The 57,671-nt window shown below is 71.5% G+C and carries 44 protein-coding genes (1 of these 44 only partly in view); 18 read left to right on the top strand and 26 right to left on the bottom strand.

What is annotated here, in order from left to right; genetic code table 11:
- The 4 genes from ACX938_RS09965 to ACX938_RS09950 form a co-directional block, all read right to left on the bottom strand.
- On the bottom strand, positions 1-858 hold the 5' portion of the coding sequence (locus ACX938_RS09965; RefSeq protein WP_232753593.1) for a TRAP transporter large permease. 462 nt of this gene lie to the left of the window's left edge; 858 of the gene's 1,320 nt are visible here — the first part of the coding sequence; the start codon lies at positions 856-858; its stop codon lies off the left edge, out of view.
- Between the two features lies 1 nt (position 859).
- Positions 860-1,432: a TRAP transporter small permease subunit gene (locus tag ACX938_RS09960; protein ID WP_459430928.1), complete on the bottom strand. Its 573-nt coding sequence runs from the start codon at positions 1,430-1,432 to the stop codon at positions 860-862.
- A gap of 66 nt (positions 1,433-1,498) precedes the next feature.
- A complete protein-coding gene (locus ACX938_RS09955) occupies positions 1,499-2,506 on the bottom strand; it encodes a TRAP transporter substrate-binding protein (RefSeq protein WP_232753595.1) in 1,008 nt (335 codons plus the stop codon).
- 28 nt (positions 2,507-2,534) lie between these two features.
- Positions 2,535-3,035 carry a gluconokinase gene (locus ACX938_RS09950; protein ID WP_459430927.1) on the bottom strand — a complete coding sequence of 167 codons (501 nt, stop codon included), beginning with the start codon at positions 3,033-3,035 and terminating at the stop codon, positions 2,535-2,537.
- Between the two features lie 101 nt (positions 3,036-3,136).
- On the opposite strand from ACX938_RS09950, the gene ACX938_RS09945 reads away from it, so the two are divergent.
- Positions 3,137-4,183, top strand: a complete 1,047-nt coding sequence (locus tag ACX938_RS09945) for a LacI family DNA-binding transcriptional regulator (protein ID WP_459430926.1) — start codon at positions 3,137-3,139, stop codon at positions 4,181-4,183.
- A gap of 9 nt (positions 4,184-4,192) precedes the next feature.
- Here the strand turns inward: ACX938_RS09945 and ACX938_RS09940 are convergent, their stop codons facing one another.
- Entirely contained in the window at positions 4,193-4,888 is a 696-nt protein-coding gene (locus ACX938_RS09940) for a GntR family transcriptional regulator (RefSeq protein ID WP_459430925.1), read from the bottom strand.
- Positions 4,889-5,078: 190 nt separating this feature from the next.
- On the opposite strand from ACX938_RS09940, the gene ACX938_RS09935 reads away from it, so the two are divergent.
- The 8 genes from ACX938_RS09935 (at position 5,079) to ACX938_RS09900 (ending at position 23,783) form a co-directional block, all read left to right on the top strand.
- The gene (locus ACX938_RS09935) at positions 5,079-7,190 is read left to right on the top strand and encodes a hypothetical protein (RefSeq protein WP_459430924.1); all 2,112 of its coding nucleotides are present in this window, start codon (positions 5,079-5,081) and stop codon (positions 7,188-7,190) included.
- Between the two features lie 66 nt (positions 7,191-7,256).
- Positions 7,257-8,099 carry a glycosyltransferase family 2 protein gene (locus tag ACX938_RS09930; protein ID WP_459430923.1) on the top strand — a complete coding sequence of 281 codons (843 nt, stop codon included), beginning with the start codon at positions 7,257-7,259 and terminating at the stop codon, positions 8,097-8,099.
- Positions 8,096-9,463, top strand: coding sequence for an oligosaccharide flippase family protein (locus ACX938_RS09925; RefSeq protein ID WP_459430922.1), 1,368 nt, complete (start codon positions 8,096-8,098; stop codon positions 9,461-9,463). Before ACX938_RS09930 ends, ACX938_RS09925 begins: the two co-directional genes overlap by 4 nt.
- Before the next feature lie 108 nt (positions 9,464-9,571).
- A complete protein-coding gene (locus tag ACX938_RS09920; RefSeq protein ID WP_459430921.1) occupies positions 9,572-16,042 on the top strand; it encodes a type I polyketide synthase in 6,471 nt (2,156 codons plus the stop codon).
- Positions 16,039-17,049: a glycosyltransferase family 2 protein gene (locus tag ACX938_RS09915; RefSeq protein ID WP_459430920.1), complete on the top strand. Its 1,011-nt coding sequence runs from the start codon at positions 16,039-16,041 to the stop codon at positions 17,047-17,049. Before ACX938_RS09920 ends, ACX938_RS09915 begins: the two co-directional genes overlap by 4 nt.
- Positions 17,046-21,608, top strand: coding sequence for a MupA/Atu3671 family FMN-dependent luciferase-like monooxygenase (locus ACX938_RS09910; protein WP_459430919.1), 4,563 nt, complete (start codon positions 17,046-17,048; stop codon positions 21,606-21,608). Before ACX938_RS09915 ends, ACX938_RS09910 begins: the two co-directional genes overlap by 4 nt.
- 4 nt (positions 21,609-21,612) lie before the next feature.
- On the top strand, positions 21,613-22,272 hold the full coding sequence (locus tag ACX938_RS09905; RefSeq protein WP_232753605.1) for a 4'-phosphopantetheinyl transferase family protein: 660 nt from the start codon (positions 21,613-21,615) through the stop codon (positions 22,270-22,272).
- Positions 22,273-22,454: 182 nt separating this feature from the next.
- A complete protein-coding gene (locus ACX938_RS09900; protein ID WP_232753606.1) occupies positions 22,455-23,783 on the top strand; it encodes a GumC domain-containing protein in 1,329 nt (442 codons plus the stop codon).
- A 145-nt stretch (positions 23,784-23,928) separates the two neighbouring features.
- Here ACX938_RS09900 and ACX938_RS09895 read toward each other — a convergent pair whose 3' ends face one another.
- From ACX938_RS09895 to ACX938_RS09885, 3 genes are all read right to left on the bottom strand, one after another.
- A complete protein-coding gene (locus ACX938_RS09895; RefSeq protein WP_459430918.1) occupies positions 23,929-25,215 on the bottom strand; it encodes a P-loop NTPase in 1,287 nt (428 codons plus the stop codon).
- Between the two features lie 198 nt (positions 25,216-25,413).
- Entirely contained in the window at positions 25,414-26,385 is a 972-nt protein-coding gene (locus ACX938_RS09890) for a glycosyltransferase family 2 protein (RefSeq protein WP_459430917.1), read from the bottom strand.
- Positions 26,382-27,584: a glycosyltransferase gene (locus tag ACX938_RS09885; RefSeq protein WP_459430916.1), complete on the bottom strand. Its 1,203-nt coding sequence runs from the start codon at positions 27,582-27,584 to the stop codon at positions 26,382-26,384. Before ACX938_RS09885 ends, ACX938_RS09890 begins: the two co-directional genes overlap by 4 nt.
- A 143-nt stretch (positions 27,585-27,727) precedes the next feature.
- Here ACX938_RS09885 and ACX938_RS09880 point away from each other — a divergent pair, with 143 nt between their 5' ends.
- A complete protein-coding gene (locus ACX938_RS09880) occupies positions 27,728-28,495 on the top strand; it encodes a WecB/TagA/CpsF family glycosyltransferase (protein ID WP_459430915.1) in 768 nt (255 codons plus the stop codon).
- A gap of 11 nt (positions 28,496-28,506) precedes the next feature.
- On the opposite strand, the gene ACX938_RS09875 is transcribed toward ACX938_RS09880, so the two are convergent.
- From ACX938_RS09875 to ACX938_RS09850, 6 genes are all read right to left on the bottom strand, one after another.
- Entirely contained in the window at positions 28,507-29,829 is a 1,323-nt protein-coding gene (locus ACX938_RS09875) for a glycosyltransferase family 4 protein (RefSeq protein WP_459430914.1), read from the bottom strand.
- Positions 29,826-31,232: a hypothetical protein gene (locus ACX938_RS09870; RefSeq protein ID WP_459430913.1), complete on the bottom strand. Its 1,407-nt coding sequence runs from the start codon at positions 31,230-31,232 to the stop codon at positions 29,826-29,828. Before ACX938_RS09870 ends, ACX938_RS09875 begins: the two co-directional genes overlap by 4 nt.
- Positions 31,233-31,398: 166 nt before the next feature.
- On the bottom strand, positions 31,399-32,031 hold the full coding sequence (locus ACX938_RS09865; protein WP_459430912.1) for a DUF1523 family protein: 633 nt from the start codon (positions 32,029-32,031) through the stop codon (positions 31,399-31,401).
- A 67-nt stretch (positions 32,032-32,098) separates the two neighbouring features.
- A complete protein-coding gene (locus ACX938_RS09860) occupies positions 32,099-32,551 on the bottom strand; it encodes a MarR family winged helix-turn-helix transcriptional regulator (protein WP_232753614.1) in 453 nt (150 codons plus the stop codon).
- A gap of 334 nt (positions 32,552-32,885) precedes the next feature.
- Positions 32,886-34,091, bottom strand: coding sequence for an aminopeptidase P family protein (locus tag ACX938_RS09855; RefSeq protein ID WP_459430911.1), 1,206 nt, complete (start codon positions 34,089-34,091; stop codon positions 32,886-32,888).
- 169 nt (positions 34,092-34,260) lie between these two features.
- Positions 34,261-35,052 (bottom strand): alpha/beta hydrolase, encoded by a 792-nt coding sequence (locus ACX938_RS09850; protein WP_459430910.1) that lies wholly within the window; start codon positions 35,050-35,052, stop codon positions 34,261-34,263.
- 88 nt (positions 35,053-35,140) lie between these two features.
- Between ACX938_RS09850 and ACX938_RS09845 the strand changes: the two genes are divergently transcribed.
- Positions 35,141-36,619 (top strand): NAD-dependent succinate-semialdehyde dehydrogenase, encoded by a 1,479-nt coding sequence (locus tag ACX938_RS09845; protein ID WP_459430909.1) that lies wholly within the window; start codon positions 35,141-35,143, stop codon positions 36,617-36,619.
- A 125-nt stretch (positions 36,620-36,744) separates the two neighbouring features.
- On the opposite strand, the gene ACX938_RS09840 is transcribed toward ACX938_RS09845, so the two are convergent.
- The 7 genes from ACX938_RS09840 to ACX938_RS09810 all read right to left on the bottom strand — a co-directional run bounded on the left by ACX938_RS09840 (position 36,745) and on the right by ACX938_RS09810 (position 43,253).
- Positions 36,745-37,002, bottom strand: a complete 258-nt coding sequence (locus ACX938_RS09840) for a YjhX family toxin (protein WP_232753618.1) — start codon at positions 37,000-37,002, stop codon at positions 36,745-36,747.
- Between the two features lie 263 nt (positions 37,003-37,265).
- On the bottom strand, positions 37,266-37,739 hold the full coding sequence (locus ACX938_RS09835) for an Hsp20 family protein (protein WP_459430908.1): 474 nt from the start codon (positions 37,737-37,739) through the stop codon (positions 37,266-37,268).
- Between the two features lie 159 nt (positions 37,740-37,898).
- Positions 37,899-38,699 (bottom strand): trypsin-like serine peptidase, encoded by an 801-nt coding sequence (locus ACX938_RS09830; protein WP_232753620.1) that lies wholly within the window; start codon positions 38,697-38,699, stop codon positions 37,899-37,901.
- A 190-nt stretch (positions 38,700-38,889) separates the two neighbouring features.
- On the bottom strand, positions 38,890-40,281 hold the full coding sequence (gene glcF, locus ACX938_RS09825) for a glycolate oxidase subunit GlcF (protein ID WP_459430907.1): 1,392 nt from the start codon (positions 40,279-40,281) through the stop codon (positions 38,890-38,892).
- A gap of 20 nt (positions 40,282-40,301) precedes the next feature.
- Positions 40,302-40,640: a hypothetical protein gene (locus tag ACX938_RS09820; RefSeq protein WP_459430906.1), complete on the bottom strand. Its 339-nt coding sequence runs from the start codon at positions 40,638-40,640 to the stop codon at positions 40,302-40,304.
- Positions 40,637-41,743, bottom strand: coding sequence for an FAD-binding protein (locus ACX938_RS09815; RefSeq protein WP_459430905.1), 1,107 nt, complete (start codon positions 41,741-41,743; stop codon positions 40,637-40,639). The genes ACX938_RS09820 and ACX938_RS09815 overlap by 4 nt, the downstream gene beginning before the upstream one ends.
- A gap of 61 nt (positions 41,744-41,804) precedes the next feature.
- Positions 41,805-43,253 carry an FAD-linked oxidase C-terminal domain-containing protein gene (locus ACX938_RS09810; protein ID WP_459430904.1) on the bottom strand — a complete coding sequence of 483 codons (1,449 nt, stop codon included), beginning with the start codon at positions 43,251-43,253 and terminating at the stop codon, positions 41,805-41,807.
- A gap of 794 nt (positions 43,254-44,047) precedes the next feature.
- Between ACX938_RS09810 and ACX938_RS09805 the strand changes: the two genes are divergently transcribed.
- Genes ACX938_RS09805 through ACX938_RS09795 form a run of 3 tightly spaced genes read left to right on the top strand, consistent with a single transcriptional unit; the run spans position 44,048 to position 45,564 of the window.
- Positions 44,048-44,458, top strand: a complete 411-nt coding sequence (locus ACX938_RS09805; protein ID WP_232753625.1) for a CopD family protein — start codon at positions 44,048-44,050, stop codon at positions 44,456-44,458.
- Complete coding sequence (locus ACX938_RS09800; protein ID WP_232753626.1) at positions 44,458-45,168, top strand: DUF599 domain-containing protein; 711 nt, start codon at positions 44,458-44,460, stop codon at positions 45,166-45,168. Before ACX938_RS09805 ends, ACX938_RS09800 begins: the two co-directional genes overlap by 1 nt.
- A 36-nt stretch (positions 45,169-45,204) precedes the next feature.
- The gene (locus ACX938_RS09795; RefSeq protein ID WP_459430903.1) at positions 45,205-45,564 is read left to right on the top strand and encodes a hypothetical protein; all 360 of its coding nucleotides are present in this window, start codon (positions 45,205-45,207) and stop codon (positions 45,562-45,564) included.
- Positions 45,565-45,910: 346 nt separating this feature from the next.
- Here the strand turns inward: ACX938_RS09795 and ACX938_RS09790 are convergent, their stop codons facing one another.
- Genes ACX938_RS09790 through ACX938_RS09775 form a run of 4 tightly spaced genes read right to left on the bottom strand, consistent with a single transcriptional unit; the run spans position 45,911 to position 52,606 of the window.
- Positions 45,911-47,953 (bottom strand): hypothetical protein, encoded by a 2,043-nt coding sequence (locus tag ACX938_RS09790; protein ID WP_459430902.1) that lies wholly within the window; start codon positions 47,951-47,953, stop codon positions 45,911-45,913.
- Positions 47,950-50,730 carry a DUF4159 domain-containing protein gene (locus ACX938_RS09785; RefSeq protein WP_459430901.1) on the bottom strand — a complete coding sequence of 927 codons (2,781 nt, stop codon included), beginning with the start codon at positions 50,728-50,730 and terminating at the stop codon, positions 47,950-47,952. The genes ACX938_RS09790 and ACX938_RS09785 overlap by 4 nt, the downstream gene beginning before the upstream one ends.
- A complete protein-coding gene (locus ACX938_RS09780; RefSeq protein WP_232753630.1) occupies positions 50,727-51,602 on the bottom strand; it encodes a DUF58 domain-containing protein in 876 nt (291 codons plus the stop codon). The genes ACX938_RS09785 and ACX938_RS09780 overlap by 4 nt, the downstream gene beginning before the upstream one ends.
- Positions 51,599-52,606: an AAA family ATPase gene (locus ACX938_RS09775; protein ID WP_459430900.1), complete on the bottom strand. Its 1,008-nt coding sequence runs from the start codon at positions 52,604-52,606 to the stop codon at positions 51,599-51,601. Before ACX938_RS09775 ends, ACX938_RS09780 begins: the two co-directional genes overlap by 4 nt.
- A gap of 54 nt (positions 52,607-52,660) precedes the next feature.
- Here ACX938_RS09775 and ACX938_RS09770 point away from each other — a divergent pair, with 54 nt between their 5' ends.
- On the top strand, positions 52,661-53,266 hold the full coding sequence (locus ACX938_RS09770) for a DUF1285 domain-containing protein (RefSeq protein ID WP_459430899.1): 606 nt from the start codon (positions 52,661-52,663) through the stop codon (positions 53,264-53,266).
- Between the two features lie 45 nt (positions 53,267-53,311).
- A complete protein-coding gene (locus ACX938_RS09765) occupies positions 53,312-54,097 on the top strand; it encodes a hydroxypyruvate isomerase family protein (RefSeq protein WP_232753633.1) in 786 nt (261 codons plus the stop codon).
- Between the two features lie 546 nt (positions 54,098-54,643).
- Here the strand turns inward: ACX938_RS09765 and ACX938_RS09760 are convergent.
- Complete coding sequence (locus ACX938_RS09760; RefSeq protein WP_232753634.1) at positions 54,644-55,462, bottom strand: sulfotransferase family protein; 819 nt, start codon at positions 55,460-55,462, stop codon at positions 54,644-54,646.
- Between the two features lie 143 nt (positions 55,463-55,605).
- Here ACX938_RS09760 and ACX938_RS09755 point away from each other — a divergent pair, with 143 nt between their 5' ends.
- Together ACX938_RS09755 and ACX938_RS09750 are read left to right on the top strand one after the other, a co-directional pair.
- Positions 55,606-57,183, top strand: coding sequence for a DUF5928 domain-containing protein (locus ACX938_RS09755; RefSeq protein ID WP_459430898.1), 1,578 nt, complete (start codon positions 55,606-55,608; stop codon positions 57,181-57,183).
- An 8-nt stretch (positions 57,184-57,191) separates the two neighbouring features.
- On the top strand, positions 57,192-57,560 hold the full coding sequence (locus ACX938_RS09750) for an HIT domain-containing protein (protein WP_232753636.1): 369 nt from the start codon (positions 57,192-57,194) through the stop codon (positions 57,558-57,560).
- Positions 57,561-57,671: the final 111 nt, after the last annotated feature.

The raw sequence follows: 57,671 nt of genomic DNA, 5'->3' as shown, positions 1-57,671 counted from the left end.
GGCCGCGCCGCGCAGCAGCTCCAGCGTGAACTCGCCGCGCAGCATGGTCGAGACCATGACGCCCAGGACACCCACCGCAGAGGCCTCGGTGACGCTGGCGATGCCGCCGTAGATCGAGCCCAGAACCCCGATCACCACGAGGATCGGCAGGATCAGCCCGCGCAGGAGCTTGAGCTTCTCGGACAGCGGCGTGTCGTCGTCGGCGGGCATGGCCGGCGCGATGGCGGGGTTCAGATAGGCCCGGACCAGCACGTAGGTCACGTAGAAGCCGGCCAGCATCAGCCCCGGCAGGAAGGAGGCGGTGAACAGGTCGCCGATCGAGACATTGGCCGTCAGCCCGTAGATGATCAGCACGATCGAGGGCGGCACCATGGTGCCGAGCGCCCCGCCCGCGCAGACCACGCCGATGGCGAGGTTGCGGTCGTAGCCGAGCCGCAGCATCTGCGGCAGGGCGATGAGGCCCAGGAGCACGATCTCGCCGCCGATGATGCCGGACATGGCGGCCAGGATCACCGCGACGATGATGGTCTGGATCGCCACGCCGCCGCGCAGCCGCCCGCCGACGAGCTTCATCGCGTCGAAGAGGTCGCGGGCGATGCCGGAGCGGTCGAGGATCGCCGCCATCAGCACGAACATCGGCACCGAGACGAAGACGAAGCTCGAGACGAAGGAATAGACCCGGCTGGTGATCAGCGGCACCGCCATGGGCCCGAACCAACCCAGCGCGAAGATCAGCGCGACGAGCAGGGTCACGAAGGCCAGCGGGATGCCGGTGACCAGAAGCACCAGCAGCATGCCGAACATCAGGTAGGTGGCGGTCTCGACGCCCAGCCCCTGGAGAGATCCGAAAAGCTCCATCTCAGCGCTTCCCCCTGGCGTAATTCACGGTGAGGATCAGGAACTGCAGCGCCATCACCGCGAGCACGGCGAGCAGGAAAACCTTCATCAGGCCGGGATAGACCGGGTCCCAGGCGCTGCCCGAGCGCTCCAGCCGGAACTCGCCCGAAGGCGTGAAGGCGGCGCGGCTGACCATGATCCAGGCGGCATAGGCGAACATCGTCGAGGCCAGCGCGCAGACCGCCGAGATCGCCACGTCGAGCCAGCGCCGGGCGCGGGCGGGAATGGCGTCGTAGATCAGCACCACGCGGATGTGGCTGTCGCGGGCGACGCAGTAGAGCCCGCCGTAGACGAAGGCCACGCCGGACAGGAAGATCGTCGTCTCATGCGCCCAGGTGGTGGGATTGTTGAAGAAGTAGCGCAGCACCACTTCCTGGATGAGGATCAGCATCGCGATCACGATGCCCGCGGCAAAGACGATGCCGCCCCTCGAGATCATCCGCCCGAGCAGCCCCGCCTCGGGGATCGGCCCGCCCTCGTCGCGGTGGCCGGTGTCGGCGCCGGAATGGTCTTGATCGTCCTTCTGGGTGGTCATGCGATACCCTCCTCAACTGCAAAGGCCGGCCCCGATGCGGAGCCGGCCCCTTGCCTGGGTATGAACTTACATCAGGCCTTCTTCGGCCAGGTAGGCGGTCAGCGCGTCGTAGACCTTCTGGGCGTTCTCCGAGCGCTCGGCGACCTTCTCCCATTCGCCCTGGGCGATCTGGCGGAACTTGGCGCGCTCTTCGGCGGGCCAGTCGTGCACGGTCACTTCGCCGCCGGCCTTGGCCTCGGCCACTGCGGCCTCATCGGCCTCGCGCAGGGTTGCGACCTGCATCTGCGAGAACTCCTGGACCGACTCCGACAGCGCCTGCTGGTGCTCTTCGGAGAGGTTGTCCCACTTCTGCTTGTTCATCGAGATCTCGACGAGCGGCATGGAGTGGAAGCCCGGGTAGACCGGGTGCGGGGCGACGTCATGCATGCCCTGCGCCTGGTTGGTCGAGAAGACGGTGTAATCCGCCGCGTCGATCACGCCCTTGTCGAGCGAGGTGAAGACCTCGGAGCCGGGCAGGTTCACCGGCGCCGCGCCGGCGGCCGCGAAGACCTGCTGCACGAGACCCTCGGGGGCGCGCATCTTCAGGCCCTGGAGGTCGTCCACACCCTCGAGCGGCACCTTCGAGACGAAGGCCTCGAGGCCCGGGGTGGTGGCGCCGATGAACTGCAGACCATAGGGGTTCACCAGCTCGTTCATCAGCTCCTTGCCGCCGCCTTCATACATGAAGGTCAGCATTTCCTGCGGGTCGCCATAGGCGCCCACCGGGTTGGCGATCAGGCCGAAGGCCGGGTCCTTGCCGGCGAAATACGAGGTGTCGGTGACATGGCCGTCGAGGATCCCGGCGGCGATGGCGTCCTGCGTCTCGTTGTGCGCGACGATGGATTCCACCGGCAGCAGCTCGACCTCGATGGCGCCGTCGGTCTTTTCCGAGACGCTCTCGGCCCACTTCTGCTGAAGCTGGAAGTTGGGGTTGCCCGCGGGGTCCGAGGACTGGAAGCGCAGGGTCATCTCCTGGGCCATGGCCAGGCTCGATGCGCCCATGGCGAAGACTGCGGCAAGTGTCAGGGTTTTCATGGTTTTCCTCCCAAAGTGAAAAATACCGTCACGCCGGGCGGCGCGAACGGGTGGCGAAAGCGAAGCCCGCATCGGCCATCCGGCCGAGCGGTTCGGTGATCTCGAGGGTGAGCACCCCGTCGCCCTGGGGCGGCTCAAGGTCGGCCAGTTGGCTGTCGATCAGGCTGGCGGGCATGTAATGCCCTTCCCGCGCGGCCATGCGGCCGGCGATCAGGTCCCGCGCGCCCTGCAGGAAGACGACGTCGAGCGGCCCGAGCGTTTCCGAGAGCCGCTGCCGATAGGCCGCCTTCAGCGCCGAACAGGCGATGACGCTCGGCCCGCCGGTTGCCGCGGCGGCGCCGCCGACACGGTCGAGCCAGGACCAGCGGTCGTCGTCGCTCAGCGCGGCGCCGCTGGCCATCCGGGCGATGGCCTCGGGGGAATGGTGGTCGTCGGCCTCGATCAGCGGGCGTTGCATGCGGTCCGCCAAGAGCGCGGCAAGGCTCGACTTGCCCGTTCCGCAAATGCCCATGACCAGTAGATGCCGCACGTCTGACCCTCCCTCTTTCGCTGCCAATCGGCATATGACAGCGCTGTCATGCGTCTGATGCTTATTGACAGCGCTGTCATTCGTCAATGATTGTCTTTCCCATGCCGAAGCACCCCAGTGACAAGACCGGAAAACCCGGGCGGCGCGTGACCTTGGCGGATGTCGCCCGCGAGGTCGGCGCCTCCACGATCACCGTGAGCCGCGCGCTGCGCCGCCCCGAGATGGTCTCGGAGGGGCTGCGACAGCGAATCGCCGCGGCGGTCGAGACCCTGGGCTACCTGCCCGATCCCGCCGCCCAGGCGCTGGCCTCGCGGCGCAGCAACGTGATCGGCGTGTTGATCCCCTCGGTCACCAACAACGTTTTCTCCGACGTGCTGGCCGGGCTCTACGACACCGTCGGCGGGACCGCCTTCAACGTGCAGCTCGGCAATACCCGCTACCGCGCCGAGGTCGAGGAGGAGCTGATCCGCATTTTCCTCAGCCAGCGCCCCGCAGGGCTGATCGTGGCGGGCATCGACCAGACCCCGGCCTCGCGGGCAATGCTGGCGCAGGCGGAATGCCCGGTTGTGCAGATCATGGAGCTGGGCGAGGACCCGGTCGACATGCTGGTGGGCTTTTCCCACCGCGACGCGGCGCAGGCGGCGACGGAACACCTGCTGGCCCAGGGCTACCGCGCGCCGGCCTTCCTGGGCGCGCGCATGGACCCGCGCTCCGAGCGGCGCCACGCGGGCTTCCGCGCGGCCCTGGCGGCGGCCTCACCCGAGGGTGCGGCGCCCGCCCGCGAGCTGACCACCACCGAGCCCTCCAGCGTGCGCCTCGGCGGGCTGCTCTTCGACCGCCTGCGCGAGCGCTTCCCCGAGACCGACGCGGTTTTCTGCAACAACGACGACCTGGCGCTGGGCGCCCAGTTCGCCGCGCAGCGCGCGGGCCTCAAGGTCGGCCCCGAGGTCGGCATCTGCGGCTTCAACGACCTCGAGGTCATGTCCGCGGCTCATCCCACCATCACCAGCGTGCGCACCTTTCGCCGCGAGACCGGCGAGACCGCTGTGCGCAAGGTGCTGGCCCGGCTCGCCGGCGAAGAGGCCGGGCCGGATGTCACCGATCTGCAGTGGAAGCTGATTCCGCGGTCGAGCACCGACCGGGGGTAGGGGCGGCGCTCAGGCCTTGTCGTTCGCCTCGCGCAGGGTCTTGCGGTGGAAGAGCTCCCAGTAGGTGCCTTCCTTGCGGCCGATGTGGTCGACCAGCACTTCGAGCCCGGTCTCGGCGTCGCCGCGGCGCACGCAGTCCGAGATGATCACATGCTCTTCGAAGGATTTCGCCATGTGGTCGATGTGCCGCCCGAGCCGGTTGCGCAGGGCCGCCATCTTCGGGCTGATCGCCGCATAGGCGCGGATCAGGAAGGGGTTCTTCGAGCCCGCGACCAGCAGGTCGTGGAAATCCGTGTCGAAGGCCAGGTAGGCCGAGGTGTCTTCCCCGGCGCGGGCGCGACGCATGTCCTCGACACAGGCCGAAAGCGCGGTGTGCAGCCCGCGCGGATCGGTGCGCAGCGCCACCTGCAGGGCCTGGGTCTCGATGCAGACGCGCGCGTCGCAAAGCTGGCCCAGCTCGTCCGGGCCGACCTCGAAGACGAAACAGCCGCGTTGCGCCTCGACGCGCAGGAGCCCCTCGCTCTCGAGCCGATTCACCGCCTCGCGCACCGGGGTGCGGCTGACCTCCATCTGCTTGGCGATCCGCGCCTCGGAGAGCTTCTGCCCCAGCTCCAGCTCACCGGAAATGATCCGCGCGCGCAGGCGCTCGGTCACGAGTTCGGTCAGGGATTTCGGACGGGCGATGCCGAGGGGCGAAGGTTCCATCAGCCGAAAGTATTACGCATGGGCCTTGCATACAACAGAGCACGGGCCCTGGTAACGCGCGCTTTATCGTCGCCCCCGGGCCCGCGGCCCCCTTGCCAGACCCGGGCGGGGAATGTCCCGGCGCGGATTGCAGCCGCGGCGGCGATCCGCCTACACTCCCTCCGGTTTCAGTGCCCTGCGGAGCCCCGCCTTGTTCCTGTCCTTGCGTTCCTGCCTCGCCGCCTGCCTTGTCCTTCTGGCCCTGCCCGCGGGCGCGGCTCTGCGCGGCCCCGAGGGCGGCGCCGCACCCGGGGCCGATGCGCCCGCGCCGGCGCCCGAGGCCCGGCGCCTGGCCCAGGCCGATCCCGAGCCCGCTGCCGCCGGGCCCGCGACGGGCGGCGCGCCCGCGCTGGCGCTCGGGCTCAACGGCGTCACCGACTGGTCGAGCCAGCATGCCTTCGTCGACATCTTCAAGACCTCGCGCGCCTGGATCGGCCATCTGCCCGGCCAATGGGGCGGGATCGAGGCCGAGGAACTGCGCGCGGGCGGCCATATCGACGCGGCGGGCTGGCCGGTCTCCCTGCCGGACCGGGCCGAGCGGCTGGAGGCGCTGATCCTCACCGACCAGCCCGAGGAAGCCACGAGCCAGCGCGGCTATTACATCCTGACCCACGCGGGCCGGGGCGAGATCACATTGACCGGCCGCGCCCGCCGGGTCGACGACAACACGCCCGGGCGGCTGCGCTTCTTCTACGAGCCGGGGCCGGGGGCCGTCGGCGTCTCGATCTCGGCGCTCGATCCCGAGGACCCGATCCGCGACATAAAGGTCTACCGCGAGGAGCACACCGCGCTGATCGAGGCCGGGGCGATGTTCAACCCCGCCTGGCTCTCCGAGGTCTCCGCGATGCGGGTGCTGCGCTTCATGGACTGGCAGGCCACCAATGATTCCACCCTGACCGACTGGGCCGACCGCCCGCGCCCCGGGGATGCCAGCTACATGCCCTGGGGCGTGCCGCTCGAAGTGCTGATCCGGCTGGCGAACGAGGTCGGCGCCGACCCTTGGGTGAACGTGCCCCATGGCGCCTCGGACGGCTATGTCCGCGCCATGGCCGAGATGCTGCGCGACGGGCTCGATCCACGGCTGAAGGCACATGTGGAATATTCCAACGAGGTCTGGAACGAGATCTTCGAACAGGCGCGCTGGGCCGAGGCGCGGGCCCGCGACCTCTGGGGCCCGGGCGAGGACCTGAAGATGCAGTATTACGGCCTGCGCGCGGCCGAGGTCATGGACATCTTCGCCGAGGTCTACGGGCCCGAGCGCGAAGCCGGGCTGGTCCGGGTCTTCGCCACCCAGACCGGCTGGATGGGCCGCGAGGCCCGGGCGCTCACTGCGCCGCTCGCCTATCTGACGCTCGGGCGCATGCCGCGGGACAGCTTCGACGCCTATGCGGTGACCGGCTATTTCCCGCATGGCGCCAAGAAGGACATCTGGTCCGACCTCTCCCGCACGCTCGACGCCGCCGAGGCCGAGGCCCGCGCGGCGGGCGAAGCCGAGGGGCTCGCCCGTGTCGCCCTGCGCGAGCACATCCGCGCCACCCGGTTTGAAGCCGCCTACCCGGTCTTCGCCGAGATGCTGGAGCCGGGCATCGACCTTCTGACCGAGGAGGTCTTTCCCTATCACGCCGCGGTCGCCGCCGAGGCGGGGCTCGACCTCATCATGTACGAAGGCGGCGCGCATCTGGTTGCCGCGGGCACCGGCCCGGACGAGGAGCGCATCGCCGAGTTCCTCGCGGGCTTTGGCCAGTCCGAGCCGCTGGTGGGGCTCTATACCCGGCTGCTCTCGGGCTGGGCGGCCTCGGGCGGGGTGCTCTTCAACGCCTTCGTGGACGTCGGCGCGCCCTCGCGCTGGGGCATCTGGGGGCACCTGCGGTTCCTGGGCGACACGAGCCCGCGCTGGGAGGCGCTGGGCGCCTATAACGCCGCCGGGCCCTTGCCTGATGCGCGCCCGGCCTCGGTCTTCGCCGATGGCGCGCTGGCCGCGGGCAGCGCGGGCGACGACGAGATGCGCGGCTCCTCCGAAGAGGACGTGCTGCTCGGCGGGCCGGGCGACGACCTGCTGATCTCGGGCGGCGGGGCGGACCTTCTGCACGGCGGGCCCGGCATGGACGAGGCGCGGCTGCCCGGCGCGCGGGCCGATTACGCGCTGACCGAGGACGCGGCGGGCCGCACGCTGGCCACGGCGGGCTGGCGGCGGGTCACGCTGACCGGGATCGAGCGGCTGAGCTTCGAGGCGGAGCCGGGCGAGAGCTTGCCGCTGCCCTGAGGCGCGGGCATGCTCTGGCGCAACAGGAGGCAGGCGGGCGCCCGGCAGGGCCCCCGGGCGGAGCGGATGACAGACACGGCAGCCAGGCTCAGCGTCATCGTGCCCGCCTCCAACGAGGCCGGGCGCATCGGCGCGTGCCTCGCCGCGCTCGCCGGGTCGAGCTGGCACCTGCCCGAGCCGCCCGAGGTCATCGTGGTCGAGAACGGCTCCACCGACGGCACCGCCGAGGTGGCGCGCGGGGCCGGCGCGGCGCTCGAGGCGCGCGGTTGGCGCTGCCGGGTGCTGGAGGCCGAGAGCCTCGGCAAACCCGCCGCGCTGAACGCCGGGGACGCCGCGGCCGAGGCGCCAGCGCGGCTCTACCTCGATGCCGATGTGACCGTGGCGCCGGACCTTCTGGAGGCCGTGGCCCGGGCGCTCGACACCTCGGCGCCGCGCTTCGTCTCGGGGCGGCTGCGCATCACCGCGCCCGAGAGCTTCGCCAGCCGGGCCTATGCGCGCTACTGGGCGCAGGTGCCCTTCATGGCCGAGACGGTGCCGGGCTGCGGGCTTTTCGCGGTCAATGCCGCGGGCCGCGCGCGCTGGGACGCCTTCCCGGAGATCATCTCGGACGACACCTTCGCGCGGCTGAGCTTCGCGCCCGGGGAACGCCGGGCGGTTGCCGCGCCCTACGACTGGCCGGTGGTGGCGGGCTTCCCGGCGCTGGTGCGGGTCCGCGCCCGGCAGAACCGCGGCGTCGCCGAGGTGCATGCCCGCTGGCCCGAGCGCGCGCGGAACGACGATCACCGGCCCTTTCCGCTGCTCCGCAAGTTGCGGCTGGCGTTGGGCGATCCCGTGGCCTTCGCTGTCTATTCCAGCGTGGCACTGCTGGCGCGGCTGAACCCGGGGCAGGGCTGGAGCCGCGGGCGATGAATGTCTTCGGCCTGACCCGGCTGCGCGGCAGCTCGCTCGGCGCGCGGGCGCTGCGCTCCTCGATCTGGACCACCGGGGCTTTCATGGCGAGCCAGGTGATCCGGCTCGGCGGCAACCTTGTGCTGACGCGGCTCCTTTTCCCCGAGGCCTTCGGCCTGATGGCGCTGGTCGCGGTGATCATGCAGGGGCTGGCGAATTTCTCCGACACCGGCGTCTTGCAATCGGTCATGCAAAGCAAGCGTGGCGAGGATCCGCGCTTTCTCGACACCGCCTTCACCATCCAGGCGATCCGGGGGGTGCTCTTGTGGGGGGCGGCCTGCCTCCTGGCCTGGCCGCTGGCCCTGGTCTTCGACGCGGCGCTGCTGACCTGGCTCCTGCCGGTCGCGGCCTTCTCGCTTGTCGTCCTGGGCTTCACGCCGATGCGCAGCGCCACCGCACACCGGCATCTCCTGATCGGGCGGGTCGCGGGGCTGGAGCTGGCCGGCCAGGTGCTTGGGCTTGTCGCGGGCATCGCGCTGGCCTGGGTCACGGGCTCGGTCTGGGCGCTGGCGATCAGCGGCATCATCGGCGCCGTGGCGCATGTCTGGCTGAACTGGCGCTACCTGCCCGGCCACCGCGAGCGGCTGCGCTGGGACGCCTCGGCGGCGCGCGAGCTGACCAGCTTCGGCAAGTGGATCTTCCTGTCGACGATCTTCGGCTTCCTGACCGCCCAGGGCGACCGCATCCTGATCGGCCGGGCGCTCGCGCTCGGAGCCTTCGGGGTCTACAACATCGGCTACTTCCTGGCCTCCTTCCCGATGATGCTGGGCAAGATGGTCGCCGGGAAGGTGCTGATCCCGATCTACCGCGAGGCGCCGCCCGGCGAGAGCCGCGACAACTTCCTCAAGCTGCGCCGGATGCGGGCGCTGGTCAGCGGCGGGTTGATCGCGCTGGTGGCGCTTCTGGGCGTGATCGGGATCGAGGTGGTGGGGCTGCTTTATGACGACCGCTACGCCGACGCCGGCCCGGTCACGGTGCTCATGGCGGTGATGTGGATCCCGCACATCCTGACCCTGACCTACGACCCCGCGGCGCTGGCGCGCGGCGACAGCCGCAGCTTCTGCCTGCTCATGGCGGGCCGCGCCGTGGCGGTCCTGGGTGCCGTTGCGCTGGGGCTGGAGCTGGCGGGCCTGCCGGGGGCGATCGTCGGGCAGGGCGTCGCGGGGGTGCTGATCTACCCGGGCGAGGTTTGGCTGTCGCGGCGGGCCGGGGCCTGGGACCCGCTGCACGACGCGACCTTCGGGACGCTGGGCCTGGCGGTGGGCGCAGGCGTGATCTGGCTGCACGGCCCCGCGATCGCCGCCCTGGCCGCGGCGACAATGTGACGCCGGCCTGACAGGGCCCCGTCATTGCGCGTATGTTACCAGACAAACGCCGCAATATCCGCGTATTTTCCAAATAGATCATCCACGAAGGATTAAGCAGGATTGGCCATGTTGGACCCGGCGGAGACCCCCGAGACCGGCGCGACGGATATTGCCATCGTGGGCATGGCGGCGCATCTGCCCGGCGCGGCCAGCGTCGATGCCTATTGGCAGAACCTGCGCGCCGGGCTCTCGGCGATCCGGCGTCTGAGCGAGGAGGAGCTGCGCGAGGCCGGCGAGGCCCCCGGCATGATCCGCCGCCGCGACTACGTGCCCTTTGCCGCGCCGCTCGACGGCTTCGAGATGTTCGACGCGGAGTTCTTCGGCTTCTCCCCGAAGGAGGCGGCGATCCTCGATCCCCAGCACCGCCGCTTCCTCGAGGTCGCCTGGGAGGCGATGGAGAACGCGGGCCATGTGCCACAGGGCTTCCCCGGCGCCGTCGGCGTCTACGGCGGCTGCGGCATGGGCAGCTATTTCTACTTCAACATCTGCTCGAACCCCGAGCTGGTCGACCAGACCGGCATGTTCCTGCTGCGCCATACCGGCAACGACAAGGACTTCCTGACCACCCGCGCGAGCCATGTCTTCGACCTCAAGGGCCCCTCGCTCAGCCTGCAGACCGCCTGTTCGACCTCGCTTGTGGCCACCCATTACGCCGCCCAGGCGCTGCTTGCGGGCGAATGCGACATGGCGCTGGCCGGCGGGGTCACCATCGAGCTGCCGCAGGGGCGCGGCTATCTCTACAAGGAGAACGAAATCCTCTCGCCCGACGGGGAATGCCATGCCTTCGACCACCGCGCCGCCGGCACGGTCTTCGGCTCGGGCGCGGGCGTGGTGGTGCTGCGCCGGCTCGCCGATGCGCTGGCTGACGGCGACCATGTCTGGGCGGTGATCAAAGGCAGTGCGGTCAACAACGACGGCGCCGACAAGGCGGGCTACCTCGCGCCCTCGGTCGGCGGCCAGGCGGCGGCGATCTCCGAGGCGCAGGCCATCGCCGATGTCGACGCGCGCAGCATCGGCTACGTCGAATGCCACGGCACCGGCACCTACCTCGGCGATCCGATCGAGGTGGCGGCCCTGACCCAGGCCTTCCGCGAGACGACCGAGGACAATGGCTTCTGCCGCATCGGCTCGGTCAAGACCAACATCGGGCACCTCGATACCGCGGCGGGGGTGGCGAGCCTGATCAAGGCCTCGCTGTCGCTGCACCACGCCGAGATCCCGCCGAGCCTCGGCTACGAGGCGCCGAACCCGGCGATCGACTTCGCGGGCTCGCCCTTCCGGGTGAACGACCGGCTGACGCCCTGGCCCGAGGCCGCCCGCCAGCCGGGTTTGCCGCGTCGCGCCGGGGTCAACTCGCTGGGCGTCGGCGGCACCAACGCGCATCTGATCCTCGAGGAGGCGCCCGCGCGCGGTGCCTCGGAGGCGCCGGAGTTCCCCTTCCAGATCCTCACGCTTTCGGCCCGGAAGAAGACCGCGCTTGAGGGCAATGCCGCCCGGCTCGCGGGCTGGCTGAAGGCCCATCCCGAGGCCGAGCTGGCCGATGTCGCCTATACCCTGAAGGAGGGTCGCGCCGCCTTCGCCGAACGCCGCGTGGTCGTCGCCGAGACCCCCGGCGAGGCCGCCGAGATGCTCGAGCGCGGCGACCCGCGCCGGGTCTTCACCCACCGCGCGCTGAGCGCCCCGGACGTGGCCTTCCTGCTGCCCGGCGGCGGGGCGCAATACCCGCAGATGGCCAAGGGCCTCTACGAGACCGAGCCGGTCTTCGCCGAATGGATGGACCGTGGGCTCGATCACCTGGCCGGGTTGACCGGCGGCGACCCGCGCGCCGACTGGCTGGCCGCCCCGGGCGCCGAGGCCGAGGCGCGGCTCCTCAAGCCCTCGGTTCAGCTGCCGCTGATCCTGGTGACCGAGATCGCCCTGGCGCGGCTCTGGGAAAGCTGGGGGGTGACGCCCGCGGCGCTGATCGGCCATTCCATGGGCGAGAACGCGGCGGCCTGCCTGGCCGGCGTCATGCGCTTCGAGGAGGCCATCGGCCTCGTGCATCTGCGCGGCGCGCTCTTCGACACGGTGCCGCGCGGGGGGATGCTCTCGGTGCCGCTCTCCGAGGCGGCGCTGCTGCCCTATCTCGGCGAGGAGCTCGACATCGCCTCGGTCAACGGCGCGCAGCTCAGTGTGGCGACCGGCCCCGAGGCGGCGCTCGAGGCGCTGGCCGAGCGGCTTGCGGGCGAGGGCATCGAGAGCCAGCGCATCGGCATCGACATCGCCGCGCACAGCCGGATGCTCGACCCGATCCTGCCGGCCTTCCGCGACTACCTGGCCGGGCTCGACCTGCGGCCGCCGGAAATCCCGATCATGTCGAACCGCAGCGGCGACTGGCTGACCGCCGAAGAGGCGACGGACCCCGACTACTGGGTCGCCCACCTGCGCCACACCGTGCGCTTCGCCGACGGGCTGGCGCGGCTCGCCGAGCCCGAGAACCGCGTGCTGCTCGAGGTCGGGCCGGGCCATGCGCTGGGCGCGCTTGCGCGGCAGCAGCCGCAGATCGGCGCCAACCGGGTGGTCTCGAGCCTGCGCCATCCGCAGGACGTCATCGCCGACGACCGCCACTTCCACGAGGTTCTGGGCCGGCTTTGGGCGCTGGGCGTCGCGGTCGACTGGGACCAGGTCTGGGGCGAGGCGCGCCGGTTGCGCCTGCCGCTGCCGAGCTACGCCTTCCAGCACGCGCCCTATTTCATCGCGCCGGGCCATGCGGCCAGCGACACCGCCGACCGCTACCCCGCGCGCAGCGACGACATGGCCGACTGGGGCGCGGTGCCGGTCTGGCGGCCGCGCGCCGCCGAGGTGCCGGTCGACGTGGAGCATGACCTGGGGCTGCTGGCGCCGCAGACCTGGCTGGTCTTCGCCGATGCCGCGGGGCTGGCAGAACGCGCCATGGCGCCGCTCCGCGCCGCCGGACACCGGGTCATCGAGGTGCGCCCCGGCGACACCTTCGCGCGGCTCTCCGAGGACCGCTACGCCCTGGCGCCCGAGCGCGGGCGCGAGGGCTACGACCTGCTCCTGGCCGATCTCGACGCGCGCGGCCTCTCGCCCGGACGGATCGCGCATTTCTGGCTGGTCACCGCCGAAGAGGGCCACCGCCCCGGCTCCAGCTTCTTCCACCGGCTGCAGGAACAGGGGTTCTACTCGCTGCTCTTCCTCGCCCAGGCGCTTGTTGACGAGGGGCTGACCGGCCTGCATCTGGACGTGGTGACCTCGGGCGCGGCAGCGCTGCGCGACGCGCCGCTGGCCCATCCCGCCAAGGCGCTGATCGCGGGGCCGCTGCGGGTGATCCCGCGCGAGGTGCCGGGCTTGAGCTTCGCTGCGCTCGACGTGGCGCTGCCCGAGACGCCCCGGCGCGGGCTCTTCGCCAGGGCCGACCGGGGGACCGAGGCCGCCTGGAAGGGGCTCGCCCGACAGGTCACCGAAGAGCTGATCTGCCCGCCCGCCCCGCGCGAGGCCGCCCTGCGCGGCGGCCGCCGCTTCGAACGCGGGCTGAACCCGCTGCCGCTGCCCGCGCCCGAGGGCGCTCCCCCGGCGCTCACCGGCACGCTGCTCATCACCGGCGGTTTCGGCGGCATCGCCCGGACGCTCGCCCGCGCGGCGGCGGCCCCGGGCGTGCGGCTGATCCTGGCGGCGCGCAGCGCGCTGCCCCCGCGCGCGGACTGGGCCGAATACCGCCGCCGCCACGCGCCCCACGACCCCGTCAGCCGCGCCATCGCCCATGTCGAGGCGCTCGAGGCGGCGGGCGCCGAGGTCATGGCCGAGGCCGTCGATGTCACCAACCTCGAGGCCATGCGCGCGCTTTGCGAAAAGGCCGAGGCACGCTTCGGCCGGATCACCGGGGTGATCCACGCGGCGGGCCGGCTGTCGGACCAGCCTTTCCTCGGGCTCGGCCCAGCGGACGTCGAGGACACGCTGGCGCCGAAGCTGCACGGCGCCGATGTGATCGACCGGCTGTTCCCCGACGGCAGCACCGACTGGATCGCGCTCTTCTCCTCGGTCTCGACATTGGCCGCGGCGGCGGGGCAGCTCGATTACGTCGCCGCCAACGAATACCTCAACGCCCTGGCGCAGGCGCGCGCGGGCGGGCGCACCCGGGTCGTGGCGCTCAACTGGGGCATCTGGGCCGAAGCCGGCATGGCCGCCGAGGCGCTGGCCCGCCGCATCGGCGAGGCGTCGCCCGCGCCCGAGGAGCCGGTGACCCGCCCGCTTCTGGACTGCATGGGCTTCGACGCCGAGGGGCGGCGCGTCTTCCGCAGCCGCTTCACCACCGCCGACTGGGTGATCGACGAACACCGCACCCGGGCGGGGCTGGCGCTGTTGCCCGGCTCGGCCTGCGTCACCCTGGCCGCCCATGCGCTGGCCGAGGCCGGCGAGGACCGCGCCTTCGAGATCCGCGACCTCGCCTTCCTGCGGCCGCTGACCGTCTCGGAGGAGACCCCGCGCGAGGTCACCCTGCGGCTCACCCGCACCGAGGCGGGCTACACGCTCGAGCTGCTGCACGCCGCCCGCGCCCAGGGCCGCGAGGGGCTGTTGCGCTTCGCCGAGGCCGAGATCGCGCTGTCCGCGCTGGGCCCCGCGCCGCGCATCGACCCCGAGGCGATCCGCGCCCGCCTGCCCGCGCCCGAGCGCGCGGCGCCAGGCCTGAGCCTCACCACCGGGCAGGAGCGGCACCTGGCCTTCGGCCCGCGCTGGCGCGGCCTTGTGGCGCGCAGCCTCACCGCCCGGGAAGGGCTCGCCGAGCTGGCCCTTCCCGAGGCGGGGGAGGGCGACGACTGCCTGATCCATCCCGCGCTCTTCGACATCGCCACCGGCTGGGCGATGGAGCTGATCGAGGGCTACGAGGCGCGCCACCTCTGGGCGCCGATCTCCTACGGGCGGGCGCGCATCTGGGGGCCGCTGCCGGAGCGGCTCCTGAGCTGGGTGCGCCCCAGCGCCGGCGGCGAGACCAGCCGCGAGAGCGCCAGCTTCGATGTCACCCTCGCGGCCCCCGACGGCACCGTGGTGATCGAGATCCACGGCTTCGCGATCCGGCGGCTCGACGACCCCGCGGCGCTGGGCCAGGCCCGCGCGCCCACCCCCGCCGAGATCGAGGGCGCCGAGGGCGGCGCGGCCCAGCCGCTCTCGCCCGGCGAGACGCTTCTGCAGCACAACCTCTCGCAGGGCATCCGCCCCGAGGAAGGCGCCGAGGCCTTCGCCCGCGCCATGGCCAGCGGCGCGCGGGTTGTAGCGGTGAGCCCGGTGCCCGTCGAGGCGCTGCGCCGCCAGGCGGCGCTGGCGGCCGCGCCCGAAAGCACCGCCCAGAGCTTCGAGCGCCCCGAGCTCGACGGCGATTTCGCCGCCCCCGAGACCGACATCGAAAAGCGCCTCGCGGGGTTCTGGGAGGACCTCCTGGGGGTGCGCAACGTCGGCGTGGACGACAGTTTCTTCGACCTCGGCGGGCACAGCCTGATCGCCGTGCGGCTCTTCTCCATGGTCAAGAAGACCTACCGCGTCGACTTCCCGATCTCGGTCCTCTTCGAGGCGCCGACGATCCGCCAATGCGCGGCACTGATCGCCGAGAAGGCGGGGCTCTCCGACCAGCCCGCCGGCAGCGAGGCCGCGCGCCCGGCGCTGACCCGCCCCGAGCGGCGCTTTGCCCATGTCGTGCCCATGCACGAGGGCGAACCGGGCCCCCGGCGGCCCTTCTTCCTGGTCGCGGGCATGTTCGGCAACGTGCTGAACCTGCGGCACCTGGCGCTTCTCTTGGGCCGCGACCGGCCCTTCTACGGGCTCCAGGCCAAGGGGCTCTACGGCGACGAGGCCCCGCATGAGACCATCGAGGAGGCCGCCCGCGACTACATCGCCGAGATGAAGCGCATCCAGCCCGAGGGCCCCTATCTGGTCGGCGGCTTCTCGGGCGGCGGCATCACCGCCTTCGAGATCGCCCGTCAGCTCGAGGCGCTGGGCGACGCCGTGGCGCTGGTCGCCATGCTCGACACCCCGCTGCCGCAGAAGCGTCCGCTGCTGGCGGTCGACCGGGCGGTGATCCAGCTGCAGGAAGCGCGCCGCAAGGGCTTCGGCTACCCGCTGGTCTGGGCCCGCAACCGGATCCGCTGGGAGATCGAGAAACGCCGCGCGCGCGGCGCCACCGAGATGGCCGAGGCCTTCCACAACCTCGAGATCGAGGCCGCCTTCCTGGGCGCCGTGGCGCGCTACGAGCCCGCGCCCTATGCCGGGCGGGTGGCGCTTTTCCGGCCGCCGCTCCGGGCCAAGTGGCGGGTCGCGGGCGGGCGGCTCGTCAACGACGAACGCGCCTATCTGACCCATGACAACGACTGGGGCGGGCACCTCTCGGACCTCGAGGTCATCGAGGTGCCGGGCGATCACGACAGCATGGTGCTGGAGCCCAACGTGCGGGTGCTGGCCCAGGCCCTGCGAAGGGTCCTGCAGGAGGCCGAGCGCGGCAGCCCCGAAAGCGCGGTCCTGCCCTTCCGCCCGACCGAGGCCGCCGAATGAGCGCCCGGGTCGAGCGGCTCCTCGCGGTGCTCCTGAACTGGCGGAGCGCCGAGATGACGGCGCGCGCGCTGGACGCGCTGGCCGCGGCGCTCGACGGTCTCGACGCCGAGATCGTGGTGGTCGACAACGACAGCGGCGACGGCTCGGAAGAGGCCCTGCGCGCCAGGGTCGCCGGGCGCGACTGGCCGGTGCCCGTGCGCGTGGTGCAATCGGGCCGGAACGGCGGCTACGGGGCGGGCAACAACGTCGGCATCCGCGCCGGTCGCGCCGACGGGCAGCGCCCCGATGCGGTCTACCTGCTGAACTCCGACGCCTTCCCCGAGCCCGAGGCCGTGCGGGTGCTTGTCGATCACCTGAACGCCCACCCTGATGTCGGCATGGCGGGCTCGCAGCTCTACAGCGACGACGACCCCTGCCATGCCACCGCCTTCCGCTTCCCGGGGCTGGCCTCGGAGTTCGAGCAATGCGCGCGGACCGGGCCCATTTCGCGGCTCCTCTGGCGCTACCGGGTGCCGCTTTCGGACCTGTCGCGCCCGCGCCGCCCGGATTGGTTCGCCGGGGCCTCGGCGCTCTTCCGGCAGGAGGTGCTGGAGGAGGTCGGCCTCTTCGACGAGGGGTTCTTCCTCTATTTCGAGGAAACCGAGCTGTTCCACCGCGCCGCCCGCGCGGGCTGGCAGGCGGCTTATCTGCCCGCCAGCCGGGTGGAGCACATCGGTTCCGTCTCGACCGGCATGAAGACCTGGCGCGCGGTGCCGGACTACTGGTTCGACAGCCGCTGGCGCTATTTCGAGCGCTGCCACGGGCGCGGCTACGCGGCGCTTGCGACCCTGGCGCGGCTCGCGGGGCTTCTGGTCTGGAAGACCCGCCGGATCTTCGGGGCGCCCCGGCTCGACCCGCCGGGCACCTTCCGCCGCACCCTGCGGCACGGCTTGGGTCGGATGCTGCGCGGCGCGCCGGGGGCCTCCACCCCGCCCGTCGTGCCGTCTCGGTGCAGGAGTGAGTCATGAGTTTTTCCGCCATTCTGATCGGCAACGACCGGCTGACCCGCGAGGCGGGCGCCAAGCTTCTCTCCGCGGGCCATGCGATCACCGCCTGCGTGACCCGCGACGCGGAGGTCGCTGCCTGGGCCGGCACGCTGGACCTGCCCACCCTTGCCCCGGGTGCGGGCCTCGCCGAGCGGCTCGCGCCCCATGCCGCCGACTGGCTCTTGAGCGTGGCGAACCTCGATCTGCTGCCCGAGGCGGTGCTGGCGCTGGGCCGCAAGGGCGGGGTGAACTTCCACGACGGGCCGCTTCCGGCCTATGCCGGGCTCAACGCGCCGGTCTGGGCGCTCCTGAACGGCGAGACCCGGCACGGGATCACCTGGCACATGCTCGAGACGGGCGTCGACCGGGGCGACATCTTGGTCCAGCGCGGGGTGGAGATCACCCCCGAGGACAGCGCGCTGACGCTGAATACCAAGTGTTTCGCCGCGGCGCTCGACAGTTTCGACGCGGTGATCGCCGCGCTCGAGGCGGGTGCGCCCGAGGCCCTGCCGCAGCCCGAGAGCGGGCGCAGCTACTTTGGGCTGGCCGCCCGGCCCGCGCATCACGGCACGCTCGACCCCGCGCAGCCCGCCCGCGCGCTGGAGCGGCTGGTTCGGGCGCTCGACCATGGGCCCTATCCCAACCCGCTGGCGCTGCCGAAGCTCTGGACCGGGCAGGGGCTCTTCGCCATCGGCGCCGCGCGGGAGGCCGCGCTGACCGAAGGACAGGACGCGACCCCAGGCCGGGTGCTCGCGCGCGACGAGGCCGGGCTGACGCTGGCCACCGGGGCGGGCGCGCTGGTCCTGTCGGAACTGCTGCCGCTTCCGCCCGAGGCCGCGCTGCCCGAGGTCGGTGCGCTCCTGCCCGCGCCGCCCGAGGACGACCTCTCGGACCTTGCGCGCGGCGAGGCGCAGTGGCGCGCGCGGCTGCCCGGGTATGCGCCCGCGCGGCTGCCCGGCTTCGGCACGCCGGGCGGGGAGAGCCGTTCCTTCCCCGTGGAGCTGCCGCCCGAGGCGCTGGGCCTCCTGGCCGCGCGGCTCGCCCCCGGCGCGCGCACCGACATCGCGCTTCTGACGCCTGAGAGCCGCGCGCGGGCCGAGAGCGGGCTGGCGCTGCCCTGGATGCCCGTTCCGCTCGACACTCAAGGCCAGTCCGAAGACCTGCGCGCCCGCGTCGCCACGGCCTGCGCGGCGGCCCGCAAGACCGGCCCCATGGCCCGCGACCTGCCGCTGCGGTTGCCCGGCGCGGCCCCGCTGGAGCTGCCCGCGCTGGCGCTCAGCGAGAGCGCGGGCCCGCTGCCCGGCGCGCTGATCACGCTCGAGACCGGCGATGTCACGCTTCTGCACTACGACAGCGCCGCCATGACCGAAGAGGCCGCGCGCCTTGTCGCCGCCCGGCTGGGCGCGCTGGCCACCCACACCGGGCCGCTCGCCGAGGCGCCGCTTCTGACCCATGCCGAGCGGCGGCTCACGCTCGAGACCTGGAACGCCACCGAGGTGCCGGCGACCGACCGCACGATGCTCGATCGGTTCGAGGCCCAGGCCGCCGCCACCCCCGGGGCCGAGGCCGTGGTGCACGAGGACCAGGCGCTGAGCTACGCCGACCTCGACCAGATGGCCAACCGCATCGCGCATCTTTTGCGCGAAGAGGGCGCGGGCCCCGAAAGCGTGGTCGCCCTGCACCTCGCGCGGGGGCCGCGGCTCCTGGCCGCCGCGCTGGGCGTCCTCAAGGCGGGGGCGGGTTATCTGCCCGTCGACCCCGGCTATCCCGCCGAGCGCCAGGCGCATTACCTTTCCGACAGTGGCGCGTCAGTGGTGCTGACCGAAAGCGCCGTCGCCCGCGCCCTGCCGCGCCACGCCGCGCGCGAGATCCGGCTCGACATCGAGCCCCGGCTCTATGCCGCCGCCGCGACCCGGCCCGAGCCCGGCCCGGAGCCCGGCGCGCTGGCCTATCTGATCTATACCTCCGGCTCCACCGGCACGCCCAAGGGTGTCATGGTCGAACACGCGCAGGTCGCCAATTTCTTCACCGCCATGGACGCGGTGGTGCCCGATCCGGGCGGCACCTGGCTTGCGGTGACCAGCCTGAACTTCGACATCTCGGTGCTCGAGCTCTTCTACGCGGTCTCCCGCGGCTACAGGGTGATCATGGCCTCCGAAGAGGTGGCCAGCGGCGTCTCCTCGGGGCCGCGCCGGGCCAGCGGCATGGCGCTGTCGCTGTTCTACTGGGGCAATGACGACGGCGCGGGGCGCGAGAAATACCGCACCCTGCTGGAAGGCGCGAAATTTGCCGATGCCCATGGCTTCCGCGCGGTTTGGACGCCCGAGCGGCACTTCCATGCCTTCGGCGGGCCCTATCCCAACCCCGCGGTGACCGGCGCGGCGGTGGCGGGCGTGACCAGCCGGATCGGGGTGCGCGCGGGCTCCTGCGTGGCGCCGCTGCACCATCCCGCCCGGGTGGCCGAGGACTGGGCCGTGATCGACAACCTCACCGACGGGCGCGCGGGGCTCGCCATCGCCTCGGGCTGGCAGCCCGACGATTTCATCCTGCGCCCCGAGAACGCGCCGCCCGACAACAAGCGCGCCATGCTCGAGGCGATCGACCAGATCCGCCGGCTCTGGCGCGGCGAGGCGGTGGGCTTCCCGCGTGCCGACGGCAGCCTGCACGAGGTGGTGACCCAGCCCCGCCCGGTGAGCCGCGAGCTGCCGCTCTGGATCACCACGGCGGGCAATCCCGAGACCTGGAAAGAGGCCGGGCGGCTCGGGGCCAACGTGCTGACGCACCTCCTGGGCCAGAGCATCGCCGAAGTGGGCGAGAAGATCGCGCTCTACCGCCAGGCCCGCGCCGAGGCGGGGCACGATCCCAAGACCGGCGAGGTGGCGCTGATGCTGCACAGCTACCTCGCGCCCAGCCGCGAGGAAGCGCGCGAGACCGCCCGCGAGCCGATGAAGGACTACCTGCGCTCGGCCGCCGCGCTGATCAAGCAATACGCCTGGGCCTTCCCGGCCTTCAAGAAACCGCAAGGGGTGACCAACCCCATGCAGCTCGACCTCGGCAGCCTGTCCGAGGAGGAGCTGGAGGCGATCCTCGACCATGCCTTCGAGCGGTATTTCTCGGAATCGGGCCTCTTCGGCACGGTCGAGGACGCCGAGGCGCGGGTGGCCGAGCTGCAGGCCATCGGCGTCGACGAGGTCGCCTGCCTGATCGACTACGGCATCGCGCCCGAGCAAATCCTGGAAGGGCTGAAGCCCCTGGCCGAGGTGGTCGCCCGGGTCTCGGGCCCGGACCTGCCCGCCGAGGATGACTTCTCGGTCGCCGCCCAGATCCGCCGGCACGGGGTCACGCATCTGCAGTGCACCCCCTCGCTCATGCGGCTGATGCTGGCCGACGAGGGCGCCCGGGCGGCGCTGCGGGACCTGCGGCAGATCTTCCTCGGCGGCGAGGCGCTGCCCGGCCCGCTGGTCGCGGCCCTGGGCGAGGTCACCGAGGCGCGGGTCACCAATATGTATGGCCCGACCGAGACGACGATCTGGTCCGCCGCGGGCCCCGCCCGGGTGACCTCGGGCGTCGTGCCCATCGGCCCGCCGGTCGCCAATACCAGGCTCTACGTGCTCGACCCCGAGGGTGCGCCCTGCGCGCTGGGCCATCCGGGCGAGCTCTGGATCGGTGGGGCGGGCGTGGCGCGCGGCTACTGGCAGCGGCCCGAGCTGACCGAGGCGCGCTTTCGCCCCGATCCTTTCGCGGGCGGGCGGATGTATCGCACCGGCGACCTGGTGATGCGCCGCGCCGACGGCTGGCTGGAGTTCCTGGGCCGCGCCGACGGGCAGGTGAAGCTGCGCGGCATGCGGCTGGAGCTGGGCGAGGTCGAGGCCCGGCTCGAGGCGCTGCCCGGCGTCCGCCAGGCCGCGGCCATGGTGCGCGATGACCGGCTCCTGGCCTATGTCACCGGCGCGCCCGGCGAAGAGGCCGCCGCCAAGGCCTGGCTTTCCGAACGGCTGCCCGCCCATATGGTGCCCGCGCGGATCGTGACGCTGGAGGCGCTGCCGCTCACCCCCAACAAGAAGGTCGACCGGGCGCGGCTGCCCGAGCCGCCCGCGCCGGTTCTTTCGGCACCCGCCCCCGAGGCCCCGGCCCGGCGCGCCGCTCCGGGCGCCTCCGGCCCGGGCCGTGCCGATCCCGCCACGCTGGGCGAGCTGGGCGAGGTCTGGTCGGGCATCCTGGGCGTCGCGCGGGTCACTGGCGGCGACAATTTCTTCGCCCTCGGGGGGCATTCCCTGCTGGCGGTCGAGCTCTTCCGCGCGGTGCGGGAGCGTTTCGGCGTCACCGGCTTCGCGATCACCGATGTCTTCCGCTTCCCGACGCTCGGGGCCATGGCGGGGCGGGTGGCCGAACTGCGGGGCGATGCGCCCGAGGCCCCCGCCGCCGCACCCCCCGCCGCGGAAGGCACCGAGCCCGCCAGCCCGCCGCGCAACGCCCGCGCCGAGGCGCGGCGCGCGGCCATGGTCAAACGCCGCGCCATGCGCGCACGGGCGGGGGGCTGAGGGCGTGGCCGCGGCGGCGCTCGAGAGGATGATCGCCGGGCTCGGCGCGGCCTGGCCCCGTGGCGTCGCGGTGGCGATCTGCGCGCCCGACCCCGAGGCGCGCGGGCTCTACCCGGTCGAGGAAGCCGCCGTGGCCCGCGCCGTGGCGGGCCGCCGCTCGGAGTTTGCCGGGGGCCGCCGCGCTGCCCGCCGGGCGCTGGCCGCGCTGGGCCATCCGCCGGTGGCGATTCCCATGGCCGAGGACCGCTCTCCGGTTTGGCCCGAGGGCTTCGTCGGCAGCGTGTCGCATTGCGCGGCGGCCTGCATCGCCGTGGTCGCCCGCACCGAGGGTTTCGCCGCGCTGGGCGTCGACATCGAACCCTACGACCCCTTGCCCGAGGACCTCCTGCCCGAGATCGGCTCGGAGGCGGAGCTGGCGGGCGTCGGCCCCGACCGCAGGCTGGCCGGGCGGCAGCTCTTCTCGGCGAAGGAGGCCGCCTACAAGGCGCAATACCCGCTGTCGCGCACGCTTTTCGGCTTCGACGGGCTGCGCTACGACGCCGGCGCCCGGGCGTTGCGCTTCGCCCGCCCGGTGCCGCCCTTCGCGCGCGGCCAGGCGATCCCGGTCAGCCAGTGGACCGGCGATGGGCTCTGCCTGTCGCTCTCTGCCCTGACGGCGGCCTGAGCGCGGGGACAGGCGAAATGTGGCAGGAATTTCCGAATGCGGGACGCTCTGTTTCCGTCCAAGGCGCGGACAAACGTGGCAATAATCGGGCAGCGCCCGTACATTGTGGCGGAAGCGTGACCGCCGCGCGGCGGTTTCGCGGACTTGCGCATTGGGGGCCTCTTTGCGGGAGTAATAGGTAGATGTTGCAGTTTCAGACGCCCGAAGAAGTCTTCGCGGCGCTCAGGCGCCGTGCGCCCGCCATGGCCATCGTCATTGTGCTGGGCTGCGTGCTCTCGGTGCTATTCGCGCTGGGCCAGCAGAAGCTCTATCTCGCCACCGCGGTGGTGCAGGTCGAGGGCGCGCGCATCCAGGCCGCCGAGGACGGCGCCGACATGGGCGCGGAATCGGTGCGCCGGATCGAGCTGATCAAGCAGCGCATGACCGCCTCGGACACGCTGCTGACCATCGGGGACGAGATCGGCATGTTCACCCCCGACGACCCCGAGGCCGAGCCCCTGAACCGCAGCTCCAAGCTGGCCGTCATGCGCGCCTCGATCGAGGTCTCGGAGGTTGCCGACGACCGCATCGGCCAGCCCCGGATCGCGCCTTTCGCGCTGATCATCGAGGCGACGACCGACGACCCCGAGCGCACCGCCGAACTGGCCAACCGGGTGATGATGGCGGGTATCGACGAGGCCCGGCGGCAAAGTCTGTCCCGCGCCGCCGATGCGTTGGCCTTCTTCGACGAGGAGACCGCGCGGCTCGAAGGCGCCATCGCCGAGGCCGAGGCCGAGCTGGCCGAGTTCCGCCGCGAATACGACCAGAGCCTGCCCGGCGCGGTCAGCGTCTTGCGCGGCCAGCGCGGCGCGCTGGAGGAGACCGCCTTCAACATCGACCGCGACATCGCCGAGCTGGAAAGCACCGTGACCCGCCAGCGCGACACCGTGCGCGACCGCGAGATTTCGCTGCTCGAGGAACAGAAGGCGCTGATCGAGGCGCGCATCGCCGAGATCGACGCCGCCATCGCCCGCGCGCCTGAAGTGGCCCGCGACCTCGCGGTGATCGAGCGGCGGATCAGCAACCTGCAGGAGCAATACAGCACCGTGGTGCGCCAGCGCGCCGATGCCGAGCTCGACCAGGTGCTTGAGGCGCAGGACCAGTCGGACCGGCTGACGGTGCTGGAACGCGCGGTGCCGCCGGACGAATCCTTCTCGCGCAGCCGCAAGTCGATCGCGCTGATCGGCGCAGTCCTGAGCGGCGCGCTGGCGCTGGGGCTGGCCTATGCGCTGGAGCTGTTCAACCCCGCGATCCGCAGCGCCGCGCAGCTCGAGCGGCGGCTCGGCATCACCCCGGTGATCAGCGTGCCCGTGGTCGACCGCCGCCGCCCCGGCTGGGGGCGGCGCATCGGCGTGCTGGCGGGTCTCGCCGGGCTCGCCGCGGCGGTGCTGGCGGGGCTGCAGTTCTTCGGCAGCCGGCTGTCGGATCCGGGCTTCTGGGGCCGGTTCCTACCGCGGCGCGTGTGGGGCTGAGAGGGCAGGTTTGCCGGTTCGCCTAGCCTGAAGCCGCAGGGGGGGGGGTGGCGGCCCGCATTTCGTAGTCTCTGGAAAAGCGAGAGTCCTGGCTTGGGCGCGCACGCGCGACGGCCAGCCCCGCGCCCCGAAGCCCCCGCTCGCGTCAGTAACTGTATTTCCGCGCCGAGGAGCCCTCGGCCCGGTTCATCACCACGCCCAGAAGCGGCGTCTCGGTCCCGAGGCGGCGCTCCACCTCGCGGATCTCGCGCTCGGTCGTCAGCCCGCCGCCGACCACCAGGATCACCGCATCGAGGCAGGGCCGCATGGCGATCACGTCGTCGCCGTAAAGCGCGGGCGGCATGTCGAAGAGCATCACGTCGGGGTCGTAGTTCTCTTCGATCGTGGCCAGCGTCCGCGCGGTGCGCGGGTCCTGCAGGAGCTCCGAGGCATAGGTCTCGGGCGCCTCGTTGAACCCCACGGCGAGGTTGTGGCCCGCGTGAATCGCGTTCGGCCCGACCCGGCGCAGATGGTCCGCCGGCGTCACCTGGCCGCGGAACATGTTGCCGATCACCCCGGTGCCGCGCAGCCCGAAGACCTTGCCCAGAGAGGGGTTCCGCAGGTCGGTGTCGAAGAGGATCGTCCGGCAGTTCTCCTGCCGCGCCAGGCTGATGGCGAGATTTGCGGCGGTGAAGGTCTTGCCGCAGCCCTGGGTCGGCGAGGTGATCGCGACGCGGGTCCAGCCGCGCTCGCTCAGCGCCTGGAGAAGCCGGGTGCGCAGCACGTCGAAGGAGGAATAGGCCGGGTCGTAGCGGCTCGCGGTGATGATCCGGTTGCGGTCGAGCATCCGCTCGTCGAGCGCGAATGGCTGGAGCCGCGCCCAGAGCCGATCCGCGGCGGCGCTGTCCCGCTCGCCCAAGTCGGGGCGGGTGGGGGCTGCGGTCTGGGCTGCGGACGGCGCGTCGGCGGGCGGGGTGTCGTGATGCGCTTCGGTCGGGTGTGCGGTTGGGGCTTCGCGGGATGGATCGACCGGGGCGGGCTCCGGGGCGGGCGTGGGCTCCGACGCGACAGGCGTGGGCTCCGAGTCGACAGGGCCAGGCTCCGGCGCGAGCCGGCCCTCGGCCTCCGGTGCGCCCTGCGCCACGGCGTCATTTTCGCTCACCGAGCTGTCCGCCGCGTCGCGCCTCTCGTCCCGCGGGGATGTCTCGTCCGCAGGCGCCGTCAGGTCCTCAACCTCCTCCTCCCGCGCAGGCGGAGCCACGCGGCGCGGGGTGACGGGGGTGCTTTCCTCGGGGCTCTGCCGAGCGGGCGAATTGCGGCGGCGAAAGGTGCGGCGGCGGGGCAGGGGGGCCTCGCTTTCGGGGCCCTCGCGGCCCTCGGCCTCGCGGGTCTCCTCGGGGGCCTGCTGCGGCGCCGCGCTCTTCTGCTGCCGGATGTTGCGGTCGCGCGTCATCGCCTGCCCTCCACCCTGCGGCGGGGGGGCTCGAGGCGCGTCGCGCGCGCCGTCATGCGATCGGTTCCCTGCATCGAATTGCCTGCCAGTCTGGCCGTTTCCCGGCGGATATGCACGGTTAAAGCGGTAAATTCTGTCCAAAGTTGGGTCAAATCGCGGGGATTGTTGACCACCCGGGCGCAAAGCCTCGGCCCGGTGTCAGCCCGGCCCGCGGTATTCGATCAGCCCCAGCCGCCGGCCCGTCGCCCGGCGCAGATGGTAGCGCAACATGCCTTGGAGGCCCGGCAGTTTCGCCAGGGTGAACAGCGCCGCGAAACCGCGCGCGTCGTCCGGCGGCACGCCCTCGCTCCGCAGGCTGCGGTAGCTGCGCCAGGTGCTCAGGCCCCAGGCGAGCGGCGGCAGCAGCGCCAGCGGCGGGGCGGCGAGAAGCCCCAGCAGGAACACCAGCGGCAGCGCACCGCCGTAGACCCAGGCGCGCAGCCGTTCGGCGCGCCGCGCGCCGGGGTGTTTTGCAGCCAGCTGCGCCAGCCCGTGCCCGGCCCGTTCGGTGCGCCGCCACCACTCGGACAGCCGCGTCATGCCCGCGTCATGGGTGACCATCTCGCGGGGCAGCCGCTCCAGCGCGTGACCCTCGGCCAGAAGCCGCAGGCAGAGGTCCTCCTCCTCCGAGGCGATCAGCGCCGGGTCAAAGCCGCCCACCGCGTCGAACGCCGCGCGGCGCAGCATGAGGTTGCCGGTGCAGCTGTCGATCGGCCCCGCCGGGGCGCGCCATTCCCAGTCGATCAGCCGGTTGTAGATCGAGGCCTCCGGCGCCTCCTCCCGGGCCCAGCCGGTGATGAGCGCGTGACCGGGATGCGTCGCGAGGAACTCCCGCGCGGCCTCGGTCCAGCCGGGCACCAGCAGGCAGTCGCCGTCGAGGAACATCAGAAGCGGCGCGGGGTCTTCCAGCGCGGCGGCCCCGGCGTTGCGTGCGCGCGCGGCGGTGAAGGGGCGGTCCGGGTCCAGCGCCACCACCCGGGCGCCCGCCGCTTCGGCCAGCGCGGGGCTGCCGTCGGTCGAGCCCGAATCGACATAGACCAGCCGCGCGCCGGTGGCCTTGGCCGCGGCGAGGGTGGCGGGCAGGCGGCGGGCCTCGTTGCGCCCGATCAGCACGATGTCGAGCGCGCTCACGGGTCCGCCTCGAAAAGCGCAGAGAGCTGGCGGGCAGAATGGCGCACGTCGAACTCCGCTTCGACCTTGGCGCGGGCGGCCCGGCCCATGGCACGGGCGCTCTCGGGGTCCGAGAGCATCTGCCCCAGCGCCTCGGTCAGCGCCTCGAGGTTGCCCGGCGGCACCAGCCGGCCCGAGACGCCGTCCTCGATCAGCTCGGGGATGCCCGCGATCCGGGTCGAGATCACCGCGCGTTCGGCGGCCATGGCCTCCATCAGCACCACCGGCACGCCCTCGGCGAAGCTCGGCAGGCACAAGAGGTCGGTGCGGGCCAGTTCCTCGGCGACCCGCTCGGGCGGTTGGTAGCCGAGAAAGGTGACGCGGTCCGTGAGCCCCAGCGCGGCGACCCGGGCCTCGAGCGCCGCGCGGTCCGGCCCGTCGCCGAGATAGGTCAGCCGCGCCTCGGGATGCGCCTCGGAAAGGCGCGCCAGCGCCTCGAGCAGCAGGCGCGGCCCCTTCAGCCCGACGATCCGGCCGACGAACAAGAGGTTCCGCCCGGCAAACGCGCCGCCGCGATACTCCTCGGGGATCACGCCGCAATGCACGATCCTGAGCTTCGGCCAGTCCTCGGGATCGGTGAAACACATGAGCTGGGAGCGCGCGAAATCCGAGATGCAGGCCACGAAGGCCGCGTGCCGGGTCTTGGTGCCGAGGTGCCAGCGCGGGGCCTCGAAGAAGGTGTCGGGCCCGTGGATCGTGTAGCTGTAGGGAAGGTCGGCCAGTTCGGCGGCCAGCATGGTGACGTTCAGCGACTGCGAGGCCAGGTGATTGTGCAGATGCGCGACCCCTTGGGTCGTCAGGTGGCGGGCCAGCACCGCGGCCTCGGCGAAATAGAAAAGTTGGCGCAGATGCGCGCGCGGGCCCTCGGGCGCGGTCTTGAGTGCAAGCCGCAGGGCGCGCAGCCAGCGGCGCGGGTGGTGACGCAGGGCATGGGCATGGGCGCCGATCAGCTCCGCCGGGCGGCGGGCGGCCTCCAGCAGGTGCCAGGTCTTGGCCTGTTCGGCCTCCTGCGCGGGGCCGGAGAGCTCGCTGCGCGGGGTGCGGCGGACCGAGCAGGTCAGCACCTCGTGGCCCAGCGCCCGCAGAGCGGCGACCTCGCGCTCGATGAAGGTATGCGAGGCGCGGGGGTAATGGCCGGTGAGATAGGCGATGCGTTTCATGCGGGTCTCGGGAGGTCTTCAAGGGGCGGGCGGTGCGATTGGCGCGGGCCGCGCGGCAGGCCGGTCACGGACGGGGGCGGGTCTTTACGCCGCGCGCGCTTTCCGGCTCCCGCAGGGGCGGGGGCCATGCTAGGCACGGGGCCATGAGCCGCGAGATGTCCTTTGACTACGCCGGGACCCGCGTCGCGCTGACGATCCGCGACATGGCCGCGCTGAAGCGCGCCGTGGCCGGGCGGCTCGCGGCGGGCGAGGGCTTTGCCGTGGCCACGCTGAACCTCGACCACATGGTGAAGCTGCGCAGCGACGCGAGTTTCCGCGCCGCCTATGCGCGCCACGAGCTGGTGACGGCAGACGGCCACCCGGTGGCCTGGCTGGCGCGGCTTGCCGGGCGCCGCGTGGCGCTGGTGCCGGGTTCGGACGCGGTGCTGCCGCTGGCCCGGATGGCCATGACGGAGGGCGCACCGCTGGGGCTTTTCGGCAGCAGCCAGGTGGTGCTCGACCAGGTGCGCGCGCGGCTCGCCGAGGAGCTGCCCGGCCTGCAGCTGGTCTTCGCCGAGGCGCCGCCCATGGGCTTCGATCCCGACAGCCCCGAGGCCGAGGCCGCGCTTTATCGCATGCGGGCCTCGGGCGCGCGGCTGGTGTTCCTGGCGCTCGGGGCGCCGAAGCAGGAGCGGCTGGCCGCACGGGGCCGCGCGCTGGTGCCCGAGCTGGGCTTCGTCTCGGTCGGCGCGGGGCTCGACTTCCTGGCGGGCGGACAGCGCCGGGCGCCGCGGCTCTTGCGGAGACTGTCGCTCGAATGGCTCTGGCGGATGCTCGGCGCGCCGCGGCGGCTGGCCCCGCGCTACGCGCGCTGTGCCGCGATCCTGCCCGGAGAGGCGCGCCGCGCCCTGGCCCTGCGCGGGCGGGACTGAGAGCCAGCCGCTCATGCCGCCAGCGGCCCGCCCAGAAGCGCCGGCGCGGGCGTTGCCCGGCCCGAGAGCACCCAATCGTAGACCCGCGCGACCTGTTCGGCCTTGGCGGCCCAGGTGAAGCGGCTTGCCACCAGCTCGGCGGCGCGGGCACCGCGAGCGCGGCAGCCCTCGGGGTCGGCGAGGATCTCCGCCAGCGCCTCGGAAAGCGCGGGCACCAGCCGTTCGGGCGGCAGGATCGGCACCTTGTAGCCGGTCTCGGGCGTGACCAGCTCGCCCGGCCCGGCGTAATCCACCACGAGCGGTGCGCGGCCCATGGCCATGGCCTCAAGCACCACGCCGCCGCCGAAGTCGCGGATCGAAGGGAAGGCCAGGAGGTCCGCCTCGGCGAGCCGTCCCTGCACCTCGGCATGGGGCAGCCAGCCCGCGAAACGCACTGCATCGCCCAAGCGCGCGGCCTGCGCCGTGAGCCGCGCCATCTCGGGGCCATCGCCGATGATCTCGAGATGGAGCCGCCCCTCTGACAGCGGCCCGCGCGCCGCCTCGATCAGCATGTCGACGCCCTTGAGCGCCACCAGCCGCCCGACGAAGACCGCGCGCAGGGGCTCAGGCTCGGCGCCCGGCATGCGCGCCGGTCGGCGCGGGAAGCGCGCGGGATCGACCGCGTTCTCGGGCAGCCAGAGCACCTTGTGGTGATGCGCCGCGGGGATTTCCGCCGCGGTGAAGCGCGAGCCCGCGAGGATGGCGCTGGCGTGGCGCAGGGTGGCGCCCCGGCCCGGCATCCGCTTGTAGAGCCCGCGCAGGTAGCCCAGCCATTCGCGCTCGGCCCGGCGGACGTGGCCGTAGCCCTCGGGCCAGGGCACCCCGCCGTTCAGCGGGCCGAGGACGAAGGGCACCCCGATCCGCGCCAGCCGCGCCGCCAGCGGCGATGGCGCGGTGGGCGCCAGCGGCGTGACCCGGTGCACCAGGTCGTAGTCGCCCGCCTCCAGTGCCGGGCCGAAGCGCTGCCAAACCTTGTGCTCGAACCAGGGGTAGGTGAGCGATTGCGCCGCCTGCACCATGGTCCAGCCCTTGCCTTCGCCCATGCGCAGGATCTCGGCGGCGCGATGAGCGGGGCGGGCCAGCGCCTCGGTGTCGATCGCGGTGAAGTCGCGGCCCTCGACGTAGCCCGCCTTCAGGATCGCCGCGCGGTTGCGCACCTGGGTCACCAGGTGCACCTCGGCCACATCGCGCAGCGCATGGGCCAGGGACCAGCCGACCAAGGGCACCGAGACCCAGTCGGGGTTGGCGGCCTCGGCCAGGACGAGGACGCGCGGCCTGCGGGTGGGGGCGCTCACAGGATCGGCTTCCAGCGCAACCCGGGCCCGCCGGGCCCGGGCGCTGCGGCGGGCGCGCCGCGCCGCTCGGGCCGTTCGGCATGGGCCAGGAGCACCCCGGCGATCAGCCAGCTCAGAGGCGTCAGCGTGGCATTGGGGATCAGGTCGAGCGTGTTGAAGGCCAGCAGCAGCGCCAGGGGCGGCGCATAGGGCGAGAACCGCTCGGGCGCGCGGGTGATGCCTCCGGCCAGCAACAGCAGGATCGGCGAGATCAGCAGCCCGAACTCGGCCAGGAAGCCGACCCAGCCGAAGACGCCCAGGGTGATGACCCAGCGACCGTCCGAGATCGTCTGCCATTCGCCGGTGCCCGCGTTCATCACGTGGTTGCGGCCCCAGCTGCCCCAGCCGAAGGCGGGCCGTTCGAGCGCCCGGTCGAACAGCCGGTCCTCGTTCTCGAGGCGGAACTCCAGCGAAAAGGCGCGCTCGGGGTCGATGCGTTCGATCCGGGTGAGAAGCCGCTCCTCGGGCACCAGGTCGGCGGTCTTCAGCAGCGGATAGGTCAGGCTCAGCGCCGCCACCAGCGCGGCGACCAGCGTCTGGCTGCGCCGCCCGGTCAGCAGGATCAGCGGCAGGAGCAGAAGCGCCATGGCCAGCGCGCCGAAGGATTTCATCGCCACCAGCAGGAGCGTCAGCCCGAGCCCGACCCCGAGGTAGCGCAGCCGCTTGCCGCTTTCGTGGCGCCAGAGGGTCCAGGCCGCGGCGCAGGCCATGAGCGCGAAGAAGGCGGTCCAGAGCCCGTGCTGCAGGAAAACCACCGGGCGGAAGGTCTCGCCGCGCTCGGCCTGCTCGAGGCTGGCCTGCGAGAAACCGTAAAGCGCCTCGTGCAGGAAGGGGCCAAGCGGCACCTCGACCAGCATCAGCGGCGCATAGACAAGCCCCGCGAGCACCAGCGCCAGCGCCAGGTCGCGCGCCGCGCCGCCCCGGGCCAGGTGCTGCCGCGCCAAGAGGAAAGGCAGGACCGTCAGCGCGTTCTGGATGCAGAGGCCGAGCCCGTCCTTCAGCGAGGTCGCGGGCAGCTCGTAGCTGCCCCAGGCGACCGGGTCGGCATTGGTGAGCGCGGTGGCCAGCGGCACGGTGACGTAGAGGCCCAGAAGCAGCCGCACCAAAGGCGCCTCGGGCCAGAAGCCGCGCGCCTCGGGCGGGCGCAGGACCAGGAGGCACAGAAGGCTCATCAGCGCCGGCAGGGAGCTCTTGTCGAGCGGCGGCACCAGCGGCAGGTCGAAGGCGGTGGGCGGGCTCGGCAACAGCAGGTAGCCGCCCAGGATCACCACCAGAAGCGCCCGTCCCGGCGCCAGGAGCCGGAACGCCAGGACGGCGGCCAGCGGCACCAGGCCGAGCATCAGAAAGGCGATGGTATTGGGCATCTTGGGTTGCGGTCCCTCGCACGTCCCGGCGGCGCGGGGGCGAGGATAGCAGCCCGCCGCGGGGCTGTCCTCACCCCCGGGGGCCGGCGCGCGACGGGCGGTGCCGGAATGTTGCAGTCAGGAGGGCGGGGCTGGGGGCGGGGCCGTGTTTGGCCCCGCAAGCGCCTCAGCGTCCGCGCAGCCAGCTGCCCATGCGCTTGCGGCGCTGGCTCAAGCCCTGGGCGGCCTCGTCGAGGCTGTCCTCCATGCTCGACATCACCGGGTCGATGCGGTTCTGCCGGAAGCGCCGCCAGCGCACCCAGATCGCCCAGAAGACCGCCGCCAGCACGACCAGCGTGAAGATCGCCCGCCAGGGCAGGATCTGCACCTCGGGGCCCGCCACCGGCTTGATCGCCACGGCGTTGGGGAAGATCGACAGGAACTCCGCACGCCAGCCGTAGTGCCGGATCGCCACCCAGCGCGGCTCGGAGCCGGTGGAGCGCAGGTCCGCCGCCTCGGCCTGCAGGTTGGAGCTGTTGAACTTGAAGTAGGGCGGCCAGCCCCAGCCGGTGTCCTCGTTGCGGTAGACCATGATGTCATCGCCCGCCCGGCGGGTCTGGATGAAGAAGACATCGCGGCTGCTGCGCACCTCTCCGCCGGTCTCGCCGCGCGCCCAGAACAGCCCGTTGGCGCCCAGGTCCTGGCGCTTCTCGTAGGTGTCGGTGATCCGCACGATGTCGTTCTGCGGCAGCGTGTAGTGCAGGAAGGACAGGGTCACGATCCAGAAGAGCGCGATCAGCGTCCATTTCACATATGCCATCGGCGGGGCCCTCGTGTTCGGTCCTCTGGGGGGAATTTTGCCCCGAAGCGGGGCCGGTTCCAAGGTCTCAGACGCCGTCCTCCGCGGGGTCGAGCGCCTGGCGCAGCTCGCGCAGGCGGGCCTGCAGCCGGGCGACCTCGGCGGCGTCCATGCCGAGCCGGTCGAGCACGCAGGCCGGGATATGCGCCGCGCGGCTGCGGAGCGCCAGCCCCGCCTCGCTCGGGGCGACGATGACCCGGCGTTCGTCGGCGGCGTCGCGGCTGCGCGCGACGAGCCCCGCGCCCTCGAGCCGCTTCAGGAGCGGCGTGACGGTGTTGGTCTCGAGGCCCAGCCGGGCGCCGATCTGGCCGACGCTCAAGGGCGCCTCGGTCCAGAGCGCGGTCATCACCAGGTATTGCGGATAGGTCAGCCCCAGCGGGTCGAGCAACGCCTTGTAGAAGCGCCCGAAGGCGTTCTGCGCGGCATAGAGGTCGAAGCAGAGCATCTGCTCCAGGCCGTGTCCGGGGGCGCGGTCAGTCATGGGTTCGATGTAAGCCGCGGTTTTGCCCCCGGCAAGCGGGGAAGCGGGCAGGCGCGGCGGGCTGCCGGTGGGGTGGGGCCGCGGTGACGCCGGGTGATCGGGGGTGAGGGTCGCTTGGGAACGTGCCGTGCAGGGCTGCGGCGACGCCAGGTTTGCTGGCGAGAGGGTAGCTTGGGCACGGGCCGCACCGGGCTGTGGCGGCGCCGGGTGTGCGGAGGCGTGGGGCGCTTGGGCACGGGCCGCACGGGGCTAGGCCCAACGTGGGGGCAGGTCCGGCGACCCTCACAGCACCCCGGACCGCGCCCTCCACGGCCCCACACGCCCCGCGCGTCCCTCAGCCCAGCGTGTTGAAGTCCCGGCCATAGGGGTAGCCGGTGATGTTCTCGGCCCCCTCCTCGGTGATCACCAGGATGTCGTGCTCGCGGTAGCCGCCCGCGCCGGGCAGGCCCTCGGGCAGGGTCAGCATCGGCTCCATGGAGATCACCATGCCGGGCTCCAGCCGGGTGTCGATGTCCTCGCGCAGCTCGAGCCCCGCCTCGCGGCCGTAGTAATGCGACAGCACCCCGAAGGAATGGCCGTAGCCGAAGGTGCGATATTGCAGGAGATCGCGCTCGGCAAAGAAGGCGTTGATGCCCTCCGTCACCTCGGCGCAGCTCGCCCCCGGCTTCAGAAGCGAGATCCCGAGCTCATGCGCGCCGACATTGGCGTCCCAGATCGCCGCGGTCGCGGCATCGGGTTCGCCCAGGTGCAGCGTGCGTTCGAGCGCGGTGTAATAGCCCGAGATCATCGGGAAGGTGTTCAGGCTCAGCAGGTCGCCGTGGCGCAGCTGCCGCCCGGTCACCGGGTTGTGCGCGCCGTCGGTGTTCAGCCCCGACTGGAACCAGACCCAGGTGTCGCGATACTCGGCCTCGGGGAAGCGGGCGGCGATTTCCAACTCCATGGCGTCGCGCCCGGCCATGGCCACGTCGATCTCGCGGGTGCCCTCGCGCACCGCCTCGCGGATGGCGTAGCCGCCGACGTCGGCGACCTCGGCCCCGGCGCGGATCAGCCCGATCTCGGCGGGGCTCTTGAGCATCCGCTGGCGCATGGTGGCCGGCGCGATGTCGGTCACGCCCACCGGCGCCAGGAGGCTGTCGAGCGCCGCGCGCCCCGCGACGGTCAGATGGTCGGCCTCGATCCCGATCCGTCGGTTGGCCCCGCCGACATGGCCCACCGCGCGCCAGAAGTTGTCGCGCCGCCAGTCGGTATAGGTGATCTGCTCGCCGTGGCAGCGCCGCCAGGGCTGGCCCGAGTCAATCCCGGCGCTGACCACCACGTCGGCCTCGAAGGTCACCACCAGCCCGTAGGGCCGCCCGAAGGCGCAATAGAGAAAGCCCGAGTAGTACGCGATGTTGTGCATCGAGGTCAGCACGCAGACCTCGACCTCGACCTCGCGCATGATCGCCCGGAGACCCGCCAGGCGGGCCTCGTATTCGGCGGCGGCAAAGGGCAGGGGCGCCTTGTCGCCATTGGGACAGTGGTAGAAATCCGGTCGCTGCATCGCGCCCTCCCGCTGACCCGCCCGGGGCACCCTGAGAGCGGGCGCGGGGCGGAGAAGTCCCGGCGTGCAGGACGACAAAGAGGGGCGGGGGTGGGAGCGACGCCATCGCTCGGCCCAACCAAGCGATAGCCGGGCCGCCCCCCGCGAGGCAAGAGGGCTGGCGGCGGGCCTATCCCAGAAGTGTCTGAATCATCCGGCTTTCGGGATCTTCCAGCCCGTCGATCACGTCGAAGTGATGACGGTTCTCCTCGATCACCAGCCCGGCCTCCCAGGCCTCGGACAGAAGCCGCGCCTGGTCGAGGAAGGCCGGCCGCTCGTCGCCGCCGACCCAGACCGTGACCTTGGCGGCGGGCTTGGGCTGATGCACCGGGCTTTCGGCGCGGGCGGTCTCGGCGTCGAGCTGCAGCTCCTCGTTCATCGAGGTGCGCAAGAGCGGCTCGAGATCGGCGAGCGGCGAGATCGGCATGACGTGGTCGATGCGGCGGGCGATCTCCTCGGGCAGGCGCCCGGGTTCGAGCATCCGCGCCACCAGGTGGCCGCCGGCGGAATGGCCGGTGAGCCGGATCGGCACGTCGGGCACCTCGCGGGCGGCGGTGATCACCGCATCGGTGATCTGCCGGGTGATGTCGGGGATCGTGACCCGCGGGCAGAGGTCGTAGGAGGGCATGGCCACCGCCCAGCTCGCCCGCATCGGGCCCTCGGCCAGATGCGACCAGTCACCCCGTCCGAAGCGCCGCCAGTAGCCGCCATGCACGAAGACCACGAGCCCCTCGGCGCGCCTGAGCGGCAGGAACAGGTCGAAGACGTTGCGCGTTCCATGGCCATACATCAGGCCCAGCCGCGCCCGGTTCGCCGCCCCCAGCCGTTTGCGCATCTCGCTGGCCTTCTCGGCCCATCGCGGCGGGTAGCTCGCGGCATCGGCGATGTGGTCCTGATTGGAATAGGCGTCGTCCAGATCCATCTGTCTCTCCGGGGCGGTTTCGGCGACAATATCGTGATGACGGGCCGGGTCCACCCCGAAGCCCGCCCCAGCAACAAGGAGATGTTTCATGCGCGACCTCACCACCGACCTCTCGGGCCTTCTGAAAGACCCCAGCCTGCTCGAGACCCGGGCCTATATCGGCGGCGCCTGGGCCGAGGGCGCGGATGGCACCTTCGAGGTCACCAACCCCGCCCGCGGCGATGTCATCGCCGAGGTGGCCGACGCCTCGCGCAAGCAGGTCTCCGAGGCGATCGACGCCGCCTATGAGGCGCAGAAGGACTGGGCCCGCTGGACCGGCAAGGAGCGCGCCCAGGTGCTGCGCCGCTGGTTCGACCTGATGATGGAAAACCAGGAGGACCTGGCCAAGATCATGACCGCCGAACAGGGCAAGCCCTTGGGCGAGTCGCGCGGCGAGGTGGCCTATGGCGCCTCCTTCGTGGAGTTCTTCGCCGAAGAGGCCAAGCGGGTCCTGGGCGAGCAGATTCCCGGCCATGCGCGCGACAAGCGCATCCTGGTGATGAAGCAGCCGATCGGCGTCGCCGCCTCCATCACGCCTTGGAACTTCCCCAACGCGATGATCACCCGCAAGGCCGGCCCGGCGCTGGCGGCGGGCTGTTCCTTCGTCGCCCGCCCGGCCTCGGAGACGCCGCTCTCGGCGCTGGCGCTGGGCGTGTTGGCCGAACGCGCGGGCCTGCCGGCGGGGATCTTCAACGTGGTGCCCTCGTCCTCCTCCTCCGAGGTCGGCAAGGAGTTCTGCGAGAACCCCAAGGTGCGCAAACTGACCTTCACCGGCTCCACCGAGGTCGGCCGCATCCTCTTGCGCCAGGCCGCCGACCAGGTGATGAAATGCTCCATGGAGCTGGGCGGCAACGCGCCCTTCATCGTCTTCGACGACGCCGATCTCGACGCCGCGGTCGAGGGCGCGATCATGTGCAAGTTCCGCAACAACGGCCAGACCTGCGTCTGTGCGAACCGGATCTACGTGCAGGAGGGGGTCTATGACGCCTTCGCCGAGAAGCTCGCCAAGCGGGTGAGCGAGCTGAAGGTCGGCGACGGCCTGGCCGAGGAGGACGTCGACCTCGGCCCGTTGATCGCGCCGGATGCTATCGACAAGGTGAAGGCCCATCTGCGCGACGCCCGCGACAAGGGCGGCAAGGTGATCCTGGGCTCCGAGGAGGGCGAGATCGACGGCAATTTCTTCAAGCCGGCCATCGTCACCGGCGCCACCCAGGAGATGACCGTCGCCCACGAAGAGACCTTCGGCCCGCTCGCGCCGCTCTTCGCCTTCAAGGACGAAGAGGACGTGATCGCCAAGGCCAACGACACGATCTTCGGCCTGGCCTCCTATTTCTACGCCAAGGACCTGAGCCGCGTCTGGTCGGTCGCCGAGGCGCTGGAATACGGCATCGTGGGGGTGAACACCGGCATCATCTCGACCGAGGTCGCGCCCTTCGGCGGGGTGAAGCAATCCGGCCTCGGTCGCGAGGGCAGCCACCACGGGATCGAGGAGTTCCTCGAGATGAAATACGTCTGCCTGAGCCTGTGATGCGCTGAGGGGAGGGGCTTCGGCCCCGTTCCGCGAGGTGGCTCGGAGAGCCAAAAGAGCCGCGCCGGATCACCCGGCGCGGCGCTTCTTTTTTGGGGGGCGGACCCGTGCCCGCCCCCCGCACCCTACCGGTTGTCCACCTGCGCCCGCACGTTGCGGCGGCCCTGCGCGGAGATGCGGTAGGGGCTGGAGGCGCGGCTTTCGATCAGCCGTTTGCGGCGGAGCTTGCGGAAGACCTCGAGCGAGCAATCGCCGAGGATCAGCCCGTCGCGGGTGACGCAGGTGACCTCGGTCACCTGGCCGCCGGGCGCGCGCTCGTAGGCGATCACGCCGCCCTGGGCCAGCGCGTGCAGCACGCGCTGTTCGTGTTTGGAAATATTCATGGATGCGTCCTGTGACGTCGCTGTCAGGCCCCGGACATGGCGGCAGAGCCGGCCGGCCGGAGGTAGGCGTCACCTCGTCGAACCGAGGTGTCAGCGGGTGGTCACAAGCTCCAGCATCAACAATTCCCGTCACTGGGGTGTCGTCACGGCCCCTTGGCTAGATCCGGCGGGTCGGGCGGTCAAGCGGGGGCAGACGCAAAACGCCCCGGCCGTGGCGGCCGGGGCGCAGGGTCGTCAAAGCGGCGCGAGGGCGCCTGCCGCGATCAGTTGACCTTTTGCGCGTCGAGCAGGTCCTTGCGGCTCTCGACGGTGTCGGTCTTCTGGATCTCGATGCGGCGCGGCTTCAGCGCCTCGGGGATCTCGCGCTCGAGGTCGATGTGCAGCATGCCGTCGGCATGGCTGGCGCCGATGACGCGCACGTGGTCGGCCAGGTGGAAGCGGCGCTCGAAGGCGCGGGTCGCGATGCCGCGGTGCAGGAAGGCGCGGTTTTCGTCTTCCTCGGCCTTGCGGGCCGAGACCACCAGCGCCTGGTCCTTCACCTCGACCGAGAGATCGGTCTCGGAGAAGCCGGCGACGGCGATGGAGATGCGGTAGGCATCCTCGGCGGTCTTCTCGATGTTGTAGGGCGGATAGGTGGGCTGGGTCACATCCGAGGCCAGCACCCGGTCCATGAGGTCGGCGATCTGGTCGAAGCCGACGGTGGCTCGGTAGAGCGGGGCGAGGTCAAAGCTACGCATGGGTTATCCTCCTTTGAGCGATACCATATGTTGTGCGCCTTCCCGTATGGGACAGGCGGCTGCCAAGTTATGCGGAACCCGAAAGCGGCGTTCCGCAGCCAGAATTTGGGGAGACCCGCGCGGGCTTTCAAGTCTCTTGCGGGCGGAGGAACCTGGCGGCTAGGGGCGGAGGAACTTGGCGGCGCTGGCGCGGCTGCCGGTCTCGGTCACCGACTTGATCCCGGGCAGCCGGGCGCGGCGGGTTTCCTCTGCAAGTGCCGCCTGCAGCCGGGGCAGCGCCGCCTCGACCGAGACCCCGAGAGAGACCGGCGCGCCCTCGGCCTCGGCCTTGGCCGAGACGATGGAGACCACCCGCGGCACGCCCGAGGCGAAGGAGAAGACCGGCGAGCCCGACGATCCGAAATCCACCCGGCAGGACATGACCACCACGCCCTGCTGTTTCGACAGCACCGCGCAGCGTTCCTCGAGCGCGGGCACATCGGCGCCGCCGCGCGCATAGGAGACCACGCCGATGCTGTCGCCGCGGGCGGGGTCGGCGTCGGTCTCGAAGGGGGTGATCGTGGTGTTCTGGATCGGGTGCTGCAGCTTCAGCAGCGCGATGTCGTTGCGCACCCGCGCCGGGCCCGAGGGCAGCGAGAAGTCGTAGTCGGGATGGGCGATGGCGCGGCGCACCCGGCGGTAGGCGGCGGCGCGGCCGTTGCGCCAGCCGGCGAGGAACTGCACCTCCTCGACCGCGACGGGCGCGCCGCTCGCGCGGTCATAGAGGCAATGCGCGGCGGTCAGCACCAGGTCGGGCGCGATCAGCGCGCCGGTACAGAAGGTCTTGCCCGAGATCTCGAGCCGGCCGACCGAATCCCAGGCCCCGCCCGCGGCATCGGGCCCGAGCGAGAACAGCCCCTGGGCCGAGAGGGGCTGGGCGAGGAACAGCCCCAGGAGGGCAAGGGCGAGACGGCGCGGCAAAGGGATCTCCGGCGGTGGCGCGGCTGCGGGCCAGACTATTGAGCCTCATTGACCGGAATGGGGCAAGGCTGCGGCAATCGCGGGGAGGCGGGCGGCTGGGCGCGCGTGGAGCGTCGCGCCGCTGCCTCAGCGCCCGTCCGGTGGTCGGCTCAGAGTGCTCCGCCGAGCTGTCGCCTTTAAGGCGCGCCCCTTACGCCTCGCGCATCAGCTTCGGCGGCTTCGGCCCGCCGGTCGCCCAGTCCAGAAGCTCCACCGTATGGACAACCGGCACCTCGGTGCCCGAGCCGATCTGCATCATGCAGCCGATATTGCCCGCGGCGATGACCTCGGGTGACTTGGCTTCCAGCGTGCGGACCTTGCGCGCCTTGAGCTGCCCGGAGATCTCGGGCTGCATCAGGTTGTAGGTCCCCGCCGAGCCGCAGCAAAGATGGCTGTCCGCCGGTTCGACCACCTCGAAGCCCGCGCGTTTCAGCAGCGTCTTCGGATGCGTCTTGATCTGCTGGCCGTGCTGCAGCGAGCAGGCGGCGTGATAGGCCACCCGCAGCGCGCCGCCGCCCGTGCCCCGCGGCGGCGCATGCACGCCCCGGCCCGGCGCGGCGTCGGGCCCGGCGATGCCCTCGCGGGCCTCCTGCGGGCTGGCCTCGCCGGGGGCGGGCGCCGCCTCGGGCATCAGCTCGACGAGCACCTCGCTGACGTCGCGGGCGATGGCCGAGACCTTCGCGGCCTCGTCGGCCAGCGGGCCGTTGCGGAACATGTGGCCGTAGTCCTTGACCGTGGTCCCGCAGCCCGAGGTGTTGATGACGATGGCGTCGAGCCCCTTGCCTTCGATCTCGCGGGTCCAGGCCTCGATGTTGCGCGCGGCGGTGTCATGGGCCTCGTCGCTCTTGCCCATGTGATGGGTGAGCGCGCCGCAGCAGCCCATGCCCTCGGCCACCACCACCTCGGCGCCGAGCCGGGTCAGCAGCCGGATCGTCGCGTCGTTGATGTCGGTATCGAGCGCCTTCTGCGCGCAGCCGGTCATCAGCGCCACGCGCATCTTGGGCGCGCCCGCGGCGGCAAAGCTCTGCGGGTCGTCGTTGCGGCTGACCGGCGGGATTACGTCGGGCGCCATCTCGAGCATGGCGCGCAGCCGTGGGTCGGGCATCAGCCCCCGGAAGGGCCGGCCGATCTTGGCGGCCAGCAGCGCCAGCCGGAAACGCTTGGGGTAGGGCAGGATCCGCGCCAGCACCCAGCGCAGCGCGCGGTCGCGCCAGGGGCGCTCGTATGTTTCCTCGATATAGGCGCGGGCGTGGTCGACCAGGTGCATGTAATGCACCCCCGAAGGACAGGTGGTCATGCAGGCCAGGCAGGAGAGGCAGCGGTCGATGTGCTTGACGGTTTTCTCGTCGGGCACCCGCTCGTTCTCGAGCATGTCCTTGATCAGGTAGATCCGGCCGCGAGGGGAATCGAGTTCGTCGCCCAGCACCTGGTAGGTCGGGCAGGTCGCCGTGCAGAAGCCGCAATGCACGCAGGCGCGCAGGATCTCGTTCGACCGCGCGACATCGGGGTCTTGCAACTGCTCGGGGCGGAACTGGGTCTGCATGTCTGTCCTTCTGGTGAGCGTCAGGGCGAAAGGGTCAGGGCCGTGGCCAGGCCGAACCACGGCAGGGTGGTCGCGAGGCTGCCGCCAAGCCGGGTCCAGCGCGAACCGCGCCCGCCGGCGAGCTTCTGCGCCGCCGTGGTCGCGCAGGCCAGGGCGGCGATCCAGGCGAGCCAGAGGCAGATGAGCGCCGCCAGCGGCCGCAGCGGGCCAAGCGTGATGCCCGCCAGCGCCAAGGTCAGCGCGCCGACCACCAGCGCGGCGAGGTTCACCCGCGAGGGCGGCGTGCGCAGCGCCAGAACGTAGAGAAGCGGCCCCGCGCCGAAGCAGAGCGCGAAGGCCAAGGCCATCTCGGCGCTCATGCGGCCTCGGCCTGGGCGAAGATGCCGCGCGGGTCGAACTTCGCGGCGATGCCCCGGCTGAGCGCGGCCAAGGGCTCGGGTTCGGGGTGCAAGGCCGGCGGGCGGGCCGGGCCGCCCGGGGCCGCGCGCACCAGCGTCGCGTGGCCGCCGAGGCCCGAGAGCGCCGGGCGGGGGTCTTCGCCCGCCCGGAGCGCCGCCCAGACCAGCCCGCCGCCCCAGTCGTAGAAATGTGCCTTTGCGCCCAGCCGCCGGGCCACTTCCGGTCCGTCGCTCGGCTTGACCGAGAGCCGCCAGACGTCGCCCTCGGCCTCGGCCAGGGGCTGGGCGTCGCGGATCTCGCGCCAGAGCGCGGCGCTGGCCTCGGGGTCGGTCTGCGTCTCCTGGCCTGCCTCGGGGAAGAGCGCGGCCAGAGCCTTCAGCCGGTAGGCCACCGAGCTTTCGAAACCCTCGATTCGCAGGCAGCAGGCGCCGCGGTCGGGCAGATGCGCCGCGCCCGAGACCTCGTAGGGCGAGCCGAGCGCGCGGGACATGGCGGCCACCGCGCCCTGGTCGTCGAGCCCGGTCAGCACCAGCGTGGCGCTGGTCTCGGGCACCGGCAGCACCTTCAGCGCCACCTCGGTCAGGACGCCGAGCCGCCCGCGGCTGCCGGCCAGAAGCTTCACCAGGTCGTAGCCGGTGACGTTCTTCATCACCCGCCCGCCGTTCTTGACGATCTGGCCCGCGCCGTCGACGAAGCGCACGCCCAGGAGGAAATCCCGCGCGGCGCCCGCCTGGATGCGCCGGGGCCCCGAGACATTGGCCGCCGCCACGCCGCCCAGCGTCGGTTCGCCCGTGGTGCCGAGGAGCGGGCGGTGATCCATCGGCTCGAAGGCCAGCCGCTGGCCCTCGCGGGCCAGCGCCGTCTCGACCTCGGAGAGCGGCGTGCCTGCCCCCGCGACGAGGGTCAGCGCGCCGGGCTCGTAGAGCCGGATGCCGGTCAGGGCGCCGGTTTCGATCACCGGGCCCTCGGGCGGGGCCGACCGCGTGCCGCCGCCGCGCACCGCCAGGGGCTCCGTCGCCGCGCGGATCGCCGCGCTCAGCTCTTCCTCGCTTGCCGGTCTCATCTGCCCTGCTGTTCCTTCATCCTGGCGAAAATAGTTGGTGGGCTGCCGGGGCTGGCCCGCGCTACTCGGCCGCGATCGGCACCGACCGCCGGGCCTCCGAGACCGCCAGCGGAAAGACCTTCGCGGGGTTCAGAAGCCAGGCGGGGTCGAAGACATCCTTCACCGCCATCTGCGCCTCGAGATCGGTGGGATCGTATTGCGCGGTCATCAGGTCGCGCTTCTCGATGCCGACGCCGTGTTCGCCGGTCAGGCAGCCGCCGACCTCGACGCAGAGCCGCAGGATGTCGGCGCCGAGCGCCTCGCATTTCTCCAGCTCGCCCGGCTCGTTGGCGTTGAACAGGATCAGCGGGTGCATGTTGCCGTCGCCGGCGTGGAAGACATTGGCGACCTCGAGGCCGTAGTCCTTGGACATCTCGCCGATCCGGGTCAGCACGCGCGGCAGTTCCGAGACCGGGATCGTGCCGTCGAGGCACATGTAGTCGTTGATCTGCCCCATGGCGCCGAAGGCCGATTTCCGGCCGAGCCAGATGCGCCCGGCCTCCTCGGCGTCGCGGGCCTCGCGCAGTTCGACCGGGTCGTGGCGGCGGGCGATCTTGGTGATCAGCCCGAGCTGGTGGTCGATCTCGGGCTCCGATCCCTCGACCTCGACGATCAGCAGCGCCTCGCAATCGGGGTAGCCGGCCTTGGCGAAGGCTTCGCAGGCGCGGATGCAGGGCCGGTCCATGAATTCGATCGCCACCGGCAGGACGCCGGCCTTGATGATGTCCGAGACGCAGGCGCCCGCGACCTCGTTCGAGGCGAAGCCCATGAGCACCGGCCGCGCGCCCTCGGGGTTGCGCAGGATCCGCAGCGTGGCCTCGGTGACCACGCCGAGCTGCCCCTCGGAGCCGCAGATCACGCCCAGGAGGTCGAGCCCGCCGGCGTCGAGATGCGCGCCGCCGATCTCCACCACGCTGCCGTCCATGAGCACCATGGTGACGCCCAGGAGGTTGTTGGTCGTCACCCCGTATTTCAGGCAATGCGCCCCGCCGGAGTTCATCGCGATATTGCCCGCGATGGCGCAGGCGAGCTGCGAGGAGGGGTCGGGGGCGTAGAAGAAGTCCTCCTCCTCGACGGCGCCGGTGACGGAGAGGTTGGTGCGCCCGGTCTGGAGCCGGATGAAGCGGTTCTCGTAGTCGGTCTCGAGCACCTCGTTCATCCGCGCGACGCCCAGGATCACGCAGTCCGCCGTGGGCAGCGCGCCGCCCGCGAGCGAGGTGCCCGAGCCGCGCGGCACCACCGGCACGCCCATCTCGTGGCAGACCTTGAGGACCGCCGAGACTTCCTCGGTCGAGGCGGGCAGCACCGCCGCGAGCGGCGGGCAGCGATAGGCCGTCAGCGCGTCGCATTCATAGGCGCGCGTCTCCGAGAGCGCGTCGATCACCGCCTCGGCCGGCAGGACGGCGCGCAACCGCGCGACGATCTCTTCCTTGCGGGACAGGACGCTGCGGTCCGGTGTCGGCATCTCCATGCGGGAACCTCCCCTTGTCGTGGCGTCACTATCTAGCATGGAAAGGGTTAATGCCAGCACTCACCCCGGGAGTGCGGCGAGACGCCCGGGGGGAGGGGGGTGAGGTTCTGACGGCAGCCGCATCGAGGCAGCACGCGGCATTGGCTGGCGCAGGGCCATGACGCTGCAATGGTTGCCCAAGCCCCGCCGCCCTGAGAACCCCACATCCAAACGCGCACCCCTTTTGCGCCCGAACAGCACCGAAGGTGCCGGGCGGGGCTGGTTGAGAGGGTGGCGGGGTGTTGCGCGGGTCCAGATGCCTTTCTCAGAAGCAGCGCACGCGATGCAACGAAGACGCCCCGTGATTTCCCGGCGATCTACCCGCACCCGGCAGGAATAGAGCGCCTCCTTGCGCCCGAATAGCATCGAAGATGCCGGGCGCGCGCCGGACCGGCCCCTTGGGCCGGCGCTCTTGTGGGTGGTGCGTATTGCTCACAGCCAGTCCTGACCTTGTTGGGATAAAGCGCCTCGCTCGGAGGTCGGCAGCGCCGACCCCCGGTCCGGCGCGCGCCCTCTGATGGGGCTGGTTGAGAGGGTGGCGGGTGACGGGTGGAAGGGAAGATGCACTCGACAAAGACCCCCCCCCTCGGAACGGCGCGCCGCTCCGCGCCAGCCCGCCGCAACCGACCAGCCGCAAGGCTCCTTCCAAAACCTCAACTCATCACCCCCAAAAGCCAGCCAACACCCCCCTCCGCCTCCCCCTTCAACCCCCCAACCCCCTTGCGCGAGGCGCGGGCTTGCCGCAGAGGAGTCCCATGACCTGGATCAAGATCATACATCTGCTCTGCGTGATGGGCTGGATGACCTCCATCTTCGCGGTGCCCCGGGCGCTGATCTTCTGGAAGCGCGAGCACGCGCGGCTGGGCGAGTTCGGCCCGCTGGGCGACCTGACGATCCGGCTCTACCGCTTCTCGGCGGGGCTTGGTGTCATCGCGCTCATCACCGGCTTCTGGCTGGCGGGGCTCTTGGGCATGCCCGGCTGGGTCTGGTGGAAGCTGGCGCTCGTCGCGGGGCTGGTCGCGCATTACGGCTGGACCGGGCGGCTGGTGCTGCGCGCCCGGCGCGGCACCTTCTCCGAGAGCGACCGCTTCCTGCGGATCTTCAACGAGCTCAGCGTGCTCCTGGTGATCGCGGTCCTCTGGGTCGTCGTGGCCAAGCCGGTCTGATGGCCGATACGCTCGACAGCCTCTTCACCCTGCTCGACGCCACGGCGCTGATCGTCCTGGGGCTGGCCTGGCTCGGCAGCGGCCGCATCATCGAGCGCCCGCCCGCGCGCCGCCCCTCGACCTCGCTCCTGATGGCTGCCTACCGGCGCGCCTGGATGGTGCATTTCGTCAGCCGCGACCCGCGCATCTTCGACAGCCAGATCGTCGGCATCATGCGCCAGGGCACGGCCTTCTTCGCCTCGGCCACGATGATCGCCATCGGCGGCGGGCTGGCGCTTGTGGGCAATGTCGACCGGCTGCGCGGCATCGCCTCGGACCTCTCGCTCGGGGCCGACCCGGTGATCGTCTGGGAGGTAAAGATCATCCTGATGCTGCTGATCGTGGTGAACGCCTTTCTGAACTTCGTCTGGTCGCATCGGCTTTTCGGCTATTGCGCGGTGCTCATGGCGGCGGTGCCGAACGATCCCGCCGATCCGCTGGCGCTCGACCGGGCGCGGCAGGCGGGCGAGGTCAATGTCACCGCGGCGCGCAGCTTCAACCGCGGGCTCCGGGCGGTCTATTTCGGCATCGCCTCGGCGGCCTGGCTGATCGGGGCGGCGGCGCTGATCCTGGCGAGCCTGGCCACGCTGGCGGTGATCCTGCGCCGCGAGTTCCGCTCGGAAAGCCGCGAGATCCTGCTGCGCAACCTGCCGCAAGACACGGAAAAATGAGCCCGGTTTCAGCATGGGGATGCTAGGAGCCGGAGCATGACACGACTTCTCGCGCTTCTTGCCCTGATCGCCCCGCCCGCCCTGGCCGGCCCCCCGGAAATCCGCGATGCCGCGATCGAGAAAAGCGGCATGGACTGGCGCGTCTCGGTGACGCTGGCGCATCCCGACACCGGCTGGGACCATTACGCCGACGCCTGGCGGGTCGAGACCGAGGCCGGGGAGCCGCTGGACACCCGCGTGCTGCACCATCCGCATGTGACCGAGCAGCCCTTCACCCGGTCCCTGAACTCGGTGATGATCCCCGACGGGGTCTGGACGGTCTACATCCGCGCGCATTGCAATGTGCATGGCTGGGGTGAGGAACGGCTGACGCTGAAGGTGCGGCCGGAGTTGTGAGGCGGCGGGCGCTTGGCTTAACGCCGCGCTGCATTCGTTCTTCCGCACATAAGCAGAAACCCGCGCCCACCTTGCGCCCGAATAGCATCGCAGATGCCGGGCGCGCGCCGGACCGGCCCCTTGGGCCGGCGCTCTTGTTGGCGGCGTGTTAAGTTCGCAGCTAGTCCTGACCTTGCTGCCATTAAGCGCACCGCTCAGAGGTCAGCAGCGCCGGCCCCCGGTCCGGCGCGCGCCCTCCGCACCAGGCTGCGCTGGCGGTTCCAAGCGCCAAGTCGCAAGATGAGCGCTACACATTCAGCCTTGAGATCGGCGTTCCAGGCACCTAGCCGCTCCTCCGCAGCCCCCCTTACCGCCGCCCCTCCCGCAGCCAGGCGCCCACGATCAGCGCGGCGGCGAGCAGCAGCGTCAGCCAGGCGGGCAGGAGCGGCACGCTGCGCAGGTCCAGCGTTTCGAAGGCCTCACGCGGGGTAATCCCGATCCATCCGCGGCCCGCGGCGGGGCGGCCCTCGGCGACCTCGCGAATGCGCGGCAGGCCCTCGGCGAGGCGCAGCACCCCGCCCTCGCGGCTGTCGATCAACCCTTCCAGCGCGGCGCCCGAGGCGATGGTCCGCTCGAACTCGCGCGGCGCGGCGGGGCCAAGGCCGACCACGGCCTCCTCCTCGCCCTCGGCCAGGCGGTAGAGCCCGATCTCCGGCCCGTCGTAGAGCGCCTCGAACCGGCCCGGCGCCACCTCTTCCAGCGGCACCTCCTCGGTCTCGCCGTCGGGCCGGGTCACGGTCACCGGGCCGACGCTGTCGCCGAGCGTGCGGCGGGTGATCCGCATGGTCTGGCCGGTCGCCTCGGCGAAGAGCGTCTCTTCCTCGAGCTCGGGCTCCTTCATCATCCAATGTGCGAGGCGACGCAGCAGTTCGAGCTGCGGGCCGCCGCCCTCGTAGCCGCGCGACCAGAGCCAGGCCTGGTCCGAGGCCATGAGCGCGATCCGCCCCTCGCCCACCCGGTCGAGCACCAGGAGCGGGCGCTCGCCCACCCCGGCCATCAGCGTCTCGCCCGAGGACAGCGCCTCGACCTCGATCTGGCGCAGCCAGCGGCCCCAGGTCTCCTCGCCCGAGAGGCCCGCGGTCACCGGGTGGCGGTCACCGAGGTCGGTGATCGTCGGGCGAAAGCGTTCCTCGATGACGCGGGCGGTGGGCGTGGCGGGCACGATCTCGCCCAGGGGCGAGCGGAAAATGCTGTCGGCCGAGGCAAAATCCGGCCCCGCCGAGATCAGCACCGCGCCGCCCTCCTCGACATAGTTTCGCACGTTGTCGAGGTAGATCGCCGGCAGGATGCCGCGCCGCTTGTAGCGGTCGAAGATGATCAGGTCGAAATCCTCGATCTTGTCGAGAAACAGCTCCCGCGTCGGGAAGGCGATCAGCGAGAGCTCGTTGACCGGCACGCCGTCCTGCTTCTCGGGCGGGCGCAGGATGGTGAAATGCACCAGGTCGACCGAGCTGTCGGACTTCAGAAGGTTGCGCCAGGTGCGCCCCCCGGCATGGGGCTCGCCCGAGACCAGCAGCACCCGCAGCCGGTCGCGCACGCCGTTGATCTGCACCAGCGCGGCGTTGTTGCGGTCGGTCAGCTCGCCCGCGCCCTCGGGGGTGGAGAAGCGGATCACGTTCAGCCCGCCGTGGGGCAGGGTGATCGGCAGGTCGATGTCCTCGCCGACGGGCACGGTGAACCGCTGCGGATCGCCGCCGTCGACCGAGATGTCGAGCGGCACCGTCGCGGCCTCGGGCGCGGCGCCCTCGTCCTCGAGCCGCAGCGTCAGGGTGACGGGCTCGTCGAGGATGGCGAAGGCCGGGGCGTTCTTGACCACCAGTCGCCGGTCCCAGTCGTCTTCCTGGCCGGTCAGAAGCAGGTGCATCGGCGCGGGCAGCTCGGGCGCGCGGTCGATGTCGTGCAGCCGCCCGTCCGAGGCGGCGATGATGCCCGCGATGCGGCCGCGCGGCTCTTCGGCCAGCGCGGTGTTGAGCGCGGTCATCAGAAGCGTGCCCTGGTCCTCGGCGCCGTCGCCGATCTCGACCCGGCGGACCTCGGTGTTGGGCCGGGCGGCGAGCTGCGTCTCGAGCGTGTCGAGCGCCGTTTCGGTGACCTCGGCGCGGTCCGCGAGCTGCTGGGAGGCGGAGCGGTCCTCGAGCAGGATCACGATGTCCGACAGCGGCGCGCGGTCCTCGTCCTGGAGCGAAGGCTGGGTCAGCGCCGCCACCAGCACCAGGAGCGCCAGCGCCCGGAGCCCCCAGCCCGCGAGCCCGCGCCAGAGCGCCAGCGCGGCCCCCGCCAGCGCCAGGGCGCCCAGCACCGCGATCGCGGCCCAGGGCAGGAGCGGGTCGAAGAGGATGCCGTCGATCATTGGCCAAGCCTGTCGAGAAGGGCGGGCACATGCACCTGGTCGGATTTGTAGTTGCCGGTCAGCACATGCATCACGAGGTTCACGCCGAAGCGATAGGCGATCTCGCGCTGGCGCTCACCGGCGAAGCCGCGGCCGATCGGGCGCAGCGGCTGGCCGCTCTCGTCCACCGCCCAGGCCGAGGCCCAGTCGTTGCCGCCGATCACCACCGGGGTGACATTGTCGTTGAGGTTGCGGAAGGGCATGCCCTCGATCTGTTCGGCGTCGGGCGGGGCGGCCTCGACCCAGACGTCGCGGCTGACGTAGCGCCCGGGGAAGTCCTGCAGCAGGTAGAAGGTGCGGGTCAGCACGTGGTCCTCGGGCACCGGCTCCAGCGGCGGCACGTCGAGCGGCCCGGCCAGCTCCTGCAGCTTGCGGCCGTTGGGCGAGGAGGCGCCGAAGCTCGCGATGTCGGCGTCGCGGGTGTCGAAGAGGATCAGCCCGCCCGAGCGCAGGTATTCGTTGAGCTTCGCGTAGGCCGCGGGCGAGGGCAGGGCCTGGCCCTCGGTCACCGGCCAGTAGAGCATCGGGAAAAAGGCCAGCTCGTCTTCCTCGAGGTCGACGCCCACGGGCGGGCCGGGCTCGACCGAGGTGCGGAAGAACAGCGTCTCCGACAGCCCTTCGAGGCCCGCGCGGGCGACCCGGTCGACCGCAGCGTCGCCGGTCAGCACATGGGCCAGGGTGACCTCGGCGGTGACATCGCTGGCGAAGGCGGGGCGGTCGGCGGCCGGGGGCTCGGAGGATTGCGCCCGCGCCTCGGCGCCGGGCAGCATCAGCGCCGCGAGGATGAGCGCCGCGGCCCGCGCCGGCAGAAGCCGCCCCGAAAGCGCCAGCGCCGCCAGCACGTCGGCGACCAGAAGCACCAGCGCCAGCGCCAGGAGCGGCCCGGCCAGCGGTGTCTCCTCGGGCCGGTCGAGCCCTTCGACGGGCACGCGCTCCGGCCAGGCGGCGGGGGTCAGCGCGGCCTCGCGCGGGGTGACATTGCGCGCCAGGCTGCGCTCCTCGCCCTGGTAGAGCCCGGGGCGCAGCTCGGGGCCCAACGCGTCGCCGACCAGCGCCGGGCCCGCGACGCCGGGCAGGTTCTCGGCCACGCCGAGCCCCCCGAAGGCGTCGAGCACCCGCACCGGCTGCCAGGTCGTGCCCTCGAGGTCGCCCGCCTCGGGCTGCGCGGGCATCGAGGAGACCGCCAGCCGCTCCAGCATCTCGACGAAAAGCCCCGAGAGCGGCAGCGTCGACCATTCGGCATTGGCGGTGACATGGAACAGCACCACCTGCCCCTGGCCCTCGCGCTTGCGGGTGACGAGCGGCGTGCCGTCGGTGAGCTGGGCGATCACCCGGCTGGCCAGCGTCGGGTCGGGCTGGGCCATGACCTGGGCGTTGACGGTGACCTCCTCGGGGACTTCCAGCCCGAAAAACGGGCTTTCGGCGTCGAAGGGGGCCAGCGTCTTGGGCTCGCCCCAGCTCATCGCGCCGCCGACGGTGCGGCCGCCGGCGCGCAGGCGCACCGGCATCAGCGCATCCTCGGCGGCGCGGCTGACCTCGCTGGCCGCGAGCCGCGGGCCGGCGAAGCGCAGGAGCATCCCGCCCTTGTCGACCCAGGCGGTCAGCGCCTCCTTCTCGGCGGGCGAGAGGGTCGCCACATCGGCCAGGACGATCACGTCGGGATTGGCGGGCAGCACCTCGAGCAGCCCGCCGTCGAGCAGGTCGGCGGTCGGCGCCAGCGCCCGTTCGAGGTAGTGCAGCGGCGAGAGCAGCTCGAGCCCCTCGCGGTTCTCGGTGCCGGCGATCAGCGCGACCTCGCGGCGGCGCAGGCTGTCGTCGGGCAGGGTCACCGCCCCGGCCGAAGAGGTGGCCTCGACCTCGAAGCGGTCGATCCGCGCGCGCAGCTCGGCGGGCAGCGCAAGGGCGCCCTCGGCGCGGGTCGCGCCTTCCTCGAAACGCAGCGGCAGCCGGGCAAGGGCGGCGGGATTGCCCGCCGGGTCGCGGCCCTGGGCCACCACGCCGACCTCCCTCTCGCCCGAGGCGCGCAGCCGGTGCAGGGTCAGGGCCACCGCGCCATCCTCGAAGCGGGCGGGCTCCAGCGCGTAGACCGGCGCGGGGCTTTCGAAGACGGTGACGGCGCCGCGGTCCTCCAGGGCCTGAAGCATCGGCGCCCGGGCCTCGCGGTCGATCCCGTCCGAGAACCAGTAGCTGTCGAACGCGCCCTCGGGCAGGGCATCCAGAGCGGCCTCGGTGCGGGCGGCATCGGGCTCCCAGGGTTCGGGGGCGAGCCCCGAGATGCGGTTGCGCAGGGTCTGGCTCGACTGGAAGGCTGCCGCCTCGGGGCGGGCGAGGTTCAGGATCGCGGCGGGGCGATCCTCGCGTCCGGCCTCGGCGAGGAGCCCGTCGAGCGCGGTCATCTTCGCCCGCCAGGTCTGGGCCGAGGCCCAGCTGCCGTCGAGCACCACCAGAAGCGGCGCGGAACCGCGCGCCGGGCCCTCGTCCTCGGGGTTGAGGACCGGCCCGGCGAGCCCGGTGATCACCGCCGCGACCGCCAGCATCCGCAGCAGCAGCAGCCACCAGGGCGTGCGGTCGCTGACCTGTTCGTCGTCCTTCAGACCCAGGAGCAGCACCACCCCCGGGAAGCGCCGGCGGATCGGCGCGGGCGGCACCGCGCGCAGGATCAGCCAGAGCACCGGCAGCGCGGCGAGGCCCAGGAGAAGCCAGGGCGTGGTGAATCCGATCAGCCCGAAGAGCGTCATCCATGCCCCCCGTCGAGCGCCCGCCAGAGCCAGAGCAGCGCGCTTTGCGCCGTCTCGGAGGTGTGGTGGCAGCTGTATTGCCAGCCGGTGACCCGCGCGAGGTAGTCGAGCCGGTCCTTCCGTTCGGCCAGCCGCTCGAGGTAGCGCGCCTTGAGGTCGGTGGCCTTCAGCGTCTCATGGGCCATGCTGCCGCCGACGGACTGGAAGATCGTGCGGCCGCGGTAGGGAAAGGCCTCCTCGGCGGGGTCGAGCACCTGCAGGAGCACCCCGCGCACGCCGCGGTCGGCGGCCTTGGCCAGCGCCGCCTCGATGCCGTCGAAATCGCCCAGGAAGTCCGAGACGAAGATCGCCCGGGCGTGGGGGATCATGCCGCGCGCCTCGGGGGTGGCGTAATCCTCGGCCTCGGCGTCCGAGAAGAACTCCGCCAGCCGCAGAAGCTGCGCCGCGCCGCGCCGGGGCGGCAGGGTGAAGCCGGTGAGCCCGACCCTCTCGCCCGCGCGGCTGAGCAGGATCGCCACCGCCAGCCCCAGGAGCCGCGCGCGGTCGGCCTTCTCGGGCAGCCTGGGCTCGGAGGCGAAGCGCATCGAGGCGGCGCGGTCGACCCAGAGCATGACGCTTTGCGCGATCTGCCACTCGCGGTCCTTCACGAACTGGCTGTCGCTGCGCGCCGAGCGGCGCCAGTCGATGGCGCGGTAGTTGTCGCCCGGCATCAGCGGGCGGTATTGCCAGAAGTCGTCGCCCAAGCCCGCGCGGCGGCGGCCGTGTTCGCCCAGAAGCACGGTGCCCGCGAGCTGTTCGGCGCGCGCCAGGAGCGGCGGCAGCCGGGCCGCCTCACCCTCGGCGCGGGCGCGGAGGGCAAGTTCCGGCGTCAAGCCGCGGCCTCGGACCTGAGCAGCCCGTCGGCGATCTCTTCGATGAGCGCGCCCAGATCCTCGCCCCGGGCCCGGGCCGAGAAGGTCAGCGCCATGCGGTGCACCAGGACCGGCCGGGCCAGCGCCACGACATCCTCCATGGAGGGCGCGAGCCGCCCCTGCAGGAGCGCCCGGGCGCGCACGGTCAGCATCAGCGCCTGGGCGGCGCGCGGGCCGGGGCCCCAGGCCACCACCTCGCGCACCCGCTCGGGGGCCGAGGGGTCCGAGGGCCGGAAGGCGCGCACCAGGTCGAGGATCGTCTCGACCACCGTGTCGCCCACGGGCATCCGCCGCAGAAGCTGCTGGGCGGCGATCAGCGTGGGGCCGTCGAAGACCTGGTAGGCCTCGGCCTCCTCGGCGCCGGTGGTGGCCAGGAGGATGTCCTTTTCGGTGCCGCGCTCGGGATAGGCCACGTCGACCTGCACCAGGAAGCGGTCGAGCTGCGCTTCGGGCAGCGGGTAGGTGCCCTCCTGCTCGATCGGGTTCTGGGTGGCCAGGACGTGGAAGGGCGCCTCGAGCGCGCGGGTCTCGCCCGCCACGGTCACCGCCTTTTCCTGCATCGCCTGCAGCAGCGCCGACTGGGTGCGCGGGCTGGCGCGGTTGATCTCGTCGGCCATCAGCAGCTGGCAGAAGATCGGGCCGGGAATGAACTTGAAGGCGCGGCTGCCGTCGGCGCCGGTCTCCAGCACCTCGGAGCCGAGGATATCCGCCGGCATCAGGTCCGGGGTGAACTGCACGCGGTTGCCCGCAAGCCCCATCACGGTCGAGAGCGTCTCCACGAGCCGCGTCTTGCCAAGCCCCGGCAGGCCGATCAGCAGCGCGTGCCCGCCGCAGAGAAGTGCGGCCAGCGTCAGGTCGACGACCCGCTCCTGGCCGATGAAGCGCCGGGTGATCGCGGTCTTGGCCTCGGCCAGTTTCGCCTCGAGCGATTCGATCTCGCCCACAAGGTCTTCGGCGTCGGCCATGGCATTGCTCCTCGTTCCGGCTATCATGAAAAGAGAGTATCTTTCGGCACGGAAATGGCAAAAGCAATGTCCTCACAAAATCGCGTGACACCCTCCGCGGAGGGGATCGCCGCCTCGGCCAAGGCCGCAGGCAAACACCGTGGTCTGCCGCCGGTCGAGAAGTGGGATCCGCCCTTCTGCGGCGACCTCGACATGAAGATCGCCCGGGACGGCACCTGGTTCTACCTCGGCACCCCGATCGGGCGGCGCGGGCTGGTGAAGCTCTTTTCCTCGATCCTGAAGAAGGAGGGCGAGGATTACTTCCTCGTCACCCCGGTCGAGAAGGTCGGCATAAAGGTCGAGGATGCGCCCTTCGTGGCCGTCGACTTCGAGGTGCACAGCCCCGGCCCCGACCAGGTGCTGACCTTCCTCACCCATGTCGACGACCGCGCGAGCGCAGGCCCCGCGCATCCGATCCGGGTCGAGCGCGACCCCGAGACCGGCGAGCCCGCGCCCTATGTCCTGATCCGCCGCAACCTCGAGGCGCTGATCGACCGCAAGTCCTTCTACCGGCTGGTGGACCTGGGTCACACCGGCCCGCATGACGGGCAGGAGTGGTTCGGCGTGCGCTCGGGCGGCGAGTTCTTCCCGATCATCCCGGCCTCGGAGCTGCCCGAATGACGCGCGATCCGCGACAGATCACGTAATCGTGCTAGGCTGAGGGAGATGAAGATCGCAGCCAATATCTCCCTCCTGCACTTCGGCGTGCCGCTGGCCGCGCGCGCCGACAGTGCCCGCAAGGCCGGTTTCGACGGGCTGGAATGTCTTTTTCCCTATGCGCTCTCGCCCGGCGAGATGGGCGACGTGCGGGGCGCCATGCCCCTGGTGCTGATCAACACGCCGGTCGATGACTGGGAGGACGGCGCCCGCGGCCGCGCCGCGGTGCCCGGGGAGCTGGCGCAGTTCGCCTCGGACATGCAGCGCGCGATCGACTACGCCGAGGCGCTGGGCGTGGGCCGCATTCACGTCATGGCCGGCAAGTCCACCGGCACCCGGGCGCGCGAGCGCTTCGAGGCCAACCTGCGCGCCGCCTGCCTCGCGGTGCCCGAGATCACCATCCTGATCGAGCCGCTGAACGCCGGCGACATGCCGGGCTATTTCCTCAACGATTTCGACCAGGCCGGTGAGATCATCGACCGCATCGGCCTGCCGAACCTGGCGCTGCAGTTCGACACCTGGCACGCCAAGCGCATCCACGGCGACGCCCGCGCGGTCTGGGCCCGGCACGCGGGCCGGGTGGGCCATGTGCAGATCGCGGGGCTCGGCGCGCGCGGCGCGCCCGATCCCGACGACCCGGTGGAGGCGGCGCTCTACGAGGCCATCGCGGCCTCGGGCTACGACGGCTGGGTCAGCGCGGAATACCTCGACAGCGGGGCGGGCTACGGCTGGCTCCCCGCGCTCCGCCGCCGGATGGGCGACAACGCCGGGGACCGCGCGCCGGTCCGGGCGTGAGGTTGGCTGGGTGATGGGTGAGAGGTTGGTGGAGCAGGGCGCTGCGCTGAGGTCGTTTGCCTGACAGTGCAGGGGACGGCGCGCGGCGTGACCCGGGTCGGACATGCTGACAGTGAGGCACGGCGCACGAGCGCGCTTCTGGTCCCCGCATCGCTAACGCCTTCAGTCCGTGGACTGCTCCGGTCGCCATCATGCACAACGTAAGGCCAGTCGCCCAACCGGTGCCAGATGCCCCCTTCCACCCCTCGCAACAGAGGGCGCGCGGCGGACCGGGGGCCGGCGCTGCTGACCGGCGAACGAGGCGCTTTATCCATGCAAGGTCAGGGCTAGAGGGGAGTTATGCTCTTCGCCCGCAAGAGCGCCGGCCCATCGGGCCGGTCCGGCGCGCGCCCGGCACCTTCGGTGCTATTCGGGCGCAAGTGGGCGTGTGGGGGCCGTGGGTGCGATTGGGTTGGAGGTAGGGTGATTTTGCGAGTCGGGAGGCCTTGAGCCAACCGCCGGGAGGCACCGAGCTTAATCCACCGGCCCGACCAACCGCGCCCAACCTCAATCCCCCAGCTTCGCATGCACCTCGTCCAGGTCGATCTCGCCCACGGGCTGCTTGTTCGCCGGGTTCTCGAAATCGTATTTGAACAGCTCGAAGTCGCGCTTGTAGATCTCGTAGACCAGATGCATCGAGAGGTCGTCGAAGTAATCCTCGACCGGATGCGCGCGCTTCGGACCGTGGCCCTCGCTCTCGTTGAAGCGCGGCACCTCGCCCAGCACCACCGGATGCGGCGTCTCGATCGCGTCGAGTACCTCCTGCATCCCGGGATTGAAGCGCTCGGTCCAGAAGATCTTGTTGTAGCGCCCGCCGTTCACGATGAAGGTCGAGATGTGCCCCGACATGGCCGACCAGTGGATGTCGGGCTCCATCGGGCGGCGCCAGCGGATGGTGTCGCGGGCAAAGAGCAGGAACCGCCGGAACGAGCGCACCTGGTCGAATTCCTCGGTGCCGTCCTCGCCGCCGACCTCGATGCCGTATTTCTGGATCAGGAGCGGCACCAGGTTGCCGCGGTAGCGTTTGCCGTTGCGCTGGATGCCGCAGATCTTGTCGAAGAAGGACGAGAGGATGCGGCTGTAGGGATTGCGCACGCAGGTGAAGGCATAGGCCGAGCGGGTCTTCACGTTGGCGCGGATCTTCGGCTGGCTGTCCTCGAGCGCCCATTTGTGCATGCCGCCACGGGCATCGTGGATGTCGCCGTCGTAGAAGCTGCCGTGATCCGAGTAATAGAGGATCTGACCGATCGTCGAACAGGCGCATTTCGGCACGACGCGATAGACGACGCTCTCGCTCTCGGTCATCCAGGTCCCGGGAAACCCCATCTTGTCTTTCTGCCCCTCACCCCCCGCGCTTGCGTCCCGCGCGGTCTTCGCGCCAAACAAGCAAACAAATCGGGTTCATTCAATCTTCGTTTAGGGTATCACCGGAATATCGGGGCAAAAACATGGGCGTGTCGTACCTGTAAATGGCCAAGGTCGCCTTCATCCTGCTATGCCACAAGGACCCCGCGGCGATCATCCGCCAGGCGCGGTCGCTGACGGCGGTGGGCGATTACATCGCGATCCATTTCGACCGCAGCGCCGACCCCGAGGATTACCGCCGCATCCGCGAGGAACTCTCCGAGAACCCCAATGTGGTCTTCGCCAGGAAGCGCCAGCGCTGCGGCTGGGGCGAATGGAGCCTCGTCGCCGCCACCCTCGAGGCGCTGACCGCCGCGGTCGAGGCCTTCCCCCGCGCCACGCATTTCTACATGCTCTCGGGCGATTGCATGGCGATCAAATCCGCCGAATACGCGCATGACTTCCTCGACCGGCGCGACGTCGATTACATCGAGAGCTTCGATTATTTCGAGTCCGACTGGATCAAGACCGGCTGGCGCGAGGAGCGGCTGATCTACCGCCACTGGTTCAACGAACGCACCCAGAAACGGCTTTTCTACGCGATGTTCGAGCTGCAGAAGCGGCTCGGGCTGACCCGCAAGATCCCCGCAGACATCGACGTGATGATCGGCAGCCAATGGTGGTGCCTGCGCCGCCGCACCGTCGACTGGCTGCTCGACTTCATTCGCAAGCGGCCCGACGTGGTCTCCTTCTTCCGCACCACCTGGATCCCCGATGAGACCTTCTTCCAGACGCTGGTGCGCCACCTCGTGCCCGAACGCGAGATCGAGAGCCGGACGCTCACCTTCCTGATGTTCACCGATTACGGCATGCCGGTGACCTTCCACAACGATCACTACGACGTGCTCTTGAGCCAGGATTTCCTCTTCGCGCGCAAGGTCAGCCCCGAGGCGCATGACCTCAAGCGGCGGCTGGGGGTGCTTTATTCCTCCGAAGGGGTGCGCTTCGAGATCTCCAACGAGGGCCGGCAGCTCTTCGATTTCCTGACCGCCAAGGGCCGCATCGGCCGGCGCTTCGCCCCCCGCTTCTGGGAGACGGAAAGCACGCTCGGCCGCGAGCGCGAACTGCTGATCGTGGTCTGCAAGAAATGGCATGTCGCCAAGCGGCTGCTCGAACGCATCCGGCAGATGACCAACATTCCCTGCATCGAATATCTCTTCAACGAGGAGAACACCGCCCTGCCGGACCTCGGCGGCATCCAGTCGACCATGGTCAAGCGCCACCGCCACCGCCGGGCGCTGATGCGGATGCTCTACGACTACTACGAGACCGAGCGCATGCTGGTCTGCCTCGACCCGGTGAGCATCGACCTGCTCGAGGATTTCTGCCGTGACCGGGCGGTGACCCGGATCCTCGAGGTGGACTGCCACTTCTCCGACGACTACCTCACCGGCCATGCGATGCGCGTCGGCCTCGCCGGCGACCGCACCCCGCCCGAGACGCTGGCCCGGCTCCTGCCGACCGTGCGCAACGACATCCTGCACGAGAGCGACCGCATCCGTGACGCGGAGTTCCCGAACTACCTGCGCATCCGCGAGGGCGAGACGCCGGAGGCCAATGCCGAGGCGCTGGCCGCCTTCCTCTCGCTCGGGCGCGACACGGCGATCGACATCGCCCGCACCGATTTTCTTTTCGCTGACTGAGGACCCCGATGGCATTCGACTACGACGACCAGAACATCTTCGCCAAGATCCTGCGCGGGGAGATTCCCAATGACACCGTGCTCGAGACCAAGCACAGCCTGGCCTTCCGCGACATCCAGCCCCAGGCGCCGACCCATGTGCTGGTGATCCCCAAGGGGCATTACGTCTCCTACGACCATTTCGCCCAGGAGGCCTCGGACGAGGAGATCGTCGATTACACCCGCGCCATCGGTGCCGTCTGCCGGATGGCGGGCCTCGAGGCCGACGGCTTCCGGATGATCGCCAACGCCGGCCGCGACGGGGTGCAGGAGGTGCCGCATCTGCACGTCCACATCCTCGCCGGGCGGCCGCTGGGGCGGATGCTGGCCCGGGCGTGAGGTTTTGCTGAGCGGAGCGGGCGGCGGGGCCGCCCGCGCTTGGTGTCTCGTCCGGGGCCTTGCGGCCCCGGCCTCGGGTGTGCCTCCGGCGGGAGGTATTTTTGGCCCGGT

This window comes from Roseivivax sp. (assembly GCF_054552075.1).
The sequence above is the reverse complement of the archived record's forward strand: the minus strand, read 5'-3'. Positions and strand labels throughout refer to the sequence as shown.

Coding starts and splice junctions, on each gene's coding strand:
- ACX938_RS09850 (WP_459430910.1), bottom strand. CDS start 35,052: ATGGATCTGGACGACGCCTATTCCAATCAGGACCACATCGCCGATGCC.
- ACX938_RS09930 (WP_459430923.1), top strand. CDS start 7,257: ATGACAGACACGGCAGCCAGGCTCAGCGTCATCGTGCCCGCCTCCAAC.
- ACX938_RS09945 (WP_459430926.1), top strand. CDS start 3,137: ATGCCGAAGCACCCCAGTGACAAGACCGGAAAACCCGGGCGGCGCGTG.
- ACX938_RS09755 (WP_459430898.1), top strand. CDS start 55,606: ATGGCCAAGGTCGCCTTCATCCTGCTATGCCACAAGGACCCCGCGGCG.
- ACX938_RS09770 (WP_459430899.1), top strand. CDS start 52,661: ATGGCAAAAGCAATGTCCTCACAAAATCGCGTGACACCCTCCGCGGAG.
- ACX938_RS09815 (WP_459430905.1), bottom strand. CDS start 41,743: ATGAGACCGGCAAGCGAGGAAGAGCTGAGCGCGGCGATCCGCGCGGCG.
- ACX938_RS09895 (WP_459430918.1), bottom strand. CDS start 25,215: ATGACGCGCGACCGCAACATCCGGCAGCAGAAGAGCGCGGCGCCGCAG.
- ACX938_RS09865 (WP_459430912.1), bottom strand. CDS start 32,031: ATGGCATATGTGAAATGGACGCTGATCGCGCTCTTCTGGATCGTGACC.
- ACX938_RS09940 (WP_459430925.1), bottom strand. CDS start 4,888: ATGGAACCTTCGCCCCTCGGCATCGCCCGTCCGAAATCCCTGACCGAA.
- ACX938_RS09795 (WP_459430903.1), top strand. CDS start 45,205: ATGACACGACTTCTCGCGCTTCTTGCCCTGATCGCCCCGCCCGCCCTG.
- ACX938_RS09900 (WP_232753606.1), top strand. CDS start 22,455: ATGTTGCAGTTTCAGACGCCCGAAGAAGTCTTCGCGGCGCTCAGGCGC.
- ACX938_RS09860 (WP_232753614.1), bottom strand. CDS start 32,551: ATGACTGACCGCGCCCCCGGACACGGCCTGGAGCAGATGCTCTGCTTC.
- ACX938_RS09955 (WP_232753595.1), bottom strand. CDS start 2,506: ATGAAAACCCTGACACTTGCCGCAGTCTTCGCCATGGGCGCATCGAGC.
- ACX938_RS09920 (WP_459430921.1), top strand. CDS start 9,572: ATGTTGGACCCGGCGGAGACCCCCGAGACCGGCGCGACGGATATTGCC.
- ACX938_RS09790 (WP_459430902.1), bottom strand. CDS start 47,953: ATGATCGACGGCATCCTCTTCGACCCGCTCCTGCCCTGGGCCGCGATC.
- ACX938_RS09820 (WP_459430906.1), bottom strand. CDS start 40,640: ATGAGCGCCGAGATGGCCTTGGCCTTCGCGCTCTGCTTCGGCGCGGGG.
- ACX938_RS09910 (WP_459430919.1), top strand. CDS start 17,046: ATGAGTTTTTCCGCCATTCTGATCGGCAACGACCGGCTGACCCGCGAG.
- ACX938_RS09765 (WP_232753633.1), top strand. CDS start 53,312: ATGAAGATCGCAGCCAATATCTCCCTCCTGCACTTCGGCGTGCCGCTG.
- ACX938_RS09785 (WP_459430901.1), bottom strand. CDS start 50,730: ATGACGCTCTTCGGGCTGATCGGATTCACCACGCCCTGGCTTCTCCTG.
- ACX938_RS09845 (WP_459430909.1), top strand. CDS start 35,141: ATGCGCGACCTCACCACCGACCTCTCGGGCCTTCTGAAAGACCCCAGC.
- ACX938_RS09855 (WP_459430911.1), bottom strand. CDS start 34,091: ATGCAGCGACCGGATTTCTACCACTGTCCCAATGGCGACAAGGCGCCC.
- ACX938_RS09885 (WP_459430916.1), bottom strand. CDS start 27,584: ATGAAACGCATCGCCTATCTCACCGGCCATTACCCCCGCGCCTCGCAT.
- ACX938_RS09800 (WP_232753626.1), top strand. CDS start 44,458: ATGGCCGATACGCTCGACAGCCTCTTCACCCTGCTCGACGCCACGGCG.
- glcF (WP_459430907.1), bottom strand. CDS start 40,281: ATGCAGACCCAGTTCCGCCCCGAGCAGTTGCAAGACCCCGATGTCGCG.
- ACX938_RS09925 (WP_459430922.1), top strand. CDS start 8,096: ATGAATGTCTTCGGCCTGACCCGGCTGCGCGGCAGCTCGCTCGGCGCG.
- ACX938_RS09810 (WP_459430904.1), bottom strand. CDS start 43,253: ATGGAGATGCCGACACCGGACCGCAGCGTCCTGTCCCGCAAGGAAGAG.
- ACX938_RS09775 (WP_459430900.1), bottom strand. CDS start 52,606: ATGGCCGACGCCGAAGACCTTGTGGGCGAGATCGAATCGCTCGAGGCG.
- ACX938_RS09750 (WP_232753636.1), top strand. CDS start 57,192: ATGGCATTCGACTACGACGACCAGAACATCTTCGCCAAGATCCTGCGC.
- ACX938_RS09760 (WP_232753634.1), bottom strand. CDS start 55,462: ATGGGGTTTCCCGGGACCTGGATGACCGAGAGCGAGAGCGTCGTCTAT.
- ACX938_RS09960 (WP_459430928.1), bottom strand. CDS start 1,432: ATGACCACCCAGAAGGACGATCAAGACCATTCCGGCGCCGACACCGGC.
- ACX938_RS09835 (WP_459430908.1), bottom strand. CDS start 37,739: ATGCGTAGCTTTGACCTCGCCCCGCTCTACCGAGCCACCGTCGGCTTC.
- ACX938_RS09805 (WP_232753625.1), top strand. CDS start 44,048: ATGACCTGGATCAAGATCATACATCTGCTCTGCGTGATGGGCTGGATG.
- ACX938_RS09915 (WP_459430920.1), top strand. CDS start 16,039: ATGAGCGCCCGGGTCGAGCGGCTCCTCGCGGTGCTCCTGAACTGGCGG.
- ACX938_RS09870 (WP_459430913.1), bottom strand. CDS start 31,232: ATGCCCAATACCATCGCCTTTCTGATGCTCGGCCTGGTGCCGCTGGCC.
- ACX938_RS09840 (WP_232753618.1), bottom strand. CDS start 37,002: ATGAATATTTCCAAACACGAACAGCGCGTGCTGCACGCGCTGGCCCAG.
- ACX938_RS09880 (WP_459430915.1), top strand. CDS start 27,728: ATGAGCCGCGAGATGTCCTTTGACTACGCCGGGACCCGCGTCGCGCTG.